Genomic DNA, 55,388 nt, shown 5'->3' with positions numbered 1-55,388 from the left:
TACAGCGGAGAACCGCCCACGCCGGCAATTGTAACGGTGAAGACAGGCCTGGGCCTTTTGCCTCGCGTCATCATCGATCAACATTTCCATCAGCGCAATCGCCTGGTGCGGCTGGTCACGGCGGTGGCCCACTATCCCCAATGTTTGGGTATCGGCATTGATGAGAATACGGCGGTGGTGATCCAGGCCAACGATGTGATGGAGGTGATCGGCTTGGGGACGGTGACGATTGTGGACGGGACGCAACTGTACTCGACCGTTCAGGAGGCGGCGGCGGATGAGTATTTTCGGCTGCACAATGCCCGCATTCACTTTTTGCCGCCGGGATCCCGATTCGATCTCAACACCTTGTCTCCACTCTGACTGCTGAAATGTGACTGCTGAAAACTTTGTCCTGCCAAGGCGGCTGGACTGGCGCAACCTCAACACCCTCTGGGGATCCCTGTTGGCCGAAACCTTGAGTCGGCTGGGTTGCCGTTTAGCGGTGGTGTCTCCGGGATCCCGCTCAGCCCCCCTGACCTACGCCCTGGCCCAGCACCCCGACATCGAGGTGATCCCGGTGCTGGATGAGCGGTCGGCAGCCTTTTTTGCGCTGGGATTGGCCCAGCAAATCCGGCGGCCCATTCCCCTGGTGTGTACTTCCGGCAGCGCTGGCGCTCACTTTTTCCCAGCTCTCATCGAGGCGGCAGAAAGTGGCTGGCCGCTTTTGGTTTTGACGGCGGATCGGCCCCCGGAGCTGCGCCACTGCCGCGCCGGCCAAGCGATTGACCAGGTGAAGCTCTACGGCCATTACCCCAACTGGCAGGCGGAGTTGGCCCTGCCCAGCGCGGATCCAGAAGCCCTGGCCTACTTGCGCCAGACCCTGGTTCACGCCTGGGAGCGCACCCTTTACCCCTTCCCCGGCCCTGTGCATTTGAATGTGCCCTTCCGGGATCCCTTGGCTCCCATTGCCGATGGCAGCACTGCGCCTTTGATTCATTTGCAGGAAGATCCGGAGTTCGAGAAGACCTTTTTTCGTGGGGTTGCTCCTCCATGCACCGGCTCTTCCTTGCAGGCGGTGCGGAGCCCTTTTCAGACGGAGACAGCTTCTTTTTGGCAGGAGTGGCGCAGCTGTGAGCGGGGGGTGATCTTGGCGGGGCCGGCTCAACCGCTGGATCCCCAGCGCTATGTGGAGGCAGTGGCCCGTTTGGCGACGGCTTTGGGCTGGCCGGTGCTGGCGGAGGGGCTTTCTCCCCTGCGGAACTACGCTTCCCTCAACCCCTATCTCATCACCACCTACGACCTCATCCTGCAGCGGGATGATCCCCAGCTTTGGCCGCAGCAAGTCATCCAACTGGGATCCCTGCCCACCAGCAAAGCGCTGCGGCAAACCCTGGCCAAGGTTGCTCCCCGCGTTTGGCGGTTGGATCCCCGTCCCGACAATGGGGATCCCCTGCACAACCCCACCACCCATTTGCCTTTTGCCGTGGAAGAGTGGGTCTCCGGGATCCCGGAAGCGCCGGCCAAGCGAACAACTTTTCTGCAGGGCTGGCTGACAGCGGAAGCACAAATCCGGACCGCCTTAGACCAGGCTATGGCTGACCTGCCGGAGTGGTTTGAGGGTAGGATAGCCTGGTGGCTGGCCCGCCACCTGCCGCCAGAGACGCCGCTATTCATTGCCAACAGCACGCCGGTGCGGGATGTGGAGTGGTTTTGGCCCCCCAACGACCGCCGCATCCGGCCCTACTTCAACCGCGGCACCAACGGCATCGATGGCCTTCTCTCTACCGCCTTCGGGGTGGCCCACCGGCAGCGCCCGACGGTGTTGCTAACCGGGGATCTGGCCTTTTTGCACGACTGCGGCGGCCTGCGGCTTGGCCCTCACCTGCAGGGATCCCTGACCATTCTCCTCATCAACAACCAGGGGGGTGGGATTTTCGAGCTGCTGCCCATTGCTGAAGTGGGCCGTCAAGGGCCAGATCCGCCCTTTGAGCCCTACTTTGCTACTCCCCAGTCGGTGGATCTTGCCCTCCTCTGCCAAGCCCACGGCATTCCCCACCGGCGGGTGGAAAGCTGGCAGGAGCTGGCCCAAGCTTTGGATCCCTTGCCTGCCCAAGGGGTGCGGGTGTTGGAGATCCTTACGGATCGCAAGGCCGATGCTCGGCGGCGGCGGCAGTGGTTTCAGCAGGGGTCTGAGCGGTCATCCAGGCGGTAACCCGATCCCAGATCTGCTCCGGCAGATCCTCGACCTCGCAGTCCAGCCACTGGATCCCTGGCAGGGCCCGGAACCAGGTCATCTGCCGCTTGGCAAATTGGCGGGTGCGCCGCACAATCAGGGGCTGCAGCTCGGCTTCCGGGATCCGCCCCTCCAGGTAAGCGCCGATCTCCGCATAGCCCAAGGTCTGCAAGAGGGGTAAGTCTGGCCCGTAGCGCTCCCGCAGGGTTTTCACCTCCTCGATCCACCCCCGCTCCATCATCTCCGCCGTGCGCCGGGCAATGCGTTGTTCCAAACGGGGCATTGGGCAGCGCAGCCCCAGGATCAAGATGGGGTAATGGGGGGGATGGGCCTGCCGTAGGCTGGAAGCCGGCTTCCCGGTGGTGTAAACGATCTCCAAAGCACGCAGCGTGCGCACTGCGTCATGGGGATGAATGTGCTGGGCGGCAACGGGATCCAACTGCTGCAGCCAGGCGTAGCGGATCTCAGGGGGCCAAGTTTCCAGTTGTCTTCTCAGTTGGGGCTGCGGAGGTACCGCAGGGATCCCCAGGCCGGAGGTTACCGACTGGATGTAGAGACCGGTGCCCCCCACCAGGATGGGCGTCTGTCCCTGCCGATGGGCCTCGGCGATGCGGGTTTGGGCCGCCTGTTGGAACTCGGCCACCGTGTAGGTGTGGCGGGGATCCACAAAGTCAATCAGCTCGTGGGGCCAGAGAGCCCGCTCAGCAGGGGTGGGCTTGGCTGTGCCGATGTCGAACTCGCGGTAGACCTGGCGAGAGTCCGCATTCAACAACGGGGATCCCAGCCGTTGGGCCAAAAGCAGCGCCTGTCGAGATTTCCCGGTGGCCGTGGGGCCGGCAATGACGATCACTCCCGGCCATCCTGGCCGGTCGGAAGCTGCTGCAGCGGGAATGCCATTCTCGAGGGTAATGCGCATTCGCTACCCAAACCATCGGCAGGGCAGACTGGCAAGCAACTTTCCTCAGAGACCAGATTAAGATTCTCGAAGAACCTTGTCTCTTTGGGTTAGGATCGGTTACTTACTACCCTGCTTTTTTGCTGTGCTGATCTCATCCTACATTCCTGCTTCGACGGTTTTGAGGGGCAATGGGCCACAGCCGCAGCCAGTGGCGCAGTTTTTACCTCTCCGGCTAGAGCTGTTCGCAAGGCGCGGCCTCAGCCAGATTGGACGGGCAATTGGAACAGGGTTGCTGATGGCTATGCTCATAGGTGTCCCTTGCTCGGCGCGGGGGGAGACCTTGGTGCTCAAGCAGGGAGAAGTGCGCACTCTGCCCCTGTTGCAAACCCGAGCCCGGCTGCCCTTGCAAATGGAAATGCTCTATCTGGGCATGGTCGAGGAGCGCTTCTTGAGCTACGCCCGCGCCAACAATTGGGAGACCATTTCCAGCGACCGGGAGGATCCCCGCTGGAGCCGCTGGCAACTGCGTCCTGGGGGTGAAGCCCTTTACCTGCCCGATTCCCCTTCATCTCAGAACTCCTTGGAGCCCCCCATCTATGCCCGTGGGTTTTATGTGCAAGCCTATTTTGTCGGCGGGCGCCTGGCGGGAATGCACCTGATTCGCAACCCTGAAGAGCCGGGCTTCAACTTGAAGGCCCTGCAAAGGCTTATCCGCGCCTGGTTTCCCGATAATCGCCTGATGTTGTATTACCAAGTGTTGCCAGAGGATCCCGAGCAGCAGGTGCTGGGCGCCTATTTGGGCACCATTCCTCCTCCCTACCTTGCCGATATTCAGCGCAATCGCGTGCCTTTTTGTCAGACTTTTCTCAGCCCCACTTCGCCGCAGCCGATCATCCCACCCTCCGTCGATGGGCCTCCCCATTGCTTGGGCACGACTGCTGCCAACAGCGGGACGGGGCCTCACGCTGCCCAGAAAGAGACTGCGGCTATGCGCTAGTTGCAACAGTGTTGCGTAGCAATAAGGTTGTGAGGCTAAAACCATTCCCCCTCTGTGGACGAAGAGCCGGGAGTGGGGGGCCAGATTAAGTCAGCGGCGCAAAGCGCCAGGGCCAAGCTGGATTTTAGAAGGGAGCAATTTCCTTCAAATCAAACTGTCACCAGCTCGGGACGGCGGCTGTTGCGAATGCTGCGAATGGCTTCGGCATAGTCTTTGGCTTTGAACACTGCCGAGCCGGCCACAATGGCGTTGGCTCCTGCCTCGATCACCTGCCAAGCGTTGCTTCCCTTCAAGCCACCATCCACCTCGATCCAGGGATCCAGGCCGCGCTCATCACACATGGCCCGCAACTGGCGAATTTTGGGCACCACTGCTGGAATAAAGCTCTGGCCGCCAAAGCCGGGGTTGACGCTCATGATCAGCACCAGATCCACCAGATCCAGCACGTATTGGATCAGCTCCAGGGGGCTGGCCGGATTGAGCACCACGCCCGCTTGCTTGCCCAGATCCTTGATTTGGCTGAGGGTGCGATGCAGGTGAATGGTGGAGCTGGACTCTGCGTGCACGGAAATGATATCGGCCCCTGCTTTGGCAAAATCCGCCACATAGTTCTCCGGCTCTACAATCATCAGGTGGACGTCCAGGGGCTTGGCCGTCACCGGGCGCAGGGCTTCCACCACCAACGGGCCGATGGTGATGTTGGGCACAAAGCGGCCATCCATCACATCCACATGGATCCAGTCGGCCCCCGCCTCATCCACTGCCCGTACTTCCTCCCCCAACCGGCTGAAATCGGCTGAAAGGATGGAAGGGGCGATGACAATCGGCTTCTGCCCAGAGGTCGCTGACGGCTGCACCATGGTGAGTCCTGGGGATTGAAAACAGAGAAACGGAGAAACCTGCTCCTCTATGGTACGGGGTTTGATCCCCTTTGCAAAGCGTTATATCCCCTCTCAGCTTGGCACTCAAGGCTCCAGGGGGGACGTGGACTCTGGCGACAGGATCCCGTTCGCGTTGGCGGAACGGAGTCCTTTCAAGCTCGCATCGCCGGGCCACAGACCCTGCAAGACTTGGGCAACACGGTGCCAGGGATCCAGCCGTTCCGCTCGCGGAAGCAGGACGGAGCCCTTGCTGCTTTGAGGCTCTGGAGAAGACTGCTCAGAGGGAGCGGGATCCCTTTCCTCCAGCCTCAGGGAAAGCTGCTGCAACTGCATGTAGATGCTGTTCACGGCCAACATGGCCAAGACCGTGCCGAAAAACTTGGTGCGGGATCCCATGGGCCAACCCCTGTGCGAAAACAAAGATACGGTTGTCGCGGGTGCGCTAGCTCCACCTTAGCTTACGGGTTTGGCTTGCCGTTCGGAGAAAATATTGATGTTCGCGTCGGCCTTGCAAAGCCCCACGGTCAAGATTTCCCAACAAGACAATGACTGCCCCCCAAAAGCCAACCTATCATCACCTGCACACCGCCCTTTGGGTGAGCGATCTGGCCAGAGCCGAACATTTTTACGGGACAGTGCTTGGGATCCCCAAGGTGGAACGGTTTGCGTTTAACTTTCCCGGCGCTTGGTATCAAGTAGGTTCCTCCCAAATTCATCTCATCGTGGCTGAGGAGCCGATGGATCCACGGCAGCGAAGCGGAACGGGATCCTCAAAGTGGGGGCGTAATCCCCATGTGGCGCTGGGGGTAGATGACTTGGAAGCGGTGAAGGCTCGCCTGCGGCAGGAAGGGTATGAGGTGCAACCGAGCGCTTCCGGGCGAGCGGCAGTGTTCGTCCGGGATCCGGATGGGAATGTGATAGAGCTCAGCTCGATTAGCGCAACTTAGCCATGAGCCATCTCCCCTCAGCAATGCCGCCGGTTGCAACAGCGTTGCGTAGCGATATGGGTTCTCGTTGCCGGTTCGATCCGGCCATCAGCTTGGTTAGTTCCGCGCAGATGCAGCGCCTTGAGGGGCAGATCTTCTCTGCCGGCATGCCCGTTGCCGCTCTGATGGAGAAGGTGGGGCTGGCCGTTTTTGCCCAGCTGCAGAGGGATTTTCCGCAAGCCCAGCGCATTGGCATCCTCTGCGGGACAGGGCACAACGGTGGGGATGGGTTGGTGGTTGGGCGGGAGCTATGGCTGGCCCAAAAGTCGGTGAAGGTGTGGCTGGGCAAGCCGGATCTCAAACCCCTGACGGCAGACCACGCCCGCTATCTCAAGGCGCTGGGGGCAGAGTTTGTGGAGAGTCTTGAAGAGCTGGCCGATTGCGATTTGCTCATCGATGCCCTGTTTGGGATCGGTTTGAACCGACCCTTGGGGGAGCCTTGGGCGGGGGCGGTGGGGTGGGCCAATGGCAGTGGGATCCCCATCCTTAGCCTGGATTTGCCGTCTGGCCTCAACGACCAAACCGGGGAAGTCTGGGGCTGCTGCATTCGCGCCAGCCATACCTATACCCTTGGCCTTTGGAAACGGGGGCTGTGGCAGGAAGCAGCTCTGCCTTGGGTAGGACGGTTACATCGCGTTGATTTTGGGATCCCCGCTTGGGCCTGCCCAGAGGATGAGGTTCCCCGGTTGTTGCTGCGGCCTTGGCAGCACTTTCCTGCGGATCCCCCTTTGGATACCCACAAATACCGCCAGGGATCCCTGTTGTTGGTGGCAGGCTCGGCAGCCTATGCTGGAGCAGCGGTGTTGGCGGGGCTGGGATCCCGCGCCAGCGGGGTGGGCATGGTGACGATGGCGGCGCCGGCGGAGTTGAAAGGACTGATCCACAGCGCCTTGCCAGAGGTTTTGGTTCATGCCTGGGAAGGGATCCCTTCTCTGCCGCCGGTTGCCGATCGCGACAGCGGGACGAAGTCCTTGAAACCCTTTCAGGCGGTGGCCGTGGGGCCGGGCTTGGGAGAAACCCGTTTGCCCCTGCTGGAGATCCTGCTGCGGGATTGGGCCGGGATCCCCTGGGTGATCGATGCAGATGGCCTCAATGCTCTCGCTGAGATGGGGGTAGAGCGCTTACGAGAAAAAGGGATCCAGGCCATCCTCACCCCCCACCTGGGGGAATTTCGGCGGCTCTTTCCGGGGATCCCGCTTGGGGATCGCATCGAGGCAGCCCAAAGGGCGGCAGCCCAGAGTGGAGCAGTGGTGGTTTTGAAGGGGGCGCGGACGGTGATCGCCTCTCCCACTGGGGAATGCTGGGTGAACCCAGAGAGCACACCGGCTTTGGCCCGCGGTGGCAGCGGCGATGTCTTGACCGGTTTGATCGGGGGCCTAGTGGCGCGAAGAAGAGCTCAAGCCGATCAACCTTTGGACGCTCCCGCCCTGCTCAGTTGCGCCTGTGCAGGGGTGTGGTGGCATGCTCAGGCGGCTGTCCATCTGGCACGGGAACGCGGCCTAACGGGAGTGGATCCGGCACGGCTGGCGGAGCATTTGCCCCAGGTGCTGCAAGCTCTTCAACAGGAGCAAGTTGTCCATACCGTGTCGCAGGCGGGTGAATAAATACTCTAAGTCATAGCCCAAGCCTTCCTGCTTGCTCCTACCCTCCACTAGGGGTCACCCGGTAAAGGGCACAGGAATAGAATTCTGGCTGGTTACTCGAAAGCCTTGGACAGGCCACCAAACTTCATTTCCTCCAATGGCAGCAATGATCCTATCACGATTTCTTTCTGCGTCATCTCTTGCAGTTGCTAACCCGTTAATATAATAGATTCTAGACTTAAGAATAGATTCAGTAGTATTGAAACCTAGGTTGGGAGAAACGACTGAGTAGATAGTTGATTTGTTCGGTAATGAGCAAGACTTGAGAATAAATATGGATACGCAACAGCATAATAAAATAATGAGACGAATGATATTTTGACGAAACATTCATTTATCCTCTCTACTCAATTACCGAATTGGGTCAGTACATGTCGATTCTTCTGCGCCAACGACTTGTCCAGAGAACTTGGCATCAACAGTTAAATCTGCAATAACTCTTTCCTGGGTGTTAAGCATTTGAAATTGCACTTCCCTTCTTGCTTCAGCAACTTCATCAATCAGGTCGAATTCATTTGCCCCGCCAAATGCTAACCGCGCACATCGAATTGCTCGGAAACCATCAAGCACTCTTGCACGCACCTGGTCTCGACTATCCCTGTCAACATTCACGATGCTTGCCTGTAAAGCTTTGGCGTATCGCAGCATGGCCTTCCGCTTCAGCTCATCATGGGGGTAACGTCGGTAAATCCAGCGCTGCACATCATCACGCACGCCATCTCCATCGGCATCAATCCCCTCCAAAGTTTGCTTCCCTTCTTCTCCAGGATCCGGTGGCAAATTGGGGAATAACCGATCCAGTTCATCGACCGGGATCATATCTGGAGAGGGATCCTCACCCGGATTTTCTGGCACAAATCCAGTAGTGGGATCAGGATTGGGCTCTTCTTCTGCACTGGGGGTAGAACCTCCCCCGCCACTGCACCCACACAGCAACACCAACACAGAAGAGAGCATCAACATAAGCAGTATCCTGAGGCCGTTCATAATCGCCTTGGTTCTAGCAGTTCAAGTGGCACAAGTGACCCCCACAGGGATCCGGCAATCCTTCTATTGGAGCTACAAGCAACACAAAATTAGGGCAGGGATCCCTAGAAGGAACTCTCTCAGGAGGATCTACCGTTCATCACCCGACAAGAGCAAGACTGGATTTGCAGCCTGATGCTCAAGTAGAAACTAACATCTGCTTCAACAAAGTGCAAGTGCGCTGCAACACACAGGCCCAATCTTTAGATTCGTCAGCGTATGATACGGAGCCCTTTTTTGAAGGGGAGAACCTTTAATGGCTGAATCCATCAAGCCAGGTGGTGAGGTCAATCAACGACTGGAACTCCAGCAAGGCTAGACCCAGCTCTTCCAAGCGCTCCACCGATAAAGACCGAATCTGAGCCTCCACCTCCTCAGGCAGGGATCCCATTTTGCTCTGTAGCTGCCGGAGGGTGAACTTCACTGCTTCCTGTTGGATCCCTTGCATGAGACCCTGTTGGATCCCTTGGGTGAGTCCCCGTCGCTCACTTTCTTCCACCAAAGCCTGATAGGTCACTGATTCACGCATCACGTCCTCCTGCAAAAGCTGCTGCAACAGGTCTTTCTCAAAGCGTAATCCACCCAGTAGATAGGTATAGGCACTGAGGTTGGCCCGCTCCTCTGAATCCTCCAAACCCTGAATTCGATGAGCCACTTCCCGTAGAACTCTATCAGCAGGGTCGGAGTTAGCCAGAACCGCCAATGGCCATAGATAACGTTCTCTCATCAAGTCTACTGCCGGTTCTTCCCAGAGCCGTATCACTCGATAGTGATGCCGCGTTGTCTGGCTGATAAATTCTTTCACCCTCACCTGTGGAGATTGGGTTGGACGCAAGAAAAGGATGATTTGTACTATTTCACACTGGTACTGTCGCCGCAAACGCACATAGTAGTCCAGCATGCGTAAGGGCATGTTGGGGTCAGGGTCAGTTTGAAACTCTAGGTGCAGAATTTGGGATCCCACCTGGAGAAAACTGACAAAGTCGGCCCGAATCGGTTCGACGGACAATTCTGTTTTGAGAATTTGGATCGGTTCAGAGGTCTGTCCGACCAGCCAGTGGACAAAAGGGAGAGGATTGAGTTCGACCAGCGCTTTGCAGAGATTGTCGTAGGGCATGGGCTGGGTCTTGGCAGTTCTGGGTGCGGGTTGGGATGAGACTCCATTCTCCCTTGGAGACGGCGCAAAGGCTGACTTGCTCTAGGGTTAAGCTTTGAGCTTCCCATCTAGCCCCCTCAGGCAAGGGCAATTAGGGATCCCATTTGGGTGGCAATGGCACGGGTCATGCTGGCGACACTGCTGTTGCCGAAGGGATCCTCAGGAAATGGCTGCCAACACACCCAGTTAACTTTCAAGGACAGAACAAGCGACTCAACGCTGAAACAACTCAACAAACTTCTCGGCAAGCCTGACAAGCAGGTCTGTCCTTCATTACCCGACAAGAGCAAGACCTGGTTCACAGTCTGCTGTTCAAGCAGAAGTTAATACCCGCTTCAACACAGTGCAAGTGCGCTGCAACACATAAGGACTACGTCCCGCTAACGCGATGGGCCCAATCTTTAGATTTGTCAGGGTATGATACGGAGCCCTTTTTTGAAGGGGACAATATTTGTTGAATCAATCAAGCCAGGTGGTCAGGTCAGCTAACGACTGGAACTCCAGCAAGGCTAGGCCCAGCTCTTCTAAGCGTTCCACTGGCAACGCGCGAATCTGAGCCTCCACCTCCTCAGGCAGGGATCCCATTTTGCCAATCTTCTCAGTGGGAAAAGCAGCCAGAAAGGAGTGACCACCTCAGGGATCCCCGTGGATTGTAGTTGACTGAGCTTGATTAGGGTCTTAGGAACCCCAGCGCTAAACCCAAGATAATAAACAAGCCAAAGCCAATCCGATAAACAATGAACAGCCAGGTGCTGCTGCGCTGCAAAAACTGAATTAGCCAATCGATAGACAAGTAGGAAAAGACGAAGGCCGAAAGCGTCCCCAACCCCTGCGGCAGCAGGGCCTCTGCCTCGAACTCGGAGATAAACTCCACAACCCCCGCCAAAAATAATGCCGGGATCCCCAGCAAGAAGGAGTAGCGAGCGGCAGCCGAGCGCTGCAAATGGAGAAACAGCCCTGCCGTCAGCGTCGAGCCGGAGCGCGACACCCCAGGGATCAGGGACAAAGCTTGGGCCAGCCCTACCCAGATCCCATCCCAAATGCCTAAGCTGTGAAGGTCTCGCTGGCGTTTGCCCGTTTGCTCTGCCCAGCCCAACAACAAAGCCAAGCCAATGGCTGCAGTGGCGATCACCCACAACTGGCGGGGCGGGGATCCCCAAATGGCCTTGATGGCCCAGCCGGCAACCACAATTGGCACTGTTCCCACCAGGATCCCTACCAGCAGCCGCCAAGGCTCCTGCTGGAAATCTCGTTCTCGCCAGGCTTTCCAGGAGCCCAGGAGCAACTGGCGCAGGTCAGAGGCAAAGTAGATCAGCACCGCCCCCAAACTGCCCAACTGGATCACCGCCGTAAACGAAGCGCCCGCATCCGGCCACCCCACCAAAGCCGGAAACACCCGCAGATGGGCCGTGCTGCTAATGGGCAGAAATTCGGTGATCCCTTGCACCATGCCCAAAATTAGAGCCTGCCACCAATCGGGATACCAAGTGTCAGCAAGCAACAAGGTAAACACTCCCCCACCCAAACTTGCCGGATTTGCACAATCCCCATTCTTAGAAAAACTCAGAACTCCGGCTTTTTCCAGCAGCCCATACCACGGCGAACAAACACTTGCAGAGGGATCCCACCCCAACTGGCCGGGAACTTGGGTGTCGCTGTCCCAGACCCGCAAAAGGGCTGTGCCTATAGGATCGCCGCAAAGATCAACAGTAGGTCAGATCATCGGGTCAATAGATCAGAAGCCAATCCGCTCTGGGTCTTCAATGGTAATCAGCCAGTTGCCCACATTCCGGAAGAGGGGGTTGGGTTCCGTACCCCGTACCCGCGCCTCCACACGATAGATACCGGCAGATGAAGGGTTGCGCACGTTGGAGAGCACCAGACGGATCTCCTGACCGGCAGCAATGGGTTGACGGGCCACCACCTCTAGAGAGCGAAACTCCTCGTTCCAGTACACTTGATCCAGCTCTACAGGCCGGCCTTCTACCTCCAGGCGGACACTTTCCGGATCGATGCGGCCATCGAAATTCCTGTCCCCGTTGATCTGCACTTCTGCCACCGCCACATTCTGGGGGGGAATGGTCAGGCGATAGCGATCCAAACGACTGCGAACCCCGCCAAAATCGAGCCGATAGCTGAGGACAGGTACCCCTTCACTGCCGGTGATCACCAAACCCGACTGCGCCTCTGCAGAATGGGGCATCACCAGGGATCCCAGGCTCCCCATCACCAGAACCGCCAAGGCCAGCCTCATGCCTCGCCGGGCAAGGCCAAGTTCCTGCGAACATTTCCCTGCTCTCATCACTGCTCTCAACACCCAAACCTCCGCTGGTTGAAACACTTCAGCACCCTCAAAGCTTGCCAACGCAACCTGCAGCCAACCTAACCAGTGGCAAGACCGCCATCTCGCCGTCCATTGTAGGGGATGGGATCCTCTCTACCGAGAGAGCCTAGGGCTCACTGGGGTGCGCAAGTACGCAGTTCTGGCAGAGATCTCAACAAGAACTTTGGGCCACCATACCCACAGTGCAGCCCCCCACAGCGCCGATTGTAACGGCAAGATGCCCCTGCCCTTCTACTGCTTCTTCACTTGAGGAAACTCAGCACCCCCACCCCGATCACCATCAGCACCCAGAGCAGGGATCCCACCAAAATCACATTCTTGGCCCGGCTCCAGTCGCTGGCTGAGCTGTAGAGCACTGGCACCGCCACCACCAAGAGCAAGCTGTAAAGCACCAACACCAACAAAGCAATTTGGAAAACGAGCATCATCTTTCGGATCCCTCACAAAAGTCTTGTCTTGGATAAAAGCTCCCGGTAACACCGGATGGCAGCAGGATAAATAGGATGACGCTCTGACTATACCAAAATAGGATCCCTCTCAAAGCCAAATCCGTTGGGGCAGTTGATGGACTCACCTGGATACAGGCTGGAGGCGGAAGGGGTTAAAGTCGGTTGCCACATCGAAGTAGTCTTCTTGTTCTTGCTGCTTTAGCCAGCCGGTAATGGCATAGGTCAGGGGCGTGAACGCCGCCTCAACGGCACACTTGAACACATAGTTGGAGAGTATTAAGCTGCCCAGGCCAGGGAACACCCCCCAGAAGGCCAAGGTGACAAACAGTCCAGTATCCACCGCTTGGCCCACCAGGGTAGAGCCGATGGTGCGTGTCCACAGCCACCGTCCCCGCGTCCACACCTTCATGCGGGCCAGTACATAGGCGTTGGCAAAGCTGCCTCCCCAATAGGCGATTAAGCTGGCCAGGACAAGGCGGGGCGTCAGGCCCAGAATCTGGTCGTAGGCTTCTTGATAGGGCCAGTCGGGGGCGGCCGGCAGGGATCCCACGATCATGAATGTCACCGACATGAGGGCCGCCGAGATAAATCCCAGCCAGATCACCCGTCGCGACCGGGCATAGCCATAGACTTCGGTGAGGATGTCGCCGAAGATGTAGCTGAGGGGGAAGAGAATGGTGCCCCCGTCAAAGGTAAACGGCCCCAGAAGCACGATCTTGGTCGAGGCGATGTTGGAAATCAGCAGCACGGCCACAAATAGAGCCGTCACCGCATCTAGGTACCGATAAGCTCGCTCAAAGACCCTCTCAGACATCAGGATCCCCCCAACAACTTACGAATGTGCCGCAGCTCCTTGACGATCAAGGCCAAACCCTGAGTGTGTCGCTCCACTTCGCCGGCGAGCTTGCTGATCTGGGCCTCCAGATTGCTGCTGCGGGATTCCTGACGCGCCAGGCGTTGGTTGATCCCAGAAAGCCGCGCCACCACCTCCCGCTGGATCAAGTTTTCCGTACCTTGAATCAGCAGCGTCTCGATGGCGGTGAGCCGGTTCAGAATCAGTTGGGTGTTGGCTTCGGATCCCGGCTCCGGTGCAGCGGCAGGGGCAACCTGGAGGACCTTTTGGATAAGAGCCAAAAGGGCATCTGCCTCAAACGGTTTCTCGATGAAATCAAAATCGACAAAGGGCTCAGGAATGCGGGCAGTCACCTGTTCCTTCAGCCCCGACATCATGATGATAGGAGTATTTTTCAGACTGTCTTCGCGGCGGATGGCCTGCAAGGTGTCGTAGCCATCCATCTTGGGCATGACAAAATCCAGCAGGATCAGGTCGGGGTGATGTTTTTTGGCCGCTTCCAGCCCTGTCAACCCGTCTTTGGCCTCCACCACTTGGAACTGATCGGCCAAGATGCTGGCCACCATCTTGCGAATCATGATGCTATCGTCAATGACCAACACCGTCTTGGTTGTCATGCTGAGGCGCTCCCTCTTCCCATTATCAAATCGACCTGATCAGCCCCTTCCTCCAGCTCATAGGGCAATCGGGGACATCCTTTTGAGGACACCACTAGAGTACTCCCCTGCTTGGCCAGATGGAGTGTGCTCAGGGATCCAATTCCGCCAGGTTTTCCCCGCGCCCAGCGGCTGCCGGCCCGGCGTGGCCGCCTTGCTATAATTAAGTGTAAACAAACGTTAAGCCTTCATTCTTCATTCGCACCTTGCAGGGTTATGAGCCTACAACTAAGTCCTGAGCTGTCGCTGCCGATCCCATCTCCAGTCGGAGAAGCTGCCTACCGCGCTTTTCAGTGGGGCAAAAACATCTTCGGCTTTGCCCACAAAGCGCTCTCCACCCAAGCTTCAGATCTGATGCTCTCCGTGCTCAGGGATCTGCAAAGCTTCTCCTCCGGGAGGACCCCGCCGCCGCGGGCCAAGGTGCGGGTGAGCGCTGACACGCTACAGGTGTTGCGGGCCCGTTATGAACAACTCCTGCAAGCGGACTGGCAAGATGCTGAGGCAGGGTACTACCCGCACGCGCTCTTGTTCGACAACCCCTGGCTGGACTTTGCCCGCTATTACCCGCAGGTGTGGTTGGATTTGCCGCAGATTACTCGGCGGGTTCACAGCAAGCGTTACCAAGAGTTTTCTCAAGACATCTCCACCGAGGGCTATCCGAAATACTACCTGCAAAATTTTCATTACCAAACCAACGGCTATCTGAGCGACAGCTCGGCTGAGCTTTATGACCTGCAGGTGGAGCTGCTGTTTGGGGGCACAGCGGACGCGATGCGCCGTCGGGTGATTCGCCTGCTCAAAGATGCCTTGGATCCCACCTTGGTCAGCCCCCACATCCTCGATGTAGCCTGTGGCACGGGGCGGATGCTGCGCCTACTGCGGGGATCCCTGCCCAAAGCAGCTTTGTATGGCCTGGATCTTTCCCCCGCCTATCTGCGCAAGGCCAACCGACTGTTGCAGGAGCTGCCGGGGGAGCTGCCCCAGCTTATCCGCGCCAACGCCGAGGCCATGCCCTATGCCGACGCCACCTTCGATGCCGTTATCAGCGTTTTTCTCTTTCATGAGCTGCCTGGCCCGGCCAGACAAAATGTCATCAACGAGATGAGTCGGGTGGTGAAGCCAGGGGGCGTGGTGGTCATCTGCGACTCGGTGCAACTGCTGGATTCGCCAGAGCTGAAGGAGACGATGGAAGCCTTTATGCAAACCTTCCACGAACCCTACTACCGCGACTACATCCACGACGATCTGGGGGTGCGCCTGCAACAGGCAGGCTGTGCGGTGCTGCGCCGGGAGACTCACTATGTCAGCGCCTACACCCTAGCCCGTAAGGGTTGAGCGCCCTTTCCACAAGCTTAAGAGGAAGAGTAAATCGGCGGTCACTTGTCCAGAGGGTGTATAGTAGTTTTAGACACGAAACCTTGGATGAGAAGACGGGCCACTGACTGGATAACCTTCAGGTGCAAGTCCGTCCTAACTCTTTTCTTGTACTTAGGCTCATGTCCCACCCCCATGGATCCCTCCGCGCCGGTATCACTGCTCTCAAGCAGGAGCGCTACCTGGAGGCGATCAACCTTCTCGAGTCCTTCTGCTACTGCTGTTCCATCCAAGAGAGACAGGAGCACCGCCTGAGCGAGCGCAATGGCTCGAGGGCAAATCCGGAAGAATGCGTTTTGGCTCGTGTGGCTCTGATTATGGCTTATCAGGGCAGCGGCGACTTGGAGCGGTCAACCGCCCTCTGCCAAGAGCTGTTGGAGCAGAAGGAAACTCCTGAGTCCGCTCCTTGGGCTCGGGAATGGGCAGCTCAGGCTCTACCGACCCTCAAGCAGGCTTCAGAACACTCCATGCCCCCTGAGGAAGTCATGGCGCGGCTACCCGTTCTCCGGCAGTTGGAAGACTGTCAGCCGCTGTGTAGCTCCCGCGATCCGGCCCCGCACCTGCTCAAATCTGCCTCTCTCTGAGGGAGAGGATCTGCAAGGAGCGGTGGACGCCCGGCTCTAGCCTTTATTCTCAACACAGTTCCACAGCAATCTTATGTCTGCTGCCGAACCGACTACCTATCATTTTGTCGTTGCCAGCCTGTCTTTCTTACGTTCTGAGCCTCTGGAAGAGGTGCTGGAGGAGCGTCGTCGATACTGCGAGGAGCGCCATTGCCCTGTCGATTTCTTCTGGGTGCCCCAGCCGGCCTTCATGGAAGCTCCAGAGTTAAAGCCCCTGCGGGACAAGTTGAAGGAGCCCCTGGGGGCAGTGGTATCCACCAACGCGGATTTTATTCGTTGGCTGAGCCTGCGCTTAACCTTTGTAGAGAAGGGCAGCTTTGTGGCTCCAAGCGAGTCGATCCCGGATCCCTTGCGCTCCTTGTCTGCCGCAGGAAGCTAGGCCTGCCGATTCCCAAGATTTGGGTTGGTGGATTGGAAGGCGGGCCAAGATAAGATCGGGGCACCCCATTTCCACTTTTGTTTGCTGACGGGATCCCATTCTGTTGTGGGGCCGACGTCGGGGAAATGGGCAGGTCACCTGGGGAGCATGATGACTTTGGAGCAACGATGGGGCTGGCCGGAGGGAGGGGCAGGGATCTGCCACCCCAGTTCCCCTCTCCAGAATCCCCCACCTGCGTCAACGCCAACTTGGGGGCTGAAGTCAGAAGCTCTCTTGCCTGAGCCGACAGCAAGCCCCGCCCTCAGCTCGCCGGAGTGTTCTCCTGGGGATCCCCTGCCAGAGCCACCCCCTGAGGATCCCGAAAAGGGGCAAAAAGCAGAGAAGGAAGATCAAGGTCTGTCTGAGCCGGGCCTGAGAAACTTTCTTGCCGTGCTGCGCCGACGCAATTTCCTGCTGCTGTGGATGGGGCAGGTGTGTTCGCAGTTGGCGGACAAGGTGTTATTGGTGCTGCTGATCGGCTTGGTTGCCCGCGAATTTCAACCTGAAGGGGCTTCCATCAGCGGTCAGGTTTCGGCCATCATGCTGGCTTTTACGCTGCCGGCGATGCTATTGGGCAGCCTGGCAGGGGTATTTGTGGATCGCTGGCTGAAAAAAGGGGTGTTGGTGCTCTCCAACCTGGGGCGTGGGATCCTAGTGCTGCTGTTGCCGCCGCTGCTCTGGCTCACTGCCGGGCGCGACCTTTGGCCGGGGATCCCCTTGGGGTTTGCGGGGCTGTTGCTGGTGAGCTTTGCCGTCTCGGTTCTAACCCAGTTTTTTGCTCCTGCCGAGCAGGCGACTTTGCCCCTGATCCTGCCGAAACGAGAGTTGCTGGCGGCCAACTCCCTGTACACCACCACGATGATGGCTTCGCTGATCGTCGGGTTTGCCGTGGGGGAGCCGCTGTTAACCCTGGCAGATCGTTGGGTACGCCATTGGTTGCCGGGCTGGGAAGTGGGGCCGGAGCTATTGGTGGGGGGAGCCTACCTCTTGGCGGGATCCCTGCTATTGCTGCTGCAACCCCACGAGAAGCTAGAGCCCCGGCGTTGGGAAGTCCCCCACCTCTGGGAAGATCTCCGCTTGGGCCTGCAATATGTCAGCCAGATGCCCCTGATCCGAGCTGCCTTGGTGCAGGTGGTGGTGCTCTACTCGCTGTTTGCGGCGCTGGCAGTGTTGGCGGTGCGCATGGCCGAAGTGATGGCAGAGCTGAAGCCAGATCAGTTCGGGGTGTTGTTGGCCGCTGCCGGCCTGGGCATGGGGATCGGCGCCTTTTGGGTGGGCCATACGGGCCGACGGGTGAGCCGCCGCGCCTGGGTTGGCCTGGGATCCCTGCTGCTCTGTGGGGCTCTGGCAGCCCTATCCTGGACGACCCACTGGTTGCTGCCCAGCTTGGGCTGGATTGCCCTGTTGGGCTGTGGGGGGGCTTTGGTGGCGGTGCCGATGCAAACCTTGATCCAAGAGGAAACGCCTGACCATCTGCGAGGCAAGATCTTTGGGCTCCAGAACAACGCCGCCAACATTGCCCTCAGTTTGCCGCTGGTGTTCACGGGATTGGCAGAAGCCCGCCTTGGCCTTCCCTGGATGTTTGTGGCCCTGGCTGTTCTGACGGGGCTGGCGGGGCTGTACACCTGGAGCCTATTGGGCAGAGAGGCCCCCTAAATCCTGCCGCAGCGCCAGGCTGGATATCCTCTTCCGAGGGGACGGGCCAAGGCAGGAGCCAACTCTGCTACTCTTGTAGAGGTTTAAGAATCGAGACTCCCTTTGCAGCTCAGCGTTTCAGCTCCGCGGGGATCCGCCCATGCACATCGCCTGGATAGGCAAAAAAACACCTTTCTGTGGCAACGTCACCTATAGCCGCGAGGTGACCAACGGCCTTTTGGACCGGGGACATCAGGTTAGCTTTTTTCACTTCACCAACGACGGCCAATCGCCCGCTCTGGATCCCGGTGGTGAAGGCTGGAGGGCGGAGCTGGATCGTCGAGACGTTTCCCTCCCCTGTCTGTACAAATCGCAGATTTACACGATCCCGGCCCCCAACGCCAAGCGGTTGCTCACCCAGGCCCTCAAGGAATTGCAGCCGGATCTGGTACATGCCTCCTTGACCATTTCTCCCATCGACTTTGTGCTGCCGGAGATCTGTGCTGAGCTCAACCAGCCGCTGGTGGCCACCTTCCACCCGGCCTTCGACCGGCGGCGGCGCAACATCGCCTCTCGCACCCAATACTTGGCCTACCAGCTCTACGCCCCGTGTTTGGCCAACTATCACCGCACCATTGTCTTCTCGGAAACGCAACGGGAGATCTTGGTCAAACTGGGGGTGAGCCCCCAGCAGGTGGTGGTCATTCCCAATGGTGTGGATGTGGACAAGTACGCGCCTGGGCCCTCCACCCTCAAACAGCGGTTGGGACTGGAGCGGATCTTCGTCTATCAAGGGCGGGTCTCGCCGGAAAAAAACCTGGAAGCCCTACTCAAGGCTTGGAAACACGCCCAAATGGGGGAGAAGTGTGGTCTGCTGATCGTGGGGGATGGGCCACTGCTCAACACCCTCAAGCCCTGCTACACCCTTCAACATGGGATCCACTGGCTGGGCTATATTGCCGACGAGCAGCAACGCATCGAGATCTTGCGAGGAGCCGATGTGTTTATTTTGCCCTCTTTAATCGAGGGGCTCTCTTTGTCCCTGTTGGAGGCGATGGCCTGTGGGCTGGCAGCAGTGGCCACCGATGTGGGTGCCGATGGCGAGGTTTTGGCCGATGGAGCCGGGATCCTGCTGGATCCGACACGGGTGACGGCGGAGCTGCAAACGCTGTTGCCTTTGCTGCGGGATCAACGGGAGTTTACCCAACTGCTGGGGATGAAGGCCCGCCAGCGGGTGCTGGAGCGCTATACCCTCAGCCACAACCTCAGCCAGGTGGAACAGCTCTACCGGGAACTGTGCCAGGGATCCCGTCAGCCTCGCCGGGTGTGAGGGAAAATGAGGATCTTGATCTTTGTGTGATAAAGCTTGTGAGATTTTTGCTAAGCTGTTTCGTTACGTTTCCAAGGGATTAACGCCAGTCTTCCCGATGGATGATCACAGCCCCCAAAAGGCCGTTTTAGGGCAGCCCCCTGCCGGGCTGTCGAGCTCTTTGGGGTCAGAGTCCTTGCTGGCCCAGGATTCGGGCAAAAATCCCCTCCCCCCCAATGCTCCGTCGCTGTCGCCCACGGACAATTCGGGGGACTTGCGCTCAGCTCAGACCGGCCAGGATGAGGATCCCACCTCTTCAGGTGCCGTTGCGTCCGATGATAGAGAGCTGCCGGAGGTCAAGCCGGCCATTGTGCCTGCCCCTGCAATGCCGGATCGGGTGGCAGAACTGGAGAGAGAACACCATCGGATGCAGTATCTGCTGGCGTGGCTGGCTTTTGCTCTGCGCTCTTTTAACAACTTGAACCAGATCCTGGAGCTGACGGCTTTTGTGGCCAGCCAACTGACCGATGCCGAAGGGGGAGCCCTGGTTTTGTTCAATCCCAACGGCACCATCCAGTTGGATCAACTGCATTGCTCTGATCTCAATCACCGCGAGCAGATTCGGGCTGAGATGGAGCAAATTACCCAGACCCTCTCGGCTCAAGAGCCCATCCTCAAAACGGAGGGATCCCTGTCTGTTAAGATCCCTGCCCTTGAACACCTCTTGGACGAACGGTTCCGCCAGAGCTTGGGGCCGGATGTACGCCTTTTCGGCACGCCGCTGCTGATTCGCAACTCTGTCCAGGGTCGCTTGTACGTCTTCAGCCGTCAGCCTGGCTACCACTGGGATGAACGTCGCCAACAACTGTTGCGCTTGGTCGCCGATCAGGCAGGGGTGGCCATCGAAAATGACCGCTTGACGGCAGCCTTGCGCCGCAAGATGGCCCTGGAAAAAGAGATGGAGATCGGCTCTTACATCCAGACCCAACTGCTACCTCGGGAGTGCCCTCAAGTCAAGGGGATTCGCTTGGCAGCCCGTTGCCGGGTGGCCAGCAAAGTGGGGGGCGACTACTATGACTTCATCAAGATTCCCGGCGAACGCCTGGAAACATCCGACTCATCTGAAGAAACGGCAGGCTTTCGCTTGGCCATCGTCATTGGGGATGTGATGGGCAAAGGGGTGCCCGCCGGCCTGTTGATGACCATGACCCGCGCCATGGTGCGGGCGGAGGCCCTCAACCGCCATTCGCCGGCCCGTGTTCTGCAACATCTGAACCGGGCCATGTACAGTGACCTGGAAAACTCCAATCGCTTCATCAGCCTGTTTTATTCGGAGTACGATCCCCGCTCCCATCGCCTCTGCTTCAGCAACGCGGCCCACAACCCCACCCTGTGGTGGCAGGCCCGCACCCGAGAAATTCAACCCCTGGACACAGAGGGGGCGCTGATCGGCTTGGAAGAAAACAGCCACTACTCGGAAAGCTGCGTGCAACTGCAACCCGGGGATGTGGTGGTGTACTACACCGATGGCTACACGGAGACAGCCAACACCCGCGGCGAGCGCTTGGAAACCTCTGGGCTGATGGACGCCATCCAGTATGCTGCCTGTCGCTACGACTCCCCCGAAGACATTTTGGAGAGCTTGTTTGAGCAGATGGATGCCTTCCGAGGCCGTCGGGGATCCCACCCTCTTCCCCTATGGCTGCCCGAGGATCCAGAGCTCCTGTTGCAGGACGAGATTTCCCTGCGGCCTGAGCCCGTGGACGACACAACGCTGGTGGTGTTGAAGGTGTTGCCCGACTCCGAGCCAGCCTAGCTAAAAAAGTTCAAACTCAGGGTTAATGACAGCAGGCCGCAACGCTCACAATAGCTCAAGCAAGCTACTCAACGCTACTGGGCTGGGCAGCAACGGTGGGTTGGTTGACGTGGTTTTGCCGGACTACTAGGCTAGTTGGTTAGTTCTGGCATGCGTTCTGCATGGGCTAAAGCCTGCTCCAGCTTTAGTCTGTGTGGCTCTCTCAGAGAGCAAGGAGCGGCTACCTGCAGCTTGCGGGGAAGTCACGCCTGTGGAGATCCCTCTGGCGGGGCAGTGGGGGTGATCTCTGCTGCCAGCCATAGTTCGTTAAGGCAGGAAGAAAGCAGAAGCGCGGCAGACGCTGAGCACTCCGCGCCGCCGGTGCGAGTGGAAGTGTTTGTTGGCGTTTCGTAGGTCTTTCAGAGCGGTACGCTCTAGCTGGTGAAGCTACCAGGTTGGCTGCACTGTGTTATCCACACCTGAGGTACAACCATGAACTTCTCTCCTTCTGGGTCTGAAACCGCTTCGGTTTACTTGCCGGCCCCCGCGGCTTTCCAGACGGAAATGATTGTCGGGCAGGTGTTCCGACAGGATGTGCTGGGCGATATCCGCAAGGGTTGGAATGGCTTTGTGGAATCGGGCCAAATTTGGGCGCTTTTGATAGGGATCGTGGCGGGCTACATGCTCAAGAGCATCACCAGCTCCCACTAGAGCCTTGTCGCCATTGCTCTAGCTGGATCCATTGGGCCTGGGCCGGCGGGGTTTTGGCCGTCGGCGGTCGGTTTCTGTGTTTTTTCTCCACAACTGCAGTGGGGTCTTCCTACGGTGGTCAATCCTTCTCCCCATTCTTCCGGTTCCCAGCCAATGTCTGAGCCGACGGTAACTTCCACCCCTCGCCCCTGGAGCCAACGCTTCGAGGGATCCCTGCACCCTGCCATTGCCCGCTTCAACGCCAGTATCGGCTTCGACATCCGCCTGCTGCCCTACGATGTGGCCGGATCCCTGGCTCATGTGCAGATGTTGGCCGCTTGTGGCATCCTGACCCAGCAAGAGGCCGACCAGATCCGGTGGGGATTGGAGCAGATCCAACAGGAAGCGGCTGCCGGCACCTTCCGGCCCGATCCAGAGGCAGAGGATGTCCACTACGCCGTCGAGCGTCGTTTGGTGGCTTTGGTGGGGGAAGTGGGAAAAAAACTGCATACCGGGCGCTCCCGCAATGACCAAGTGGCCACCGATCTGCGTCTCTATCTGCGAGATCAGATCGATCACCTTCGTCAAGCCCTCTGGGAGCTGCGCGGAGTTTTGTTGGACTTGGCCGAGCGGCATCTGGAGACAATCCTGCCCGGCTACACCCATCTGCAACGGGCTCAGCCGATTAGCTTGGCCCACCACCTCTTGGCCTATGAAGAAATGTTCTGGCGAGACTGGCAACGGCTGGGGCGGGTGCGGGAAGAGGTGAATGTCTGCCCCCTCGGATCCGGGGCTTTGGCCGGCACTTCCCTGCCCATCGATCGGCAGCTCACCGCCCATCTGCTGGGATTTGAGCGGATCAGCGCCAACAGCTTGGATGCCGTCAGCGACCGGGACTACCTGGTGGAGTTCCACGCTGCCGCCAGCTTGATTTTGGTGCATCTCAGCCGCCTCTCGGAAGAGGTGATCCTCTGGGCTTCCCAGGAGTTCGGCTTTGTCACCCTCACCGATGCCTGTGCCACCGGCTCCAGCCTCATGCCCCAGAAGAAAAATCCCGATGTGCCGGAGCTGGTGCGCGGCAAGGCGGGGCGGGTGTTTGGCCATCTCCAGGCTTTGTTGGTCACCTTGAAGGGGCTGCCGCTGGCCTACAACAAAGATCTCCAAGAAGACAAAGAGGGACTATTCGACACGGTCGATACCCTGAAAGCCTGCCTAGAGGCGATGACCCTTCTGCTGCGGGAAGGGATCCAATTTCAACCTGAGCGCATGGCGGCTGCTGTGCAGGAAGATTTCTCCAACGCCACCGATGTGGCCGACTACTTGGTGCGCAAAGGGATCCCCTTTCGCACAGCCCATGATTTGGTGGGGCAGATTGTGCGCATTTGTTTGGCAGAGGGGATCCTGCTGCGGGATCTGCCCTTGGAGCGCTGGAAAACCTTCCACCCGGCCTTTGAGGCGGACATTTTGACGGCCATTGAGCCCCGCCAGGTGGTGGCCACGCGGCTCAGCGCCGGGGGAACGGGCTTTGCTGTGGTGCGAGAAGCCCTGCAACGGGCCCAGGCCCGCCACCAGCAGCCAGAGCCATCGGAAGAAACTCCACAAACTTAAACTGAACTCAAGGAGAGTTTGCAATTCTTGGGTTCTTCTCGCCAGTGTGTGCCATCCTGAGGTTCTCAGCCATCCAACGCAACTCCCAGCCTGTTGGCCTCTTCCTTGGGTGATCGTTCCATGTTGGATAACCTTACCGTCCGTGTCCTAGAACATGCGGCCAAGCGTCGCTGGCGGGAACGCGCCTACAGCCGATTTTTGCAAGATTGGCGACGGCAAGTGGTGCTGCTGCGCCGTCAACGGGCCGGCGAATTTGGCCCACCCCTGGGGGATCCCTCTTGTGTTTTCAGTGCCCACTCGGCTTGGTTGCGCTGTGCCGTCCATCCCCAAGGGCCGTGCCAGGGTTGCCCCCACTATGCCCCCGTCACCCCTCCAAAGCCAGAGCCACCTCTGGGTTCACTCGATGGACGGGTCTGACCGCGCCACACTGGTGGCCGAACATTTTCAGCAGCGGCGGCCTCTGCGGAACGGCCTGCCCGTTGCGCCCCAATGGCATCCGCTGTAGCTAAGTTGAGGGATCCCCGGCCAACTTGTGCCAGAATAAAAGAACGGTAACTCCATCGGCAAAGGCGAGATTCATGGCCCTCTACCTCTCGGCAGACCACCTTCACAGCATCCGCCAGCACGGCGAACAAGCCTTTCCCCACGAGAGCTGCGGCATTTTAATTGGGGAAATCCGGGGATCCGACAAGATCATCCACGAGCTTTGGTCGGTGACCAACACCTGGGATCAAGCCGAAAACCCTCTGGCAGACGGGGAATCCAGCCGCCGCCGCTTTTTGATCGATCCGGCGGATTTCAAGCGGGCCAACGACCACGCAGTGCGCAAAGGGCTGGGGATCCTGGGCACCTATCATTCCCACCCCAACCATGCGGCCATTCCCTCCGAGTTTGATCGGCAGCATGCTTTTCCTTGGGGCTTTTCCTGTGTGATCGTCAGTGTGCGCGAGGGCAAGGCAGAAGAGGTGGTGAGCTGGGTTTTGGATGAGCAGGAGCAGCCCCAACGGGAGCCAATGCAGATGCTGGAAGACATTCGCATCCCCCCGCTCCCGGCTTTGGCAAGCTAGAGTCGTTTGGGCTTTGCCGCTGTTTCAGGCTGAAATTCACGGCTAAGTTCAGTTGGGATCCCGGAAAGCTGGGATGGGCGCCACCGGAAAAAGCGGTAGTCTAGTGCTGAACCTTGTCTGTAACATAGCTGAATCATCGAAATCCGTAGACTGCTCCAACCAGATCGGCCAGACGGATAGGTCAGCCCAGATCCTCTGGATCCGCAAAAGTCCCCAGTAGATACCCCAGATCTCTCCCCGAACTCCCATGGCAACCAAAGTTCTGATCCCCTCTCCCCTGCGCCCCTACACCGACAACCTGGAAGCTGTCGAGATCGAGGGCAGCAATGTTGGCGAAGTGATGGGCAACCTCATCGCCCGCTATGGCGAGCTGAAGCGCCACCTCTACACCGAGGATGGGAAGCTGCGCAATTTTGTCAATGTCTACCTCAACGACGAGGATGTGCGCACGTTGCCCCAAGGCAACAACACCCCCGTGGGAGAACAAGCCGTCATCAGCATCGTTCCCGCTATTGCCGGAGGGTTGTGAGCATGTTGAACCTGGACACCAGCCAAGTCAGCCTCTCCCGCGAAGAGATGGAGCGGTTTTCTCGGCATTTGATCCTGCCCGAGGTGGGCCTAGAAGGACAGAAGCGGCTGAAAGCGGGCAAAGTGCTGTGCATCGGCACAGGCGGCCTTGGCTCGCCCCTGTTGCTGTACTTGGCGGCAGCCGGCGTGGGGCGGATTGGCATCGTCGATTTTGATGTGGTGGATGTGTCCAACCTGCAGCGGCAGGTGATCCACGGCACCTCCTGGGTGGGCAAGCCGAAGGTGGAATCGGCCAAGAACCGCATCTTGGAAATCAACCCCTACTGTCAGGTGGATGTGTATGAGACTGCCCTGAAGTCTCACAACGCTCTGGAGCTGTTTGCCAACTACGACGTGATCGTGGATGGCACCGATAACTTCCCCACCCGCTACCTGGTGAACGATGCCTGTGTGTTGACGGGCAAGCCCAATGTCTACGGCTCGATCTTCCGCTTCGAGGGACAAGCGACGGTCTTCAACTACGAAGATGGGCCCAACTACCGGGATCTCTACCCCGAGCCGCCCCCACCAGGACTGGTGCCCTCCTGCGCCGAAGGGGGAGTGTTGGGGATCCTCCCCGGCATCATCGGTGTTATTCAAGCTACCGAAACCGTGAAGATCCTGCTGGGCGTGGGCACAACCCTGAGCGGGCGGCTGCTGCTTTACGATGCCCTGAACATGAGCTTCCGGGAGCTGAAGCTGCGCAAAAACCCGGCTACTCCGCCCATCACTGAGCTGATCGACTACGAACAGTTCTGCGGGATCCCACAAGCCCAAGCTGCCGAACAGGCTGGCCAAGCGGAGATCCCGGAGATCACTGTGGCCGAGCTGAAAGCGCGGATGGATGCTCACCAAGACTTTGTGTTGGTCGATGTGCGCAACCCAAATGAGTGGGAGATAGGCCGGATCCCTGGTGCTCACCTGATCCCCTTGCCCCAAATTGAAAACGGCGATGGGGTGGAGCAGGTGCGTCGCCTCCTTAACGGCTCAGAGCTGATCGTCCACTGCAAGAGTGGGGCACGCTCGGCCAAAGCCCTGAAGATCCTGCAAGCTGCTGGGATCCAAGGAAAAAACCTGCGCGGGGGGATCCTCGCCTGGGCAGAGGCTTACGATCCCTCGATTCCCAAGTACTGACTCTGCCTTGGGATCCCTAGCTGTTGCCCGGTTTGCTCTAGCATAGATCCGGCAGATCCGGTGCCCAGAGCCGGCTGTGCCAGGTTTTCCCTTTTTGCGTCCCCTTTTCCATGAGTGCCATCCCGCAGGCCGAGACAGAAACGATCTTCCACTCCATCCCCGAAGCCCTCGAAGACCTCAAGTGTGGTCGCATGGTCATCGTGGTCGATGACGAAAACCGAGAAAACGAAGGGGATCTGGTCTGTGCTGCCCAGTTTGCCACGCCCCAAGCTATCAACTTCATGGCCACCTACGGGCGGGGCCTTATCTGCCTGGCCATGCAGGGATCCCGCCTCGATGAGCTGAAGATCCCGCTGATGGTGGGGCAGAACACCGACAGCAACCAAACTGCCTTCACCGTCAGCATTGATGCTGGGCCAGAGGCTGGAGTTTCCACCGGCATTTCCGCTGCCGATCGCTCTCGCACCATTCAGGCGGCCATTCACCCGCACACGCGACCGGAAGATCTGCGCCGGCCTGGGCATGTCTTTCCGCTGCGGGCACGGGAGGGCGGAGTACTCAAACGGGCTGGCCATACGGAAGCAGCGGTGGATCTGGCGATGTTGGCCGGGCTGTATCCGGCAGGGGTGATTTGCGAGATCCAAAACCCGGATGGCTCCATGGCCCGCCTGCCCCAGTTGATCGAATATGCCCGTCAGCACGATTTGAAGATCATCACCATCGCCCACCTCATCGAGTACCGCTTGCGCACCGAACAACTGGTTCACCGAGAGGCTGCCGCCACCCTGCCAACGGAGTTCGGCCAGTTTCGGGTTTACGGCTACCGCGATAGCCTCAACCAAGTCGAGCACCTGGCCCTGGTGAAAGGGGATCCGACCCAATTTGCCGCTGAGCCCGTCCTGGTGCGCGTCCATGTGGAGTGTCCCCTGGGGGATGCGCTGGGATCCCTGCGCTGCGATTGTCGCCGCCAATTGACAGCGGCCCTGAAGATGATCGGCCACCAGGGCAAGGGGGTGCTGGTGTACCTGCGCCGGCAAGAGCAGGAGCTGAGTCTCATCGAGCAAATCAAGTCCTACGCCCGGCAAGATCTGGGACTTTCTGAAACCGCGCCACCGGTGGCGATGGACTTGCGCGATTACGGCATCGGCGCCCAGATCCTACGGGATGTAGGGGTGCGCAAAATGCGCCTGATCAGCAACACCTCTCGCCACATCAGCGGCTTGAAAGGATTTGGCCTGGAAGTGGCCGAGCGCGTGCCCCTGCTGGTGGAAGAGCCGGATCTCAATTTGCATGTGGAGCCGTCCTGTTCCCTGAAACTGTTGCTGCACGACGCTGGCGCAACCGATTCCGGCTCAAGCCTGTAGCGCGTTGTAGGGCCGAGGGCTATGGTGGAACAAAGACTGGGGTGCAGCCGGCTCGCCATCCACCACATAAGCCTTGGATCCCCAGCCCCAGAAAGACCAGAAAGGACGTTCGGGCCCCGATGGAGCCGTCATTGCTATGCGACGCTTCCGCGCTGGTGACAGGGGTGCGGAGCACTGGCGCGCCGGCGAGACGGAGTCCCTGGCTGTGGGGCTCAAGAGTTGCTTCGGCAAGACGGGAATGTCGGATCCCACCTGCGACCACACTTCATAGCCCTGAGGGCGCACCACCACCAGGCTGATCAGGGATCCGCGATCCATGTCGTAGCGGCAACTGTCAATGGCCTCTTGCAGCCGCGAAAAGCTCCGGTTGAAAACATAAAAATGGTTCTGGAAGCGGATGGCCTCCCAGAAACCTTCCCGTGTAACCGCCACATAGTCGTGATTGGCGGAGGCGTAGTCAAGGATCACCATGCGTGTAAAGACTGATCAGCGATGAATCAAAATGAGAGAGCTTTTACCGTATTTTCACTTAAGCACGATCTTGGGCAGCCTGTCATCCGCAAAATGGCTCACCTGCAACAAGGCTTAATGCGTTTCTTTACTCTGCAAACCGCTGCCGCCCGCCTCTCTATCCCCTCCGGCTCCAGGGATCCCACCCAGTTCCCGTCGCAGCTCGGCCATGGCTGCTTCTCCGATGTGGGGGGTGGCGCAGACTAGGTTGGGTGTGCGGATTAGATCGGCTCGGGCTTGGCGCACCAAGACCCGCAGGGTGGGGTAGCTGGCCTCATCGCAAATCAGCGTATGGGCGCGGCGGATTAGGGATCCCACCCGTTCAGCATCGAAAATCACTGCCGTCAGCACCAGCAGGTCTCCCCGCAAACTGTGGACGATCACCTCGGCAACCTCCAGCAGGGCAGTGCTGATGCTCACCAGCCCCAGACAGGCGTGGGAAGGCAACTGGCGGATCAGGGCAATTTCACGGGCGTAGTCAGACACCTCCACCGTCAGAACACGGGCCCCTCGCGGCTGGGCAATGGCTTCGACGGCGCTGAGAAAATAGTGCAGCGTCACCACAGTGCCGGAATGGATCTGATCCAGAACGGTGGCCAGCTCCTCCAGGGGCACCAACTGGACCCGGATGCCCAAAGTCTGCTGGATTTGCTGGGCCATCAGTTGTCCTGTACCCAAATCCCGGTTGGGCACACACACCAGCACTTGAGCACTGCAGCGCAACCGCCAATCGATCTCCGCCAGCAGCAGATCCCGTACCTGCTCCAGAGAAAAGCCTTGCTGCTGAAGCTGATCGATGCCCTGACGCACCTGTTGCAGGGCCTGTTTGGATCGATCCAGATTTGGGTTGAGAAAGTGCTCCGCACCGCTGACGCGAAGGGGGGAGGCGGTGACCGCATGCCGGGCAGTGCCGCTCACGTAGATGCCGGAGGCGGCCCGAGTTTCCACCAGGCCCATGGCCTCCAATTGGCGGTAAACCTTGTGGATGGTATTGCGGTGCAGGCCTGTTTGCATAGCCAATTGACGGGTGCTGGGCAGGCGGTAGCCGGGAGGAAATTGCCCGCAGGCGATGGCAAAGCAGAGCAAATTAAAGAGCTGCACGGAGCCAGGGATCCCGCTCCCCGGCTGGATGGAAATGCGCATCATGGCCCGTTTTTCTCCCTTTGACAACGCCGTTGCGAGCCCGTTTCTGGGCTACGTAAGAATCCCTCGACTTCAGTCGGCGGGAGTGTCAACTGCCTGCAAGATAGCGCCGACGCCGGATAGACAAGCTCCAGAGGAGATCGGGATTGAGAGCCCTATTCGGGGATGCGGTGCATCGGGCTGGGATCCCAACTTAAAGTCACCTCCGTCCCTTCCGGCAACTGCTGCAAATTCAGGCCGGGGTTGGGTTGCACAGCCAAAAGTTTCACCTCACAGCCCGACACCCATACCTGATAGCGAATGAAAGCCCCTAGATAAGCAGTGTCGCAAATCCGTCCCCGCAAGCGGCAGTGGCCATCGGGGATCCCTTCTTCAGATAAGTCAATCCGAATGTGCTCCGGGCGCAAAGCAAACAGGGCCGCTTCTCCCACGCATCGTTCCGCCAGGGATCCCTCGATCAAGTTGGTTTGGCCGATAAAACCGGCTACAAACCGGGTGGCAGGTCGCTCGTAGAGCTCTGCCGGGGATCCCACCTGTTCGATGCGCCCGCGATTGAACACGGCAATACGATCGCTCATGGTCAGGGCCTCTTCTTGGTCGTGGGTGACGTACAAAAAGGTGAGACCAAGGCGGTGTTGTAGGGCCTTGAGTTCAAACTGCATCTGTTGGCGCAACTTCAAATCCAGCGCCCCCAAAGGTTCATCCAGCAAGAGCACCTGCGGTCGGCCAACCAAAGCCCGCGCCAAGGCCACCCGTTGCCGTTGCCCCCCTGAAAGTTGGCTGGGTTTACGGGATCCCAGATCGGGCAGTTGTACCAGCTCCAGCGCCTCTTGCACTCGCTTTTGGCGCTCCTTCGGCGGTATGCCGCGGATCATCAAGCTGTAGCCAACGTTCTCCGCCACCGTCATGTGGGGGAAGAGAGCATAGTCCTGAAACACCGTGTTCACAGGCCGTCGGTAGGGCGGCAGACCCAAAACATTCTGGCCGTTCAATTCGATCTGCCCCTCATCCGGACGCTCAAAGCCCGCGATCATCCGCAAACAGGTGGTTTTGCCCGAACCCGACGGCCCCAACAACGTAAAAAACTCCCCCTGCTGCACCTCCAAATCCACCCCGTCCACCGCTTGGATCCCGGAAAAGTTGCGGCTGACCCTCCGCAAACGAATGGCAGGCGGGGATCCCTCCTCTCTCCCGGCTTGGGCTTTGGCGGAGCTGACATCAGAGGCGAGGACAGATTCGGCAATCATAGCGACAGGGTCAGCCAATGAACCCATTATGAGGGATCCATTTACAGAGGTTGACAGGTCTCAGCAAGGCCGGAAAAGTCCCAGGCCAAGAGCAGAGGTGGTGTGGCGCAATCGCCTGCGGTGAAAGCTCGCCGGAAACCCACCCGACCGGTCGCGAAAGCGGACCGGAGGCCTTGTTTCTGGATGGGATCCCTTGACCACTGGGGATCTGAGTCCCACCCTTGTTACAGAAATTTAGAATCGTTACAATAAGTTAGAATCCTTGCTCATCTTTGCATCGCAGGTTTTATCCTATGGCACTCACTCAGCAGTTTCCCGTGCTACTCGCCTCGGCTTTGCGTCACGACAGCGTAACTCCACGCTGGTCTCAAGTGGCGTGGACCGTTTTGCGGGTGGTGGCAGGGCTATTCATGATTCACAACGGCCTTGACAAACTGGCAGATATCGAAGGATTTGCGACGGCTTATGTAGAAGTGATCGGGTTGCCCTTCCCGATCTTTTTTGCTTATGTAGCCGCCTATACCGAGCTGATTGCAGCCCCCATGGTGGCGTTGGGTTTGTTGACCCGCGGGGCAGCACTGGGCTTGTTCGCCACGATGGCAGTGGCCATGTTCCACCACATCAAAGTGGCCGGCTTTAGCGTTCCCTATCTGGAGCTGTCGGCCATTTACGCAGCGATCTTCCTGGCCTTTGCGGTGAATGGGGGCGGCTGGTTCTCTGTGGATCAGCTCTTGGTGAATGCAATCGAGTCGTGGCTGAACCGCGCCAGCCGGGAAAAGTTGGAGAGCTTGCAGTCTTCGTTGCAGGCCACGGAACGGGTAATTGCGCTGGGCGAGGAAGAGGCCGAGGCCGCCAAGACCACCGGATCCTGAGCTTTGGTGGCCATTCCCGATAGCGGCGAGGCTGCTCCTCTCTCCCTCTGAGAGAGGTTAGCAGTGAGAGTCATCCTGCTAAATGCGGCTGGCGGCCCGCTCCATCAGGCGTTGGTGGGTGGAGCGCACAGGCTCTCCTGGCTTGGGTTGCCGCTGCACGTAGGTGCCATCAGGGCGCAACTCCCAGGCTTGCCGGTTGTCCGTCAGGCAGATGTCCAAGATTGCCTTGAGCTCCCGCTGCAACGCGGGATCCTCCACAGGGGTAACCACCTCAACGCGCCGATCCAGGTTGCGGGTCATGTAGTCGGCACTGCCGATGAAGTACTCTTCCTGGCCGCCATTGTAGAAGTAGAAGATGCGGGAGTGCTCCAGGAAGCGCCCGATGATGCTGATCACGCGGATGCGTTCGCTTAGGCCGGGGATCCCCGGCTTGAGGCAGCACATGCCCCGCACAATGAGGTCGATCTCCACCCCGGCTTGGCTGGCCTCGTAGAGCAGCCGGATCATTTCCGGGTCGGTGAGAGAGTTGATCTTGACGATGATACGCCCCTGGCCCCCCGCTTGTGCATGGCGCATCTCGCGGCGGATCAGGGCTTCCATGCCTTGGCGTAGGGTTCTGGGGGCCACCAAGAGCTTGCGGAATTGCCGTTGCCGTGAGTAGCCCGTCAGTAGGTTGAACAATTTCGTAACATCGTTGCAGAGGGTCTCATCGCAAGTGAACAGCCCTAGGTCGGTATAGATACGGGCGGTTTTGGGGTTGTAGTTGCCGGTACCGATGTGGACGTAGCGGCGCAGGGATCCCTCCTCTTCCCGCACCACCAAAGCCAGTTTGCAGTGGATTTTCAGCCCCGGCAGGCCGTAGGCCACGTGGACCCCGGCTTTCTCCAGCTTTTTGGCCCAGAGGATGTTGTTTTCTTCGTCGAAACGGGCTTTGAGCTCCACCAGAGCGGCCACCTGCTTGCCGTTTTCGGCGGCCTGAATGAGGGATTTCACCACCGTCGAGTCGCCGGAGGTGCGGTAGAGGGTTTGCTTAATGGTGAGCACCTGCGGATCGTTGGCGGCCTCCTCCAAAAACCGTTCCACGCTGGCGGCAAAAGAATCGTAGGGGTGATGCACCAACAGATCCCCTTCCCGGATGACGGCAAAGATATCCACCGGCTCATCGCTGACCGAGGCAGTGCGCAGGCGGGGCGGGGTGACCGGCCCCCAAGGGGGATCCTTCAAATCGGGCCGATCCAGGCTGAGAAACGCCATCACCCCCCCCATACTCAAGAGGCCATCCACTTCGTACACCGAGTCACTGTTGAGGCGCATCTCTTCGCTGAGCCGTTGTCGGATGGCTGCCGGAGTTTGGCTGGCAATCTCCATGCGCACCACCGAGCCGAAGCGGCGCTTGCGCAGCTCTTCTTGAATGGCAGCCAGCAGATCGTCCGCCTCGTCCTCTTGGATTTCCAGATCGGCATCCCGGGTGATGCGGAAGGGGTAGTACTCCAGCACCTGCATGCCGACAAACAGCGCTTCCAGATGGTGGGCAATCACCTGATCCAGCGGCACAAAGCTCACCCCATCCCGCAGCGGCACAAAGCGGGGCAAGGTGTTGGGCACCTTCACGCGAGCAAAATGCTCCTTGCCAGTCTCTGGATCCCGCACCACTACCGCCAAGCTGAGGCTGAGGTTGGAGATGTAGGGAAAGGGATGGCCTGGATCCACCGCCAAGGGGGTGAGCACTGGAAACAAACGCCTCTCAAAGTAGTCCCGCAGCTCCTGCCGTTCCGACTCGGCCAGCTCGGAAAAATCGCGGATGTGAATGCCCTGTTCCGCCAGCTTGGGCACCAGTTCCTGCCGGAAGCAAGTGTGCAATTTTCGAATCAGGGGGCGCAGGTGGCTCGAGATCTGCTGCAACTGCTGCTGCGGTGTAAGGCCATCCGGGGTTAGCACCAACACGCCCGTTTCCAACTGACGACGGATCACCGCCACCCGCACCATGAAAAATTCGTCCAGGTTGCTCTCAAAGATGGCCAGAAACTTCAGCCGCTCCAGCAGAGGTGTGCGCTCATCCAGGGCCTCGTGCAAAACCCGGGCATTGAATTCAATCCAGCTCAGCTCCCGGTTGAAATACTGCTCCGGCAGAGCATAGCCCTCTTGGATGGGTGTAGTCCGGATCCCTGGTTGTCCGGCATCCGGGGGGCAGCCCGTCGTGTCGGGGTTGCAGGGTGGCCAGGAAGGGTCAGTTTCCTTGGGACGCGGAGTCATGACGACAGAGGGCTGGGTTATCTCAAACACGTCAACAACAGCTGGAGCCGACCCAATCCTATCCTGCGGGGTTCTGCTTAGGCGAAGGAGAAGTGCCCAAGACGGGCTTGGGCGGACGTTCAGGCAACAATCCTTGAGAGCGCGTCAGAAGAATCACCTGGAGCAGGATCCCGATCAACAAAATGCGCAAAGGGCCAGCCCGGGTGGCCCACTGGGGCGGCAAACGGTTGGTGAGCCACTCGCTGCCCGACCACACCCCCCAAATTACCAGCGCTCCCAGCAAGGCGCCGCGATTGTTGCCACTGCCCCCCGCGATCAGCATTACCCAAACGATAAAGGTGGCAAACTCCGGTTGAAAGGCTTCTGGGCTGATGAAATTGACAAAATGGGCGTAGAGGGCCCCCGCCAACCCCATGAGCATGGATCCCAGCACAAACGCCTGCAGGCGAAACTGGAGCACATCTTTGCCGGCAGCCAGGGTTGCCGGTTCATCCTCGCGAATGGCCCGCAACACCCGCCCCCAAGGGGAGCGATAGGCCCGCTCCGCAGCCCAATAGACCACCGCCAAGATCAACAGCACCAAGCCCAAGTAGAGAAGAGTATCCTGACCTGGGATCCAGCCGCGAAAGGGTCGTGGAATGCGGGTAATTCCCCGTACGCCATTGGTCAGCCAGCCCTCATTTCTCAGGATTTGGCTGATGATCTCAGCAATGCCGATGGTGGCGATGGCCAAGTAGTCGGAACGCAGCTTCAGGGTAATCAACCCGATCAAAAAGGCAATCGCCCCGGCGACAGCCACAGCTATGGCAAAACCCACCCAAAAGGGCAGATTGAAGCCGCCCAAATGCTCGGCGCTTGGGGGTGTGGTGACAATGGCGCTGGCATAGGCTCCCACGGCAAAAAAAGCCCCCACCCCGATGTTGAACATGCCGGCGTAGCCCCACTGGATATTGAGGCCCAGCACCAGCACGCCGTAGATCCCCACCAAAATCAAAAAGAAAATGCCGTAGCTCAACATCAGACATCCCCCCCACCCGGGGATCCCAGCAATCCCGTGGGTCGGAAGATCAGCAGCAATACCAATATGGCGAAGGCCACCCCGGTTTTATAGGCCGGGTTGATCACCAAGGTCGAGAATTCTTCCGCCAGGCCGATCACCACTCCTCCGGCAATGGCCCCGTAAGGGCGACCAATGCCGCCGAGAATGGCCGCTGCAAAAATGGGCAGCAATAGCCGCCAGCCCATGGTGGGGTGCAGACGGGTATCCATGCCCAGGAACACACCTGCTGCACAGGCCAAGGCTGCGCCAATGGCCCAAGTCCAGAGGACGATCCGCTCTGTATCAATGCCGGTAATCTTGGCCAGCTCAAAATTGTCGGCCATGGCCCGCATCGCTTTGCCCACCCGCGTGCGTTGTAAGAAAAGATGCAGGGCCACCACCAACAGGGCTGTTCCCACCAGGATCACTGCCCAATCGGGCTTGATGCGCAGCTCTCCAAGCCGCCACGGCAACTGGATCCCGCTGCGGTACACCTGATTGTTGGGCCCCCAGATGATCTGCACCAGGCTGCGCAGAATCAGGGCGGTGCCAAAAGAAGAAATGAGCAAGATCACTGGTGCCTCCCGGCGCAGGCGGCGATAAATGAGTTGGTCGATCCCAACTGCACAAAGTACCGTGGCCAAAGCTGCCGGGAGCAGGCTGACCCCAATTGGCCAACCCAACCCAACAAATGTCAGGCCGAAGTAGGCCCCCAGGGTCATCAGATCCCCGTGGGCAAAGTTGGCAAAGCGCAAAATGCCAAAGGTCAGCGACACCCCAATTGCTCCCAGGGCGTAGATGCTGCCCAAGACAAGGCCGTAAATGAAAAGTTGCAACAGTTGGGTCACGCTTGCCCCCGAAAACCCCTTGCCCTGATGATGCCACGGGTTTGCCGAGAGCGGGATCCCGTCCGGCACAGCGGAAGGATACGGCTGATCGCGCCAGCGGGACGGAGTCCTAAGAAAGCTAGGGTAGGGGAGAAAGCCCCCAAGGAAGATCCATGCAGTCCAGGTCTTTGTCCATCCTCAGCTCCCTGGCAGCTTTGGCCCTGTTGAGCCTTGCCTGCGGAGCGCTGGAGCCATCCCCAGACAGGGATCCCACACCTGCGGATCCCATTCCCACCCCCCAGTTGATCTACGAAGACATCACCCTCACCCAAGCCAGGCCCGACGGCGGCATTCTTTGGCGCTTACAGGCTCGCCTGGCCGAATACGAGCCCCCCTCCGAAGGCAGCGCCACTCCTGTGCAGTTGGGATCCGCCCATTTGCAGGCCGTTGAGGGGGAATTCTTCGACGAAGACAACCGCGCCATCCGCACCCGCGCCGAGCAAGGCTCTGCCTACCCCGGCGAACGACGTCTGGAATTGAGGGGTCAAGTCGAGGTGGAATCGGAGCGAGACAACCTGCGTCTGCAGGCCCAGCGGGTGGAATGGCTGCCGGAACAGCGCCTCCTCCAAGCTGAGGGCCAGGTGAAAGTGGAGCTGTTGGAGGGCCAGGGATCCCTGCAGGGGGAGCGGCTGCTCGTTGATTTTGGCCAAGCCCAGATGCAGTTGGAGAACCTGGATCCCACTCAGCCGGTGCGGGCAGAGTACCGGGATCCGGATCTGGAGCTGGCTGCCAGCCGTTTTCTGTGGCAATTTGGCGTCGGGGAAGTGCAGGCAGTAGGGTCTGTAGAGGTTTACGCTCCCTTACAAGCTTTGCGCCTCAGGGGCGAGCAGTTGCGGGCTCCCCTGCCCTTTGCCGAGCTGCGCTTGCTGGACAATGTGAAGGCCAAAGCCGAGCAGACAGGGCAAGAGCTGGAAGCCCAAGAGATTCGATGGCGCATCGGCTCCACCCAGTTGCAAGCCCGAGGCAACGTGCGCTACCGCCAGCCCGGCCAGGCTTTGACTGTCAGAGGCAACCAAGGGATCCTGGATTGGCAGGCCAACACTGCTCGGATCCAAGGCAACAGCCAAACCCAGCTCACTTTGCCCTGAGGAGGCGGTGGGGGAAGCAGAAAGCTGGCCGAGAGCATGGCAGGATAGGGATACTTTAAGAAACGTATCAGGTGGGTTGTGGTGAGTTTTAAGGACTCCGTCTCGCTGACGCAAACAGGATGTTTCCCCGCCAGGGCTGGCGCTGCTGCAGAACGCCCCAACATCCTGCTGATCGTGCTGGATACCCAGCGGGCAGATCGTCTCTCCTGCTACTGGTCGGAAGCGGAGCGTGCCCGCCAACTGCCCACCAGCCCCAACCTGGATCGGCTGGCTGCCGAATCCACCCTCTTCGAGCGGGCCATTGCCCCCGCCCAATGGACCATCCCCTCCCACGCTTCCCTGTTTACGGGGGAATACCCCAGCACCCACCAGACCGTCCAAGCAGATCTGGAGCTGAGCCCCGCCTTGCCCACCCTGGCAGAGCTGTTGCAGCTGAGCGGCTATACCACTGTGGGCTTTTGCAACAACCCTCTGGTGGGGATCCTGAAAAACGGCTTGCGGCGCGGCTTTGAAACCTTTTACAACTACGGTGGCGCTCTGCCCACCCGCCCCCCCGAAGGCACCCCCTTGCCCGCCCCCTTGAACCGCTGGCTGGCCGCCTACACCCAATTTTGGCGGCGGCTCTCCTATCCGGTGCAAAACGCCTTTGCCCGCTCCGACACCCTCTTCCAGCTGGCGCTGCACCCCTGGTTTGCCTCCCTCTGGACCCGCCTGCTCAACTTCAAAGGCAACACCGCCGCCTCGATTGCCGACCTCAACCGCTACCTGCAGCAGATGGCCCGCCGCCGGTCGGATCCCGGAGCACGGCCCTTCTTTTGCTTTGTCAACCTGATGGAGCCCCATCTGCCCTACTGGCCGCCGGAGCCCTTTGTGCAGAAATACGCCCCCTATTTCAAAAGCAACCGCGAGGCCCGCGACTTTTTGCGCCAATACAACGCCCAGCCCTACCGCTGGATGGCGCCCCTGCCGCAGCCCCTTTCTCCACTGCAAGCGCAGGTGCTGCGGGATATCTACGATGCTGAGGTGGCCTACCAAGATCACCTACTGGGATCCGTCTTCGACACCCTGCGCCACACCGGCCTGGAGCAGAACACGCTGGTGGCCATCGTCGCCGATCACGGCGAAGGCCTGGGAGAACACGACTTCGTCGGCCACGCCTTTGTGGTCTACGAAGAGCTGATCCGCGTGCCCCTCATCCTGCGCTATCCCGGCCACTTCCCGGCAGGAAAACGCATTGCCACCCCCGTTTCCACCCGCCGCCTCTTCCATACCCTCCTGGAAGCTGCCGGCTTTAGCCCCAACCTTTCCCCCAACGGTGCCCCCTGTGTCAGCCTCAAGCTCCGCCGCGAGGTCGCCCGCCTCAGCTTGGCCCGCACCTTGGCAGGGGAAGATCCCGAGCAGGGAACAGTGCTCAGCGAAGCCTTCCCGCCCCACCTCCTCATTCGGGCTATGGAAAGCCGTAACGACAGCCTGCTGCGGGCGCGTGCCTGTTACGACATCCGCCGTGCCCTCTATGAGGGGATGACCAAGCTCATCCAAACGGGGGATCGCCCCAGCCTCTACAACCTGGAGCAGGATCCGGCGGAGCTGCGGGATCTGCTTTGGGTCGGCAACGGGGATCCCGTGTCCTCTCTCCCTGATGCTGATCCGCAACGCTGTCACGACGGGTCGGCGGGGGAAGCCGGCTGGGGATCACTTTCCCCCCAGGCTTGGCTGGCTCGCCTACAGCATGGGCTGAGAGCCTGGGTGAGCTGGGCAGAGTCCCGGCGGCCTAGCACGGCTCCTCGCAAGGTGAATGTGGAAAGCGATGCCGACTTGGTGCGGCAGATGCAAGAGCTGGGCTACTTGGAGTAGGCAGGGATCCCGCTATTCCAGCCCTCCTTCCTCCTCCCTGTGATCCCGCACATAGCCGTTTAGATCGTAGTCATCCATGTCATCCATCTCCTCCGGATCCGCCGTTGGCCAATCCTCATTTTGCCCGCCGATAATCACGCGGCTGAGGCCGATGTATTCCAGGCTGAGGGTGCGCAGGGCGTTGATCAACACATCCAGCGCCATCGCATCGGCGGTGCCCAGATCAAACCAGCAGCGGGCCCAGTTGTCCTTCTCTTCCAGGGATCCCATGTTGTGCATTAGGGAAGGCAAGGGTTCCGATTCGTTGGGATACTCCAGATAGCTCAGATCCACCTCGGCCTCTTGGGCCACCAGACGCTCGGCGTTAAATCCCCCCAGTTTGCCCAACACGTACCACGACTCCAGCACCTCGTTGAGGTACTCCAGCTCAGCTTCGACCGGCGGCTCGGCAAACTCAAACCAGATCCACAGATTTCCCGGATCGCACTCGCGAAACTCCACTTGCATGGACAGTTCCTGATACATTCACGCTGAACTCTCCTGAACATGGTTCAGGAAAGAAGCGATCGCATCCTGCCTATCTCTGAGCAGGAAGGCGGTATCCCGCAAAGCCCTGAGGAATACCCCCCGAGCGCTTTCCCCCTTCACTTCCCGGCAACCGTTGCGGTGGACTCAAGGATCAGGGGGAAACTTGGTCTACTATATCCCTCTCAATGACTTTTGCCAAACCGCCTAAAGCTCAGTAAATTCAGCAAAGTTCAGGGTTTTGGGGGTTAGAGGCATGCTCTGCTGCGGCCTAGCCTTTGATCATAGTCCGGCTCTGCTCGCCCGTTGGTCTGGGAATCCGTCCGTCAACACATCTTGCGGGCAGGGTGACTGCACAGAGCCGTGGGATCCCTCCTGCCTATGCCGAAGGACTCCATCCAAGTAGCGCGAACGGCGGTTAGGACGGACATGGCGCAGGCGGTTGCCGGGAAGTCCGTGGCAGCCAGACGGCCCCAAAGCATCCTATACTGTTGCGGCTGTCCTAATCACGCTGTCCGAATCACGAGGAACCTGCCGCTTATGTCTGAGCTTCTCCCTTTGCCTTCCCTCCAAGACCGGGTGGCTGTGGTCACCGGAGCCAGCCGGGGCATTGGCCGGGCGATTGCCCTGCACCTGGGGGCCATTGGAGCAAAAGTGGCGATCAACTACGCCCGCTCCGCTGCCGAAGCCGAGTCCCTGGTGGAGGAGATCGCGGCCCTGGGGGGAGAAGGGATCCCTGTGGCCGCCGATGTGTCTTGCCCAGAGGCGGTGGAGAGCCTGTTTGCCCAGGTGATGGAGCGGTGGGGTCGGGTGGATGTGCTGGTGAACAATGCCGGCATGGCCCGCGACACCCTGCTGCTGCGCATGAAGCCAGAAGATTGGCAGGCGGTGCTGGATCTCAACCTGACGGGGGTCTTTCTCTGCCTGAAGGCAGCCGCCAAGATCATGGTGAAGCAGCGCCAGGGGCGCATCATCAACATCACCTCGGTGGTGGGCTTGGTGGGCAATACCGGCCAGGCCAGCTACAGCGCCGCCAAAGCAGGGGTGGTGGGCCTCACCAAGACGGCAGCCCGGGAGCTGGCCAGCCGCAACATCACCGTCAACGCCGTAGCACCGGGGTTCATCACCACCCAAATGACCGAAAAACTGGATCCTGGCCCGATTTTGGCGCAGATCCCCCTGGGGCGACTGGGATCCCCGGCAGAAGTGGCGGGGCTGGTGCGTTTTTTGGCGGCAGATCCGGCGGCGGCCTACATCACGGGACAGGTTTTTGCCATCGATGGTGGCATGGTGATGAGTTGAGCCTTCTACCACGCCAGGGCTAGGCCATCGGCACGGGGTTCGGAAGCCGCAATGAAGTGATCCCCATCCCGCAAGAGGATCTGTCCCCGGCCAAAAAGACCACAATCCTCTTCTGCGTCCACCACCTGCACTGCATGGCCGCGGGCGGAGAGTTCGCGCACCACCTGGGGCGGCACTGTGCTCTCCAGGGCCACTTGCGGGATCCCCTGATCCCACAGCACTCGCCAGCGGGGCGCATCCAGAGCCGCCTGGGGGTTTAGGCCGTAATCCACCAAATTCACCACCACCTGCACATGGCCTTGGGGCTGCATTGCCCCCCCCATGACACCAAAAGGGCCGAGGGGGATCCCTTCTCTGGATAGAAAAGCGGGGATGATCGTGTGGTAGGGGCGCTTGCGGGGGCCCACCTGGTTGGGATGGCCGGGCTCCAGGGTGAAACCCGTGCCGCGGTTGTGGAGAGCAATGCCCGTGCCCGGAACCAGCAGACCACTGCCGAAGCCATCGAAATTCGACTGAATCAAAGACACCATCAACTCACCATCAGCTGCAGCCAGGTAAACCGTTCCCCCCTCCGGCAGCCCTGGCTGGGCCAGGGGGATCGCCTCCCTCCCGATCAACTGCCGCCGCCGCTGCGCATAAGCCTTATCCAGCATCTGGGCAGGACTGACCCGCACATACTCCGGATCTGCCACCTGTCGGCTCACATCGGCAAAGGCCAGCTTCATTGCCTCAATCTGCAGGTGATAGCGCTCGCCGGCATCGTAGGAGATCCGACCCAGCTCAAAACCCTCCAAAAGGTTGAGCGCCATCAAAGCGGCAATGCCCTGCCCGTTGGGGGGGATCTCCCAGACGGTGTAGCCGCGGTAATCTGTATGGATGGGTTCCACCCAATCGGCCCGGTGCTGGGCCAAGTCGGCGGGGGACAGGAAGCCGCCCGTAGCCTCCGAGAAAGCCAGCAACTTCTCCGCCAGCTCCCCCCGGTAAAAACTCTCCCCACCGCTACGGGCAATCTCTTCTAGGGTTTGGGCATGCAGGGGGCTGCTCCAGCGCTCCCCAGCCCGTGGGGCACGCCCTTGGGGAAAGAAAACGGCCTTGAAGGCCTCGTGGCGGGGATCTGGCAGGGGCAAATAGATGGACTCCGCCGCCTGCCACAGTTGGGCCACCCGGGGAGAGACCGGAAATCCCTCTTGCGCCAGACGAAGGGCAGGCACAAACAGACGCTCGAACGGCAGCTTTCCCCAGCGCCGGTGCAAGGTCTGCCAAGCGGAAACTGCCCCCGGCACCGTCACCGCTAACCAATCGTAGGGGGGGATCCGCCCATGGTCCCGGTACCGCTCCGGCGTCAGGGCGGCTGGGCTGCGACCGGAAGCATTCAACCCGTACAGCTGACCCTCCTCCCCCCCCTCCCACACCAGAGCAAAGGCATCGCCGCCAATGCCATTGGAGGTTGGCTCCACCACCGTCAAAGCCACCGCCATTGCCACGGCTGCATCCACAGCATTGCCGCCCGCCCAGAACATCTCCATGCCCGCCATTGCCGCCAAAGGTTGGCTGGTGGCCACGGATCCCTGTCTGCCCATCACCACCCGTCGCCGCGAAGCAAACGGATAGCGATCCAGGGCCTGCCGCAAAAAAGTGGGTGCTGGCATATCGCTACGCGACGCTCTCGCGAATGGGCTGGGCTCCCTACACAGGCAGGTTATCGCTACGCGACGCTCTCGCGAACAGGAGTGTGGCCAACTCCGCAAAGCTGTCCACCACCACATCTGCCCCGGCGTGGCGCAGTTCCTCGGCGGTGAAAGCCGTGGTGAGGCCCACCGCAAAACAGCCAGCCCCCTTAGCGGCGCGGATCCCATGGGTAGAATCTTCAATCACCCAACACAACGCCGGATCCAACCCCACAGCGGCAGCCGTTTTCAGGTAAGGCTCTGGGTCGGGCTTGGCCCGCTGAATGTCTTCGGCAGTAATCACCGCGTCAAACCAGCGGTGCAGGTCGAAGCGCTGGAAAATCTGCGCTTGATCCCGGCGGATGGCCGAAGTGGTGACGGCCAGGGCAGAAAAGCGCTGGCGGCTGGCAGCCAAAAACTCCAGCACCCCCGGCACCAGGGGTACCTCTGCCAGCAGCTCGCCAAAAGCCTTGGCCTTTTCCTCGATCAAGCGCTGCACCAGCAGGGGCCGTTCTGCAGGTGGGGTGTCCGTCTGGTGTTGGACAAGGTACTCGAACATGTCGCGGTCGGTGCGCCCCTTGAACTGCAGGGAGATGGGGGCCAAATCCAGGGATAGGTGGCAGCGTTGCAGGGCAATGGCCCCGGCGCGGGCATGGATCGGTTCCGAATCCACAATCACCCCGTCCATATCGAAGAGCAAGCCGGCAGTCACGTCAGCCTTCCCCTGTTGTAGGCACAGCACTTTGGATTGCATAGACATTATCGCTACGCGACGCTTTCGCGAATGGGCAAGCACGGGACAGGGATCCTCTTAACAACCCTACTGCCCCGTCTCCATCCCCCACCCGCAGAAGCGGCTGGTGATCTGCCAGATGGGATCCAACACATCCGTCAGGGCGTGGTCACTCTCCACCGCCACCAGTTGGGCCCAGGGGCGACGGGCCACATAGTCTCGACTGGCTTGAATGGGGATGGTGTCGTCTTGGATCCCGTGCACAATCAAGGTGGGCACAGGCCGTCGCAACGCCCCATCCGGGTAGCGTTGGGCATCGGCAACAAAGCCGTACTCCAAAGGGAGAGGGCGGCCTTCTCCGTAGTGAAACACCATGAGCTGTCCGGTTCGCTGCCAAGTCTCCACCGCCTCTGCCCCCAGCCGCGGCAGCCAATGGCCTAAAAAGCCAAAAGCCGGCGCCAAAAGCACCAAGCGCTGCACGCAAGGTTGTCGTTCGGCAACCCAAGCAGCCACCAGGCCCCCCAAGCTAGAGCCGATGAGAGTGACAGGCGGGTAGTTCATCTCGGCAAGCTGGCTGGAAACCTGCTGGATCTGGCGGGTCAGGGTGAGCTGGGCAAAATTGTCCTGGTTCAGATCAGGCACCTGAACAGGGATCCCCACCTGCTGCAGCCGCTGCCGAAAGAAAGTTGCCTTGGCCGACTGCGGCCCAGAGCCGAATCCATGCAGGTAAATCGCCAACACGGAAAGGGATCCCTATGGCCCTGTGGCTGCCGAGAGCCAGCCCGCTCCCAACACCACGCTGATGGAGAGGAAAAGGGTCGCTACCGTCCAGGTGATGCGGTTGAGGTTTTGCTCAGCACTCTTGGAGCTGGAGAACAACTGGGCCTGCCCGCCAATGCCCGCCAACCCATCTCCCTTGGGGCTGTGCAGCAGCACCAAGATCACCAGCAAGATGGCTGAGGCCGACCAGAGAAACTCGAAAAACGCTTCCATCGCAGCGGATCCCCGTAGGGCAAGTTGCCAAAGCCATTATCGCTTGGAACCTCATCTTAGCGCACCCTGTCTCGGCATCGCTCCCATTTCAAACTCAGCTCGTTCAAACTCAACTCGGCAGGCCCAGACCCATCTACTTGCTTCTCAGGTGGAACGGGTGCTGCTCCTTCTGGGGGTGTTGCTTTGCCTCAAAAAACGACCCCAAACGGGGCCGCTCGGTCTTTTCCGAATCTCTATGGAGATCTCCAGAGGATCCCCACCTCACCTACAAGGGCAAACAGTATTCACCTCAGTAGCTTACGCCCCGGTAGGTCAGGGGCTGATGAGGGTGAGGCATCGCTTTCTTGCTGGTGTGGTGCACACAGAAGGTTTGACCGCGATACTGAGCTTGCAACTCCTCATCACTGAGCTGAGTATGCGCGGGAACGTAGTCAAAGGTGTTGCCACGGAAAGAGAGTTTCATAAGTCGCCTCCATCAACGAAGGGTTGAGTTTGTTGTTGTTGAACCGTAAGCCACGGAGAGAGTGGCGCGATTCAGTTGAGGCGCGTTCCTTCGGGAAGACCCCTACTTCCGTCTCTGCACAGCTCCAGGCCACTGGTGAGCCAACTGCAGAGATGAACGATTTATCCTATGTCTGTATCATAACTTACGGTTTTGCAGGTTTTTTGGGGGATTTATAGAAATTTAATCCGGCCATACCCGCAAAAGGGATCCCTTGCCGTCGGCTCTTCCGCGGCTTCTCGGGCCTGACTGGGCAATCACCTATGCACTTTTCGGAATAGATTGCCGCAACCGGTTCCGGGCCTAGGGCACCAATCCCGTATTCGGCCAGTCTCCGCAAAATTCTGATTTCTTCTATTTCACCGCCTGCGCAAGTGCCTGCAGCCCTGCTCGCAGACGTTCCTCGATGTCGGCCTCTAGCTGTAGTGTTCCGGCAGCGTCCAACTGAATTTGAGAACTCAGGATATAAACCCCTCTCAGGATGTGGGTTGCCCCCATCACCGCCAGCACAGGTTTCATCGCAAAGTCGATGGACAGCAGATGGGCCAGGGTTCCCCCGGTGGCAATGGGGAGAATCACTTTACCGGTAAAGGCGTCTTGATCCAGCAAATCCAGCAGTGCCTTCAACACACCTGGATAGGAGGCTTTGTAAACGGGAGCAGAGATGACGATCCCGGTAGCTTGGGCCACCTTTTGCTGAATTGCCTTGAGTTGAGGGCTATCGAACTTGGCCAGTGCCAGATCCTCTGGGGGCAAATCCCGCACCGAAACAAACTGAGTGGTCAATCCCAGATCGGACAGGATCCCGGCAGCGTGATGTAAAACGGCTTCTGAGCGAGAAGGAGTGCTGGGACTACCGGAGAGCAGGAGGATGCTGGACATAGGCCGCAGACAGAATACTGCATACTGCCTCAGTTGTACCAGGGATCCCATGTGAAAGATGATTAACCCACTCTCGCCCTGCCCCAGCATGCACGATAGCTTTGTCTCTCGACGTCATTCCCTGCTGGTCAAATTGCGGGCAAAATATGCCCCCCGACTCCCCACCTACTCAAGGGGTCGGGAACGTGATAGGTTAGATTCAGCAAGGGTTTCAGCTTGCTAAACTTGAGATTGATTTACGCGGGCGTAGTTCAGTGGTAGAACGCTAGCTTCCCAAGCTGGATGTCGTGAGTTCGAGTCTCATCGCCCGCTTCTCCCAGTCAACCGGCAAAACCCGCTTTCCGCAAGCATTCCCGGACTTGGCCTAGTCCGGGAAATCAATGAGCTCAAGGTAAAAAGGGGTAGTTCGGGGTCAGTAAGATCTCCTTGGCCAGTGCCCAGTTAGGCAATGAAGCATGCAACTTTACGAGTACGACTTCTATGCCTGGACGCAAAAGCAAGCCGCACTGCTGAAATCGGGGCAGTGGGATCAACTGGATATCGCCAACTTGGTGGAGGAAATCGAGGCTTTGGGCAGGCAAGAACGCCGGGAATTGCTGCACCGGCTGGGGATCCTGGTAGGGCATTTGCTGAAGTGGCAATTGCAACCCCACCTGCGAGGCAAAAGTTGGCGGGCAACGATTACTGAACAACGCCGCCAGATCCAGCGATTGCTCAAAGACAGTCCCAGCCTCAAGCCCGATCTTTCGGCAGCCCTGCAAGAGGCTCACCAGGACGGGATCCTGTTGGTGGTGAGAGAAACGCCATTGTCTGAAGCAGATCTGCCTGCCCAGTGTCCCTACACATTTGAGCAGGTGATGGATCCCGACTTTTATCCTGGCAAGGAAGATCCCCAGTGATCTGCTCAGCCCCCGGAACCAGAACCAGGGAGGGAGGGATCCCGACCCCGGTGGGTCTCCATCTGGCTGTCCACTACCCGTCGCAGCACTCCGTTGACGAAAGCGGCGGCCTCAGGATCCCCGTATTTTTTGGCCAATTCTACAGCTTCGTTGATGGCAACCTTCACGGGGCTGCTGGCCAGTATTTCCATCTCCACCACCGCTAGGCGCAGGATATCTCGTTCGATCCGACCAACCCGCTGCAATTGCCAACCCACCAAAGCCTTTTGCAAACGAGCATCAATCGCCTCCTTGTGGGTTCGCAGGGCAGTTAACAGTTGCAAAGCGTAGGCGCGCACTTCTTGGGATTGGGCAATGTACAACAGTTCCGGCATGGACAGGGCAACGCCCACCCGGTTGACTGCTCTTTGGGACAACTGGACAACCTCATCCAAGATGTGGCGGACGCTGTGCAGCCGCTGTTCCAGGTGTTCTAAGGCTTGGCCGGCGTTGCCGAGGGCCACTTGCACCTGCTGGATTAGCTCCAGCAATTCCCCCCGTAAGGCATTGGGGTCAGGAACGTCCGCCTCCTTCAGAGTGATTTCCAGGCGCTGCAGGTGTCGTTGGGCCTGCTGAAGGCGGAGGGTGACGGAGCGGGATCCACCCTCTTCCTTGGGATCCGAATCGGCCAACAATAGAGGATCGCTCTCGTGCAACAAACGGTCGCTGCGCTGGATTTCCGCCGCCGCTGTGGAGAGGGTTTCATGGGTCTCTTCACTCAGGGCGCGGATGGCTGCCAGCAGCAAGTCCTCCAGTTGTTTTTCGCTCAGTTTGGCCGCCGTGGCTGGCAGTTGATTGACCCCCAGCAGGGCCAGTTCGCGGGCAATACGCCGAGGTTGCATTGCAGAATATCCATAGCTTCTGAAAGACTGCCCCATTGCCGCAAGGCGGCGCGCAAGCGCTATCGGGCTTAGCCATGCTAGCAGGTTGCCAATCCATGAAGAACGAGAGACTCACCCGGTCAACCGGCCCTAAAACTGCGACTTAACACCCGAAACACCAAAGATGAACTCTGCTCTGTGCCAAAGCGAGATTGGGTGGATACCGAGAGGGTGAGCCGTCGTTTGCTGCGGGTGATGCCCACATACAGCAGCCGCAGCCGCTCCGCTGCCAAGTCCAAAAAGGCTTGCTTGGTGGCCGAGTCGGCCTGCAGATCCCAGCCGCCTTTGGGGCTGAGCTGTCGCAACTGGGCCAGGGCCTCTGCCTGCATATCCACTTCATCCAAAAACTTCAGCCCCAGGGTTCGCTCCCCGTACTGGGTGGGAAACTCGTAGGCCGACACTTGGGGGATGAAGACCTGATCCCATTCCAGCCCCTTGGCGCGATGCAGAGTCGTGACAGTGATGCTGCCCGGCTCGGGGTCGAAGGCGAAGATCTCCGAAGGCAAGTTGTTGAGGCGGTGATCCAGAATCACTTGAAATTCTTGGGCGATCTCCTGCCAATCGGTTTCGGGCAGGGATCCCAGCACCTGCTCCAGCTGATCGATTACATAGCGACCCACAAACAGCTCTTCCGGCTTGCGGTAGAGGCTTTGAACGATCACATTCAGCACCTCCGGCCAAGGGGAGCGCCCGGCCCGGAGCCAACCGGCAAGGGTGCGCAGCAGCCTGCCCAAGTTCTGCCAAGGCGGGCCATCGGGCAGAGCGGGAGCCTCGCCGAAGTTGGGGAACAGCAGCCGCTCCGGCAGAGAGGCGCGGATCCAGCTCAACATCGGCCCCAGTTCAGCACGTGGGATCCCCGCCCAATCCGCCAAGCAATCCACAGCAGCAGCCAAGCGAGTGGGGGCAGTGGGCTGGGCAAACCAGTCGATGATTCCCTTGAGCTGCAACAACACCCGCCGCTGACTGGGACTGCCCCGCAACAGATCGATCACCCGCTCCGCTCCCATTTCCTGGAGATAGCTGAGGGCTTTGCCCCCCAGCTCGTTGGTGGTGACCAGAATGGCCACCGTTTGGCCGGGAAAAGCTTGGGCGGCTGCAATGGCCTGCCGCGCCACCTGTTGCAGCTCCTCTTCCGGGGATCCGACAACCCGCAGAAAGTCCACACCACCCTCGCTGGCCGGGGGGTTTTGGCCACCGGAGGTGGCCAGTTGAATGGGCTGGGGGGCCAGAGCGGTGCGCAAAGCCGGGATGGGGTGCTGCTGATTCACCCACTCCACCAGGCGGTTGGCCAAAGCGATGATCTGGGGGGCGCTGCGGCTGGATTCATCCAAGAGCACCACCTGAGGACTGGCCTGGCAAAAGGCGCGAAACAGCCGCGGCTCGGCGCTGGTAAAGGTGCCCATGATGCTCTGGTTGGGATCCCCCACCCGCACCAGGTTGCCGGTGCGTTGGCTGAGCAGCCGCAGCAGCTCTTCCTGCAGGGGGGAACTGTCTTGGGCCTCATCCTCGAACAGGTAGTCGTACCAGTTCTGCACCTGCTCCCGCAGCTCTGGACTGCCCTCGATCAAATCCACTGCTTGCCAGCCCAGGTCGTCGTAGTCTAACTTGCCCAGGCGACGCAATTCCGCTTGATAACCGGCGTAGATGGGAGCAGCCCAGCCCAGATAGCCCTCGCTGGGGATCACTTCTGGCCCCAGGCGCAGATTCTTGGCCCTGCTGATGACCACCTGCACCATCTGCTGGAAACTGCGCCGGAACTGGGCTCGGTTTTGGGCGATCTTTTGCGGGTTGTTGTCGCCGGGGATCAGCGGCTCCCAGAGCTGAGTATGGCGGACGAGCCAAGCGCGGCACAGGCGGCTGAGCAACCGCTCCTGTTCGTATCCCTCCAAAATAGACAGCTCCTCCCAACGGCTGGGGGCCTCCCGCAACACCCGCAACGACAAAGAATGCAGGGTAAAGGCCTGGGTAAAGCGATCCGGATACCCCGCCCGTTGCAAACGTTGATTGATGCGGCTGATCAAGTTGCCCCGCGCCGAACGCATGTAGGTGAACACCCCGATGCGCTCCGGTGGGATCCCCCGATTGAGAATTAAATCGGCGATCAACAGCTCCAGAATAAAGGTCTTGCCGCTCCCCGGAACGGCGGCGATCCCCAGCGGCCCCGATTGGTAGGCCAACGCCTGTTGCTGCGCCGGACGCAGGGTGACCTCAGGAAAGGGAGAAGAAGCCAGACCCAGCATGGGATCCCTGCCTAGCTGAGGATGAAGGTCTCGATGGCTGCCGCCACCCCGTCTTCTGCCACAGGAGGGGCAATCCAATCGGCATGGGGCAAGAGAGCTGGCGAGGCATTTCCCATCGCCACCCCGATCCCCGCATACCGCAGCATCTCAATGTCGTTGTCGCCATCGCCAATGGCCATCACCTGCTCCGCCGACAACCCCAGCATTTCCTCGGCCAAAAAACGAACGGCATTGCCCTTGTTCACCGCCGGATGGGTAGCCTCGAGAAAAATCGGCTCTGAACGGGTGAGGTAGAGCTGGTCAGGGGAATACCGCCGCCGCAGGGATCCCTGCAATTCCTGCAGGAACTCGGTATCCTCAGAAACAGCCAGGATCTTGGTGGGGCTTCGTCCGTATTGGGCGGAAGAGAACATCTGGAACGGCACCTGAGAGCGCTCAGCATAGGCCTGACTGAGAGGGCTCAGCTCCCGTAAGTAGAGCTGGTCATCGATGTAGAGGTGAACCCCCACCGGCTGATCCTGCAACGCTTGCAACAACTCCTCGGCCAGCGGCCAGTCCAGGCTCCAGTGCTTTAGGGTCTTTTGGCTATCGGGATCCCGAATTAAAGCCCCCTGGTAGCTGCATAGGGGCATATCGGCCCCAATCGCGTAGTGGAACCGCTCGGCAGAACGATGCATGCGACCCGTAGCGATGGCTACTCGCACCCCTGCTGCTTTGGCCTTCTGAATGGCCTCCCGAACCGGCTCTGAAACCTGGTTGGAAGGCCCGGCAATCGTGCCATCGATATCCACCACCAACAGCCGAATCTGGGCACGGGGTGGAGAAGATGCCCGCTCTCTTTCCTCGGCTTGGACGTTAGCCTGAGTTTGCATTGCTGTTGTTTGCCCTCCTCCTGGCAACCTTCCAGACCGTAGCATGGCTCTGCCTCGATTGGTTGACGGTCATTGGCCGGCTCAGTACACAAAGAATCAACACAGAAGAATTGAACAAGTGAGATGGCCGGGTGGGGGATCGGTTTCCGCCCCTATTCCCGCCAACGAGAAAGCGTAGAATTAAGAAAGACTAGCCCCGTGATGGACGAAAACATTGTGATCATGCTGAAACGAATCGGTCGCGTCTGCCGGCCTCTGCTGGCCATTGCCCTGGCCTTGACCTTGGCCCTGGCTCCCATAGGCGCTGTTTGGGCACGCAGTGGCGGTCGCATTGGCGGCGGATCTTTCCGGTCTCCGACGTTCTCTGCCCCCCGCTCGATTGGCCCGCACTACTCAGCTCCTGTCTACCCCAGCTATGGAGGCGGCTTTGGTTTTCCGCTGCTGGTGCCCTTTTTCTGGGGAGGGGGGGGTGGCGGCCTGCTGACGCTGCTGCTCTTGGTTGGGGCAGGTAGCTTTTTGGTGCAGACGCTGCGCTCGGGGATCAGATCCGAAGAAGGGGACGATAGCATTGGGGTTCGCGATCCCCAGGTAACTGTTGCGCAGGTAAAAGTGGGACTGCTGGCCAGCGCCCGGCAACTGCAAAAAGACATGAACGCCCTGGCTCTGGAGGCGGATACTCAGTCGCCAGAAGGGCTGAGCCAACTGTTGCAAGAGGTCACCCTTGGCTTGATGCGCTACAGCGACTACTGGGCCTATGGCCATGCCCAAGCGGAGAAGCTGCCCCTCTCCCGCGCCGAATCCCTGTTCTATCAAGCCTCTTTACAAGAACGGAGCAAGTTCAGCGTCGAAAGCCTCAGCAACCGCAACAACCAGATCCAACAAGTCTCCCAAGCGGCGCTGCAGCGATCTGCTGCTGGGATCCCAGATGTTGGCGAGTACCTGCTGGTAACTCTACTGGTTGCGTATCGTGGTAACTTGGGTACACTACCTGTAGTTAACTCCATGGCGGATCTGCGGCAGTGCCTGTTGCAGCTGGCTTCGATTCCGGCAGATCGGATTGTGGCCATCGAAGTGCTGTGGACGCCGCAGTTGGAGGGAGACACCCTGTCGGCAGAGGCGCTGTTGACCGAGTACCCGGAAATGCGGCTCCTTTGAGAGCCTTTGGGCGATAGACGGCAACTGTTGGCTGAGTGTCTCAACTCCTCGGGATCCCCGCCGCTCAGGCTAGGGAGGTTGTATGTCCGGGTTAGATGCTTCAGCGGGCAGAGGCCGTCGTTCCCCTTGGGCATGGTCTGGCCAAGTCAAGCAGGCAGATTCTCTGTTGGATGAGCTGTTCGAGGATTTGGAGAACAGCTTGGAAGAGGGGCTGTCAGAAGCCGGCGAATATCCTTACCTCGGCACACGGCCCCCACTGCCTTCCCGGCGCTTCTCTGCTGCCGGAGGATTACTGCTGGGTATGGCTTTGGCCGCTACCTTGGTGGCAGGGTTGGCTTTTTGGATGACCCTGCGCCCGCGGGCGGTGGTTTTTTCGCAGGCCACTCGGGATCCCTTGGCTGAGGCACCCAATTCTTCCCATTCCGATGCTCACCAGGAGCCCTTGCTTCCCACTGCTGCTGATGTGGATGAAAACCCCAAAGCTCCACCTGAGGATTCTGCAAAGGCTGTCTTGGTCGAACCGGCAAAACCGCCGACTGTTGCCGCTCCTCTTGCTTCAAGAGGGGCTGGTCTTCCCTCTCCCCCCAGGGTACCTGCGCCTCCGGTGCCAGCGCGGATCCCACCCCAGCCTCTGCCGCAAATGAAGCTGGTGGGATTGATCCACGATCCAGGTGCCCCCAAGGCTCTGATCTTGATCGACAACGTAGTACGTCAGGTGGCTGTTGGCCATGCGGTAAAAGCAGAGTGGCGGGTTACCTCCATCAGCCCCTACGGTGTGAGGGTGAGCAATGGCGCTCAAAGCGTCACCTTGCAGTTGGGACTGTCGCAGCGGATCTGAATCACCTGGATAGGGATCCCTGCTGGGTTGAGCAGCGCCTGGAGGGTGGGAGATTGGATTGAAGGAGAAGGGGCAGATGAAATTCGCCAAGCTGGGGCGAATGAGCCGCTGCAGAGTGGGAGTGGGCTTAGTTCTGGGATACCTCTGTCTCGGGCTGTTGGCTTGTCGCAGTACACCCCCCCTCTCAGAATCCCCCTCTGGGATCCCGGCGGCCTATGCTAGCCGCCCGCAACTGCAAGGGAAGGCAGTGGTGGAGATGGAGGTGCAAACTGCTGAGGGGGTAGGCAAGGTGATCTTGGCGATCCACGGGGAAGCGGCACCCCTGACCGGCGGCCAGTTCGTGGATTTGGTTCAGCGGGGCTTTTACAATGGCCTCACCTTCCATCGGGTGGAAAAGGATCCGCAGCCTTTTGTGGTGCAGGGTGGGGATCCCCGTGGTGACGGCACAGGGGGTGCAACAGAGCCGGGGAGCAACCGCCTGCGCACCATCCCCCTGGAAATTCAGCTGCGTGGGGAACCCTACCCCCGCTACAACACCTTGATCCAGGATCCCGCTGCTCTGAGTAAGTTGCTCTTGCCCCATCGTTTGGGGGCGGTGGCCATGGCCCGTTCCAGCCCACTTGACTCAGCCTCTTCCCAGTTTTACATCACCCTCTCTGCTCTGCCGATTTTGGACGGGCGCTATGCCGTGTTCGGCTACGTCACCGAGGGGATGGAGTGGGTGGAGCGCATCCAGGTGGGAGATGTGATCCGCTCGGCGCGGGTGTTGGAAGGAGCGGACTTGCTTAGGGTGCCGGGATCCCAACCGGAAAGAGCAGATCAGATGGAGGATCCCGGCAGTTTATGATGGGCAGCAACTCTGCTGCTGGTTTGGTTGTTGTGGCTCTGGCTTTTGCCTTGGGGAAGGGCAAGTTTTGCCCTCGTCCCCTCCGCCAACACCTGGGCACCCTTTCATGCAAGAAGACGCTTTTTCTCCCCTTGAGCCCCTAGACGAGCTGCCACCTCACTCACCGCCGGAGGTGGATGTGGAGCTGATGCTGCAGCAGTTGCAGGATCCGGATCCCTATTTGCGGATGCAGGCGGCCCGCGCCTTCTGTGAGATCGAAGAACCCCGCGCCGTTAAACCCCTGCTGGCCCTAGTCCGGGATCCCTGCCCGTTGGTGCGGGTGGGAGCAGCCTATGCCCTAGGTCGGAATCCGGATCCCGCTGAGGTGGAGGTGCTGATCGAGGGCTTGCGCTGGGATTGGAACGGCTATGTGCGCAAAGGCTTGGTGTGGGCGTTGGGCAATGCCAAGGATCCGCGGGCGTACCCGGTGTTGCTGGAAGTGTTGGCCGGGGATATCGCGGCAGTGCGATTGTGGGCTGCCAGTGCCCTCGGACAACTGGCCCAGGCGCAGGCGTTGCCTGGCCCGGCGTTGGATGAGGTGGTCGCAGCTCTCTGCCGGGGCTTGGCTCAAGATCCAATCGCAGCGGTACGCGGCAACTGTGCCTGGAGCTTAGGGATCCTGGGGCAACAGGTGAAACTGGCTCTCGAGGATCCCATTGTTTACACGATGCTAACAAGGCAATTGCTGACCAGCGCCAGTCGCGATCCCGATTGGGGGGTGCGGGATGACGCGCGGCTTGCCCTACAAAAGTTGGCGGATCCCGATTTGCTGGAGCAACTGGATAACCTCAGCTGATCGTTATAGTCATTTTTAAACTAGATTGAGACACTCCCCAAGCATTCCACGCTGCTGCCCCTACTCCCAGCCTCGCTGCCAGAGGGAGAGGGGAGCTAGACGAAAATGTTTCATTCCCGTTTAACGAACCAGATCGAGTGTCACCGAACCAGATCGAGCAGCCAAGCAAAGTAGAAGCGGCTGCGAATGGTTTGTCGCTGCTGCACTTTCCAGCCCCATTCGGTTAATTGGCTCACCAAGATCGCCTCTCGGTGTTGATAGGCGCGGGTGGTTTTGCTGGGGCCGGGGAAGAACTCTCCCACTTTCTTCAGCAGCGTCAGCCAGGGGGTTTTGGGGGCAAAACTGAAGATCAGGCGGGACCGAGCCAGGCGGGTCAGGTGCTTTAGCATGCGCAGGGCCTCGGCTTCAGGGTAGTGGATCATCACATCGAGGCAGATGACGACATCGTATTCCCCCGTCAATTCCTCCAGATCCGAGACCCAAAAGTGTGGGTTGTCTGTGGATCCCAACTCCATTTGCTGGCGGCGGCGTGCTTCGTTCACCATTTGTTCCGAGATGTCGCTGGCGAACACCTGCGCCCCTCTGGTGGCCAAGGGCAAGCTGAGGCTGCCCACCCCGCATCCGGCATCACAAATGCGTAAACCCGAGGGATCCCCCAACCACTGCAACACCGTCTCTACTGTGCGAGCATGGCCAAGGCGGATGTCTTTTTGGACGAAATTGACTTCTTCTTCGCCATAGATGCGCCGCCAGCGCTCGAAGCCAACGGAGTTGAAGTAATCGCGGACAATGGTTTTCTCTTGCATAGAACTTCCAGCTAGGGATCCGGCGAGAGAAAAAGATGAACGCTCTGCTTTTCTTCGCCAACGCGCATCCCATTCTACCCCGAGGCCCCGTAGCCCTCTGCACGGTTGCTCTAGGATTGTATTAGAATTAACTCGCATGCCTTGGATGTTGCCCCATGACCGAAGCTGAGATTGCCCAAGCGTTGCAGGCTCGGTTGGCTGCCCCGGTCAGAATTGCGGTCAAACGCCGCCAAGGTCATCTACACGTTCTTCTGAATCGATCCTCCTCGGCCCGAGTGGACTACCCCCATCTCATGGAACGGGTGCAGGCGGAGCTCAGAGTGTTGGGCTTGCCCGGCTTGGAGCAGGTCACGGTGTACGGGCGTGAGTCGGGACATTCTGAATACGAGTGGGAGCAAACGGCCCCCTTGTTGAACCCGCTGCTGGCCTCAGAAGAAACCACGGTTCTGTTGGAAAAAAAAGGCGACTTCTTGTTGCAGGATCTGACAGTTGTTGCCCCGGATTCGGTCAACTCAAAGCCTGAACCTGCGCCGGAGAATCCTGTCGGGAAAACCGACATAGGCAGCAGGTCCCGCATCTCCTGGGTGTGGCTGGGGGGAGCTGTACTGATTGTTGGAATTGGGGTGATTCTTTTGCTGGTTGCCCTTCTCTGAAAGAGCAAAAACCTGGGGTAGAGGCTCTTGTCTTAGGAAAAGCCTCAGCTAGAAATCGCAGGAGCCCCGCACTGTACCCGTAGGGTCAGTGTCGGGAGGAATGCGGAAGTTATGATAGAACCATGACCCAAGTCCTGA

56 protein-coding genes, 1 tRNA gene and 1 riboswitch (1 of these 58 running past the window's edge) are annotated in these 55,388 nt (G+C 59.4%); of the genes, 29 read left to right on the top strand and 28 right to left on the bottom strand.

Features of this window, described 5'->3' with window-relative positions; all coding sequences use genetic code 11:
- Both ACVWY9_RS04545 and menD read left to right on the top strand, forming a co-directional pair.
- Nucleotides 1–363 carry the 3' portion of a cyanophycinase gene (locus ACVWY9_RS04545; RefSeq protein ID WP_457387624.1) on the top strand. The gene continues 546 nt to the left of window position 1, outside the view, so the window shows 363 of its 909 coding nt (coding positions 547–909); its start codon lies beyond the left edge, outside the window; it ends in the stop codon at nt 361–363.
- Nucleotides 364–373: 10 nt separating this feature from the next.
- A complete protein-coding gene (gene menD, locus ACVWY9_RS04540) occupies nt 374–2,194 on the top strand; it encodes a 2-succinyl-5-enolpyruvyl-6-hydroxy-3-cyclohexene-1-carboxylic-acid synthase (protein ID WP_457387623.1) in 1,821 nt (606 codons plus the stop codon).
- Here menD and miaA read toward each other — a convergent pair.
- Entirely contained in the window at nt 2,118–3,131 is a 1,014-nt protein-coding gene (miaA, locus tag ACVWY9_RS04535) for a tRNA (adenosine(37)-N6)-dimethylallyltransferase MiaA (protein ID WP_457387622.1), read from the bottom strand. The two genes, menD and miaA, sit on opposite strands and share 77 nt — an antisense overlap.
- A 124-nt stretch (nt 3,132–3,255) precedes the next feature.
- On the opposite strand from miaA, the gene ACVWY9_RS04530 reads away from it, so the two are divergent.
- Nucleotides 3,256–4,110 (top strand): hypothetical protein, encoded by an 855-nt coding sequence (locus ACVWY9_RS04530; protein WP_457387621.1) that lies wholly within the window; start codon nt 3,256–3,258, stop codon nt 4,108–4,110.
- 149 nt (nt 4,111–4,259) lie between these two features.
- On the opposite strand, the gene rpe is transcribed toward ACVWY9_RS04530, so the two are convergent.
- The gene (gene rpe, locus ACVWY9_RS04525) at nt 4,260–4,970 is read right to left on the bottom strand and encodes a ribulose-phosphate 3-epimerase (protein WP_414408814.1); all 711 of its coding nucleotides are present in this window, start codon (nt 4,968–4,970) and stop codon (nt 4,260–4,262) included.
- A 105-nt stretch (nt 4,971–5,075) separates the two neighbouring features.
- On the bottom strand, nt 5,076–5,387 hold the full coding sequence (locus ACVWY9_RS04520) for a hypothetical protein (RefSeq protein WP_457387620.1): 312 nt from the start codon (nt 5,385–5,387) through the stop codon (nt 5,076–5,078).
- Between the two features lie 149 nt (nt 5,388–5,536).
- Between ACVWY9_RS04520 and ACVWY9_RS04515 the strand changes: the two genes are divergently transcribed.
- Nucleotides 5,537–5,938 carry a VOC family protein gene (locus tag ACVWY9_RS04515; RefSeq protein ID WP_457387619.1) on the top strand — a complete coding sequence of 134 codons (402 nt, stop codon included), beginning with the start codon at nt 5,537–5,539 and terminating at the stop codon, nt 5,936–5,938.
- Nucleotides 5,939–5,940: 2 nt separating this feature from the next.
- Complete coding sequence (locus tag ACVWY9_RS04510) at nt 5,941–7,581, top strand: NAD(P)H-hydrate dehydratase (RefSeq protein ID WP_457387618.1); 1,641 nt, start codon at nt 5,941–5,943, stop codon at nt 7,579–7,581.
- Between the two features lie 390 nt (nt 7,582–7,971).
- Here ACVWY9_RS04510 and ACVWY9_RS04505 read toward each other — a convergent pair whose 3' ends face one another.
- The 8 genes from ACVWY9_RS04505 to ACVWY9_RS04470 form a co-directional block, all read right to left on the bottom strand.
- Entirely contained in the window at nt 7,972–8,583 is a 612-nt protein-coding gene (locus tag ACVWY9_RS04505; protein ID WP_457387617.1) for a hypothetical protein, read from the bottom strand.
- Between the two features lie 316 nt (nt 8,584–8,899).
- Nucleotides 8,900–9,763, bottom strand: coding sequence for an Rpn family recombination-promoting nuclease/putative transposase (locus ACVWY9_RS04500; RefSeq protein ID WP_457387616.1), 864 nt, complete (start codon nt 9,761–9,763; stop codon nt 8,900–8,902).
- 498 nt (nt 9,764–10,261) lie between these two features.
- Nucleotides 10,262–10,387, bottom strand: coding sequence for a DUF4351 domain-containing protein (locus ACVWY9_RS04495; RefSeq protein ID WP_457387615.1), 126 nt, complete (start codon nt 10,385–10,387; stop codon nt 10,262–10,264).
- Nucleotides 10,388–10,472: 85 nt separating this feature from the next.
- Complete coding sequence (locus tag ACVWY9_RS04490; RefSeq protein ID WP_457387614.1) at nt 10,473–11,315, bottom strand: undecaprenyl-diphosphate phosphatase; 843 nt, start codon at nt 11,313–11,315, stop codon at nt 10,473–10,475.
- A gap of 222 nt (nt 11,316–11,537) precedes the next feature.
- Entirely contained in the window at nt 11,538–12,056 is a 519-nt protein-coding gene (locus ACVWY9_RS04485) for a DUF2808 domain-containing protein (protein ID WP_238376751.1), read from the bottom strand.
- A gap of 332 nt (nt 12,057–12,388) precedes the next feature.
- On the bottom strand, nt 12,389–12,574 hold the full coding sequence (gene psbZ, locus ACVWY9_RS04480) for a photosystem II reaction center protein PsbZ (RefSeq protein WP_011433643.1): 186 nt from the start codon (nt 12,572–12,574) through the stop codon (nt 12,389–12,391).
- A gap of 142 nt (nt 12,575–12,716) precedes the next feature.
- Nucleotides 12,717–13,409, bottom strand: coding sequence for a queuosine precursor transporter (locus ACVWY9_RS04475; RefSeq protein ID WP_457387613.1), 693 nt, complete (start codon nt 13,407–13,409; stop codon nt 12,717–12,719).
- On the bottom strand, nt 13,409–14,065 hold the full coding sequence (locus tag ACVWY9_RS04470; protein ID WP_457387612.1) for a response regulator: 657 nt from the start codon (nt 14,063–14,065) through the stop codon (nt 13,409–13,411). The genes ACVWY9_RS04475 and ACVWY9_RS04470 overlap by 1 nt, the downstream gene beginning before the upstream one ends.
- A 255-nt stretch (nt 14,066–14,320) precedes the next feature.
- Here ACVWY9_RS04470 and ACVWY9_RS04465 point away from each other — a divergent pair, with 255 nt between their 5' ends.
- The 13 genes from ACVWY9_RS04465 to ribB all read left to right on the top strand — a co-directional run bounded on the left by ACVWY9_RS04465 (nt 14,321) and on the right by ribB (nt 27,688).
- Complete coding sequence (locus ACVWY9_RS04465) at nt 14,321–15,439, top strand: class I SAM-dependent methyltransferase (protein ID WP_011433647.1); 1,119 nt, start codon at nt 14,321–14,323, stop codon at nt 15,437–15,439.
- A 161-nt stretch (nt 15,440–15,600) separates the two neighbouring features.
- Complete coding sequence (locus ACVWY9_RS04460; protein ID WP_457387611.1) at nt 15,601–16,062, top strand: hypothetical protein; 462 nt, start codon at nt 15,601–15,603, stop codon at nt 16,060–16,062.
- 73 nt (nt 16,063–16,135) lie between these two features.
- Nucleotides 16,136–16,480: an MgPME-cyclase complex family protein gene (locus tag ACVWY9_RS04455; RefSeq protein WP_414329330.1), complete on the top strand. Its 345-nt coding sequence runs from the start codon at nt 16,136–16,138 to the stop codon at nt 16,478–16,480.
- Between the two features lie 147 nt (nt 16,481–16,627).
- Nucleotides 16,628–18,175 (top strand): MFS transporter, encoded by a 1,548-nt coding sequence (locus tag ACVWY9_RS04450; protein ID WP_457387610.1) that lies wholly within the window; start codon nt 16,628–16,630, stop codon nt 18,173–18,175.
- 139 nt (nt 18,176–18,314) lie between these two features.
- The gene (locus ACVWY9_RS04445) at nt 18,315–19,484 is read left to right on the top strand and encodes a glycosyltransferase family 4 protein (protein ID WP_457387609.1); all 1,170 of its coding nucleotides are present in this window, start codon (nt 18,315–18,317) and stop codon (nt 19,482–19,484) included.
- 97 nt (nt 19,485–19,581) lie between these two features.
- Nucleotides 19,582–21,279, top strand: coding sequence for a PP2C family protein-serine/threonine phosphatase (locus ACVWY9_RS04440; protein WP_457387608.1), 1,698 nt, complete (start codon nt 19,582–19,584; stop codon nt 21,277–21,279).
- 471 nt (nt 21,280–21,750) lie between these two features.
- Nucleotides 21,751–21,969: a hypothetical protein gene (locus ACVWY9_RS04435; protein ID WP_414329334.1), complete on the top strand. Its 219-nt coding sequence runs from the start codon at nt 21,751–21,753 to the stop codon at nt 21,967–21,969.
- 153 nt (nt 21,970–22,122) lie between these two features.
- Nucleotides 22,123–23,556, top strand: a complete 1,434-nt coding sequence (argH, locus tag ACVWY9_RS04430) for an argininosuccinate lyase (protein ID WP_011433654.1) — start codon at nt 22,123–22,125, stop codon at nt 23,554–23,556.
- Between the two features lie 120 nt (nt 23,557–23,676).
- Nucleotides 23,677–23,973 (top strand): DUF6464 family protein, encoded by a 297-nt coding sequence (locus ACVWY9_RS04425; protein WP_011433656.1) that lies wholly within the window; start codon nt 23,677–23,679, stop codon nt 23,971–23,973.
- A gap of 161 nt (nt 23,974–24,134) precedes the next feature.
- The gene (locus ACVWY9_RS04420) at nt 24,135–24,623 is read left to right on the top strand and encodes a M67 family metallopeptidase (RefSeq protein ID WP_011433657.1); all 489 of its coding nucleotides are present in this window, start codon (nt 24,135–24,137) and stop codon (nt 24,621–24,623) included.
- A gap of 247 nt (nt 24,624–24,870) precedes the next feature.
- Nucleotides 24,871–25,152, top strand: coding sequence for a MoaD/ThiS family protein (locus tag ACVWY9_RS04415; RefSeq protein WP_011433658.1), 282 nt, complete (start codon nt 24,871–24,873; stop codon nt 25,150–25,152).
- Nucleotides 25,153–25,154: 2 nt separating this feature from the next.
- Nucleotides 25,155–26,324: a molybdopterin-synthase adenylyltransferase MoeB gene (gene moeB, locus ACVWY9_RS04410; RefSeq protein WP_457387607.1), complete on the top strand. Its 1,170-nt coding sequence runs from the start codon at nt 25,155–25,157 to the stop codon at nt 26,322–26,324.
- Between the two features lie 110 nt (nt 26,325–26,434).
- The gene (gene ribB, locus ACVWY9_RS04405) at nt 26,435–27,688 is read left to right on the top strand and encodes a 3,4-dihydroxy-2-butanone-4-phosphate synthase (protein WP_457387606.1); all 1,254 of its coding nucleotides are present in this window, start codon (nt 26,435–26,437) and stop codon (nt 27,686–27,688) included.
- On the opposite strand, the gene ACVWY9_RS04400 is transcribed toward ribB, so the two are convergent.
- From ACVWY9_RS04400 to ACVWY9_RS04390, 3 genes are all read right to left on the bottom strand, one after another.
- Nucleotides 27,677–28,159 (bottom strand): hypothetical protein, encoded by a 483-nt coding sequence (locus ACVWY9_RS04400; RefSeq protein ID WP_457387605.1) that lies wholly within the window; start codon nt 28,157–28,159, stop codon nt 27,677–27,679. The two genes, ribB and ACVWY9_RS04400, sit on opposite strands and share 12 nt — an antisense overlap.
- 114 nt (nt 28,160–28,273) lie before the next feature.
- Nucleotides 28,274–29,341, bottom strand: a complete 1,068-nt coding sequence (locus tag ACVWY9_RS04395; protein ID WP_457387670.1) for a GntR family transcriptional regulator — start codon at nt 29,339–29,341, stop codon at nt 28,274–28,276.
- A 155-nt stretch (nt 29,342–29,496) separates the two neighbouring features.
- Nucleotides 29,497–30,588: an ABC transporter ATP-binding protein gene (locus ACVWY9_RS04390; protein WP_457387604.1), complete on the bottom strand. Its 1,092-nt coding sequence runs from the start codon at nt 30,586–30,588 to the stop codon at nt 29,497–29,499.
- Between the two features lie 293 nt (nt 30,589–30,881).
- On the opposite strand from ACVWY9_RS04390, the gene ACVWY9_RS04385 reads away from it, so the two are divergent.
- The gene (locus ACVWY9_RS04385; protein WP_414329342.1) at nt 30,882–31,460 is read left to right on the top strand and encodes a DoxX family protein; all 579 of its coding nucleotides are present in this window, start codon (nt 30,882–30,884) and stop codon (nt 31,458–31,460) included.
- Between the two features lie 78 nt (nt 31,461–31,538).
- Here the strand turns inward: ACVWY9_RS04385 and ACVWY9_RS04380 are convergent, their stop codons facing one another.
- From ACVWY9_RS04380 to ACVWY9_RS04370, 3 genes are read right to left on the bottom strand one after another with little or no spacing between them, the layout of a single operon-like run.
- Nucleotides 31,539–33,713, bottom strand: coding sequence for an RNA degradosome polyphosphate kinase (locus ACVWY9_RS04380; RefSeq protein ID WP_457387669.1), 2,175 nt, complete (start codon nt 33,711–33,713; stop codon nt 31,539–31,541).
- A 58-nt stretch (nt 33,714–33,771) separates the two neighbouring features.
- Nucleotides 33,772–34,731, bottom strand: coding sequence for a branched-chain amino acid ABC transporter permease (locus ACVWY9_RS04375; RefSeq protein WP_457387603.1), 960 nt, complete (start codon nt 34,729–34,731; stop codon nt 33,772–33,774).
- Nucleotides 34,731–35,600: a branched-chain amino acid ABC transporter permease gene (locus ACVWY9_RS04370; protein WP_457387602.1), complete on the bottom strand. Its 870-nt coding sequence runs from the start codon at nt 35,598–35,600 to the stop codon at nt 34,731–34,733. Before ACVWY9_RS04370 ends, ACVWY9_RS04375 begins: the two co-directional genes overlap by 1 nt.
- Nucleotides 35,601–35,752: 152 nt before the next feature.
- On the opposite strand from ACVWY9_RS04370, the gene lptC reads away from it, so the two are divergent.
- Nucleotides 35,753–36,727, top strand: coding sequence for an LPS export ABC transporter periplasmic protein LptC (gene lptC, locus ACVWY9_RS04365; protein ID WP_457387601.1), 975 nt, complete (start codon nt 35,753–35,755; stop codon nt 36,725–36,727).
- Between the two features lie 81 nt (nt 36,728–36,808).
- Nucleotides 36,809–38,581: a sulfatase gene (locus ACVWY9_RS04360; RefSeq protein WP_457387600.1), complete on the top strand. Its 1,773-nt coding sequence runs from the start codon at nt 36,809–36,811 to the stop codon at nt 38,579–38,581.
- Between the two features lie 12 nt (nt 38,582–38,593).
- On the opposite strand, the gene ACVWY9_RS04355 is transcribed toward ACVWY9_RS04360, so the two are convergent.
- Entirely contained in the window at nt 38,594–39,088 is a 495-nt protein-coding gene (locus ACVWY9_RS04355; RefSeq protein WP_414331319.1) for a DUF3531 family protein, read from the bottom strand.
- A 558-nt stretch (nt 39,089–39,646) separates the two neighbouring features.
- Between ACVWY9_RS04355 and fabG the strand changes: the two genes are divergently transcribed.
- On the top strand, nt 39,647–40,408 hold the full coding sequence (gene fabG, locus ACVWY9_RS04350; protein WP_457387599.1) for a 3-oxoacyl-[acyl-carrier-protein] reductase: 762 nt from the start codon (nt 39,647–39,649) through the stop codon (nt 40,406–40,408).
- A gap of 5 nt (nt 40,409–40,413) precedes the next feature.
- On the opposite strand, the gene ACVWY9_RS04345 is transcribed toward fabG, so the two are convergent.
- The 6 genes from ACVWY9_RS04345 to ssuE all read right to left on the bottom strand — a co-directional run bounded on the left by ACVWY9_RS04345 (nt 40,414) and on the right by ssuE (nt 45,185).
- Nucleotides 40,414–42,057 (bottom strand): gamma-glutamyltransferase family protein, encoded by a 1,644-nt coding sequence (locus ACVWY9_RS04345; RefSeq protein WP_457387598.1) that lies wholly within the window; start codon nt 42,055–42,057, stop codon nt 40,414–40,416.
- 37 nt (nt 42,058–42,094) lie between these two features.
- On the bottom strand, nt 42,095–42,787 hold the full coding sequence (locus ACVWY9_RS04340; RefSeq protein ID WP_041437463.1) for an HAD family hydrolase: 693 nt from the start codon (nt 42,785–42,787) through the stop codon (nt 42,095–42,097).
- A 108-nt stretch (nt 42,788–42,895) separates the two neighbouring features.
- The gene (locus tag ACVWY9_RS04335; RefSeq protein WP_414331391.1) at nt 42,896–43,549 is read right to left on the bottom strand and encodes a YqiA/YcfP family alpha/beta fold hydrolase; all 654 of its coding nucleotides are present in this window, start codon (nt 43,547–43,549) and stop codon (nt 42,896–42,898) included.
- A 12-nt stretch (nt 43,550–43,561) separates the two neighbouring features.
- Nucleotides 43,562–43,801, bottom strand: coding sequence for a preprotein translocase subunit SecG (secG, locus tag ACVWY9_RS04330; protein WP_011433676.1), 240 nt, complete (start codon nt 43,799–43,801; stop codon nt 43,562–43,564).
- Nucleotides 43,802–44,090: 289 nt separating this feature from the next.
- The gene (locus ACVWY9_RS04325; RefSeq protein ID WP_083757650.1) at nt 44,091–44,264 is read right to left on the bottom strand and encodes a DUF4278 domain-containing protein; all 174 of its coding nucleotides are present in this window, start codon (nt 44,262–44,264) and stop codon (nt 44,091–44,093) included.
- Nucleotides 44,265–44,343: 79 nt separating this feature from the next.
- Nucleotides 44,344–44,425: riboswitch (Glutamine riboswitch) on the bottom strand.
- A 232-nt stretch (nt 44,426–44,657) separates the two neighbouring features.
- A complete protein-coding gene (gene ssuE, locus ACVWY9_RS04320; RefSeq protein ID WP_414331394.1) occupies nt 44,658–45,185 on the bottom strand; it encodes an NADPH-dependent FMN reductase in 528 nt (175 codons plus the stop codon).
- A gap of 240 nt (nt 45,186–45,425) precedes the next feature.
- Here ssuE and ACVWY9_RS04315 point away from each other — a divergent pair.
- Both ACVWY9_RS04315 and ACVWY9_RS04310 read left to right on the top strand, forming a co-directional pair.
- Nucleotides 45,426–45,497: transfer RNA gene (locus ACVWY9_RS04315), tRNA-Gly, on the top strand.
- Nucleotides 45,498–45,640: 143 nt separating this feature from the next.
- The gene (locus tag ACVWY9_RS04310; protein ID WP_414331397.1) at nt 45,641–46,084 is read left to right on the top strand and encodes a DUF29 domain-containing protein; all 444 of its coding nucleotides are present in this window, start codon (nt 45,641–45,643) and stop codon (nt 46,082–46,084) included.
- A 5-nt stretch (nt 46,085–46,089) separates the two neighbouring features.
- On the opposite strand, the gene nusB is transcribed toward ACVWY9_RS04310, so the two are convergent.
- From nusB to ACVWY9_RS04295, 3 genes are all read right to left on the bottom strand, one after another.
- Nucleotides 46,090–46,965 (bottom strand): transcription antitermination factor NusB, encoded by an 876-nt coding sequence (nusB, locus tag ACVWY9_RS04305; protein ID WP_414331399.1) that lies wholly within the window; start codon nt 46,963–46,965, stop codon nt 46,090–46,092.
- 119 nt (nt 46,966–47,084) lie between these two features.
- Complete coding sequence (locus ACVWY9_RS04300) at nt 47,085–49,244, bottom strand: ATP-dependent helicase (protein WP_457387597.1); 2,160 nt, start codon at nt 49,242–49,244, stop codon at nt 47,085–47,087.
- Nucleotides 49,245–49,255: 11 nt separating this feature from the next.
- Nucleotides 49,256–50,116: a Cof-type HAD-IIB family hydrolase gene (locus tag ACVWY9_RS04295; RefSeq protein ID WP_414330353.1), complete on the bottom strand. Its 861-nt coding sequence runs from the start codon at nt 50,114–50,116 to the stop codon at nt 49,256–49,258.
- 201 nt (nt 50,117–50,317) lie between these two features.
- Here ACVWY9_RS04295 and ACVWY9_RS04290 point away from each other — a divergent pair, with 201 nt between their 5' ends.
- From ACVWY9_RS04290 to ACVWY9_RS04275, 4 genes are all read left to right on the top strand, one after another.
- Nucleotides 50,318–51,271, top strand: a complete 954-nt coding sequence (locus ACVWY9_RS04290) for a DUF1517 domain-containing protein (RefSeq protein WP_238376757.1) — start codon at nt 50,318–50,320, stop codon at nt 51,269–51,271.
- 82 nt (nt 51,272–51,353) lie between these two features.
- Nucleotides 51,354–52,109, top strand: coding sequence for a hypothetical protein (locus ACVWY9_RS04285; protein WP_414330350.1), 756 nt, complete (start codon nt 51,354–51,356; stop codon nt 52,107–52,109).
- 76 nt (nt 52,110–52,185) lie between these two features.
- Entirely contained in the window at nt 52,186–52,956 is a 771-nt protein-coding gene (locus ACVWY9_RS04280; protein WP_011433685.1) for a peptidylprolyl isomerase, read from the top strand.
- Nucleotides 52,957–53,062: 106 nt separating this feature from the next.
- Nucleotides 53,063–53,791 carry a HEAT repeat domain-containing protein gene (locus tag ACVWY9_RS04275; RefSeq protein ID WP_414343657.1) on the top strand — a complete coding sequence of 243 codons (729 nt, stop codon included), beginning with the start codon at nt 53,063–53,065 and terminating at the stop codon, nt 53,789–53,791.
- A 140-nt stretch (nt 53,792–53,931) separates the two neighbouring features.
- On the opposite strand, the gene bchM is transcribed toward ACVWY9_RS04275, so the two are convergent.
- Nucleotides 53,932–54,597: a magnesium protoporphyrin IX methyltransferase gene (bchM, locus tag ACVWY9_RS04270; protein ID WP_414419521.1), complete on the bottom strand. Its 666-nt coding sequence runs from the start codon at nt 54,595–54,597 to the stop codon at nt 53,932–53,934.
- Between the two features lie 155 nt (nt 54,598–54,752).
- Here bchM and ACVWY9_RS04265 point away from each other — a divergent pair, with 155 nt between their 5' ends.
- Nucleotides 54,753–55,250 (top strand): hypothetical protein, encoded by a 498-nt coding sequence (locus ACVWY9_RS04265; RefSeq protein ID WP_011433689.1) that lies wholly within the window; start codon nt 54,753–54,755, stop codon nt 55,248–55,250.
- Nucleotides 55,251–55,388 lie beyond the last annotated feature (138 nt).

This window comes from Thermostichus sp. OS-CIW-31 (genome assembly GCF_054060305.1).
The sequence above is the reverse complement of the archived record's forward strand: the minus strand, read 5'-3'. Positions and strand labels throughout refer to the sequence as shown.

Excerpts from the sequence above, each read along its gene's own strand:
- miaA (WP_457387622.1), bottom strand. The coding sequence starts at position 3,131 with ATGCGCATTACCCTCGAGAATGGCATTCCCGCTGCAGCAGCTTCCGAC.
- rpe (WP_414408814.1), bottom strand. The coding sequence starts at position 4,970 with ATGGTGCAGCCGTCAGCGACCTCTGGGCAGAAGCCGATTGTCATCGCC.
- ACVWY9_RS04520 (WP_457387620.1), bottom strand. The coding sequence starts at position 5,387 with ATGGGATCCCGCACCAAGTTTTTCGGCACGGTCTTGGCCATGTTGGCC.
- ACVWY9_RS04515 (WP_457387619.1), top strand. The coding sequence starts at position 5,537 with ATGACTGCCCCCCAAAAGCCAACCTATCATCACCTGCACACCGCCCTT.
- ACVWY9_RS04510 (WP_457387618.1), top strand. The coding sequence starts at position 5,941 with ATGAGCCATCTCCCCTCAGCAATGCCGCCGGTTGCAACAGCGTTGCGT.
- ACVWY9_RS04505 (WP_457387617.1), bottom strand. The coding sequence starts at position 8,583 with ATGTTGATGCTCTCTTCTGTGTTGGTGTTGCTGTGTGGGTGCAGTGGC.
- ACVWY9_RS04500 (WP_457387616.1), bottom strand. The coding sequence starts at position 9,763 with ATGCCCTACGACAATCTCTGCAAAGCGCTGGTCGAACTCAATCCTCTC.
- ACVWY9_RS04495 (WP_457387615.1), bottom strand. The coding sequence starts at position 10,387 with ATGGGATCCCTGCCTGAGGAGGTGGAGGCTCAGATTCGCGCGTTGCCA.
- ACVWY9_RS04485 (WP_238376751.1), bottom strand. The coding sequence starts at position 12,056 with ATGAGGCTGGCCTTGGCGGTTCTGGTGATGGGGAGCCTGGGATCCCTG.
- psbZ (WP_011433643.1), bottom strand. The coding sequence starts at position 12,574 with ATGATGCTCGTTTTCCAAATTGCTTTGTTGGTGTTGGTGCTTTACAGC.
- ACVWY9_RS04475 (WP_457387613.1), bottom strand. The coding sequence starts at position 13,409 with ATGTCTGAGAGGGTCTTTGAGCGAGCTTATCGGTACCTAGATGCGGTG.
- ACVWY9_RS04470 (WP_457387612.1), bottom strand. The coding sequence starts at position 14,065 with ATGACAACCAAGACGGTGTTGGTCATTGACGATAGCATCATGATTCGC.
- ACVWY9_RS04465 (WP_011433647.1), top strand. The coding sequence starts at position 14,321 with ATGAGCCTACAACTAAGTCCTGAGCTGTCGCTGCCGATCCCATCTCCA.
- ACVWY9_RS04460 (WP_457387611.1), top strand. The coding sequence starts at position 15,601 with ATGTCCCACCCCCATGGATCCCTCCGCGCCGGTATCACTGCTCTCAAG.
- ACVWY9_RS04455 (WP_414329330.1), top strand. The coding sequence starts at position 16,136 with ATGTCTGCTGCCGAACCGACTACCTATCATTTTGTCGTTGCCAGCCTG.
- ACVWY9_RS04450 (WP_457387610.1), top strand. The coding sequence starts at position 16,628 with ATGATGACTTTGGAGCAACGATGGGGCTGGCCGGAGGGAGGGGCAGGG.
- ACVWY9_RS04445 (WP_457387609.1), top strand. The coding sequence starts at position 18,315 with ATGCACATCGCCTGGATAGGCAAAAAAACACCTTTCTGTGGCAACGTC.
- ACVWY9_RS04440 (WP_457387608.1), top strand. The coding sequence starts at position 19,582 with ATGGATGATCACAGCCCCCAAAAGGCCGTTTTAGGGCAGCCCCCTGCC.
- ACVWY9_RS04435 (WP_414329334.1), top strand. The coding sequence starts at position 21,751 with ATGAACTTCTCTCCTTCTGGGTCTGAAACCGCTTCGGTTTACTTGCCG.
- argH (WP_011433654.1), top strand. The coding sequence starts at position 22,123 with ATGTCTGAGCCGACGGTAACTTCCACCCCTCGCCCCTGGAGCCAACGC.
- ACVWY9_RS04425 (WP_011433656.1), top strand. The coding sequence starts at position 23,677 with ATGTTGGATAACCTTACCGTCCGTGTCCTAGAACATGCGGCCAAGCGT.
- ACVWY9_RS04420 (WP_011433657.1), top strand. The coding sequence starts at position 24,135 with ATGGCCCTCTACCTCTCGGCAGACCACCTTCACAGCATCCGCCAGCAC.
- ACVWY9_RS04415 (WP_011433658.1), top strand. The coding sequence starts at position 24,871 with ATGGCAACCAAAGTTCTGATCCCCTCTCCCCTGCGCCCCTACACCGAC.
- moeB (WP_457387607.1), top strand. The coding sequence starts at position 25,155 with ATGTTGAACCTGGACACCAGCCAAGTCAGCCTCTCCCGCGAAGAGATG.
- ribB (WP_457387606.1), top strand. The coding sequence starts at position 26,435 with ATGAGTGCCATCCCGCAGGCCGAGACAGAAACGATCTTCCACTCCATC.
- ACVWY9_RS04400 (WP_457387605.1), bottom strand. The coding sequence starts at position 28,159 with ATGGTGATCCTTGACTACGCCTCCGCCAATCACGACTATGTGGCGGTT.
- ACVWY9_RS04395 (WP_457387670.1), bottom strand. The coding sequence starts at position 29,341 with ATGCGCATTTCCATCCAGCCGGGGAGCGGGATCCCTGGCTCCGTGCAG.
- ACVWY9_RS04390 (WP_457387604.1), bottom strand. The coding sequence starts at position 30,588 with ATGATTGCCGAATCTGTCCTCGCCTCTGATGTCAGCTCCGCCAAAGCC.
- ACVWY9_RS04385 (WP_414329342.1), top strand. The coding sequence starts at position 30,882 with ATGGCACTCACTCAGCAGTTTCCCGTGCTACTCGCCTCGGCTTTGCGT.
- ACVWY9_RS04380 (WP_457387669.1), bottom strand. The coding sequence starts at position 33,713 with ATGACTCCGCGTCCCAAGGAAACTGACCCTTCCTGGCCACCCTGCAAC.
- ACVWY9_RS04375 (WP_457387603.1), bottom strand. The coding sequence starts at position 34,731 with ATGTTGAGCTACGGCATTTTCTTTTTGATTTTGGTGGGGATCTACGGC.
- lptC (WP_457387601.1), top strand. The coding sequence starts at position 35,753 with ATGCAGTCCAGGTCTTTGTCCATCCTCAGCTCCCTGGCAGCTTTGGCC.
- ACVWY9_RS04355 (WP_414331319.1), bottom strand. The coding sequence starts at position 39,088 with ATGCAAGTGGAGTTTCGCGAGTGCGATCCGGGAAATCTGTGGATCTGG.
- fabG (WP_457387599.1), top strand. The coding sequence starts at position 39,647 with ATGTCTGAGCTTCTCCCTTTGCCTTCCCTCCAAGACCGGGTGGCTGTG.
- ACVWY9_RS04345 (WP_457387598.1), bottom strand. The coding sequence starts at position 42,057 with ATGCCAGCACCCACTTTTTTGCGGCAGGCCCTGGATCGCTATCCGTTT.
- secG (WP_011433676.1), bottom strand. The coding sequence starts at position 43,801 with ATGGAAGCGTTTTTCGAGTTTCTCTGGTCGGCCTCAGCCATCTTGCTG.
- ACVWY9_RS04325 (WP_083757650.1), bottom strand. The coding sequence starts at position 44,264 with ATGAAACTCTCTTTCCGTGGCAACACCTTTGACTACGTTCCCGCGCAT.
- ssuE (WP_414331394.1), bottom strand. The coding sequence starts at position 45,185 with ATGTCCAGCATCCTCCTGCTCTCCGGTAGTCCCAGCACTCCTTCTCGC.
- ACVWY9_RS04310 (WP_414331397.1), top strand. The coding sequence starts at position 45,641 with ATGCAACTTTACGAGTACGACTTCTATGCCTGGACGCAAAAGCAAGCC.
- nusB (WP_414331399.1), bottom strand. The coding sequence starts at position 46,965 with ATGCAACCTCGGCGTATTGCCCGCGAACTGGCCCTGCTGGGGGTCAAT.
- ACVWY9_RS04300 (WP_457387597.1), bottom strand. The coding sequence starts at position 49,244 with ATGCTGGGTCTGGCTTCTTCTCCCTTTCCTGAGGTCACCCTGCGTCCG.
- ACVWY9_RS04295 (WP_414330353.1), bottom strand. The coding sequence starts at position 50,116 with ATGCAAACTCAGGCTAACGTCCAAGCCGAGGAAAGAGAGCGGGCATCT.
- ACVWY9_RS04290 (WP_238376757.1), top strand. The coding sequence starts at position 50,318 with ATGGACGAAAACATTGTGATCATGCTGAAACGAATCGGTCGCGTCTGC.
- ACVWY9_RS04285 (WP_414330350.1), top strand. The coding sequence starts at position 51,354 with ATGTCCGGGTTAGATGCTTCAGCGGGCAGAGGCCGTCGTTCCCCTTGG.
- ACVWY9_RS04280 (WP_011433685.1), top strand. The coding sequence starts at position 52,186 with ATGAAATTCGCCAAGCTGGGGCGAATGAGCCGCTGCAGAGTGGGAGTG.
- ACVWY9_RS04275 (WP_414343657.1), top strand. The coding sequence starts at position 53,063 with ATGCAAGAAGACGCTTTTTCTCCCCTTGAGCCCCTAGACGAGCTGCCA.
- bchM (WP_414419521.1), bottom strand. The coding sequence starts at position 54,597 with ATGCAAGAGAAAACCATTGTCCGCGATTACTTCAACTCCGTTGGCTTC.
- ACVWY9_RS04265 (WP_011433689.1), top strand. The coding sequence starts at position 54,753 with ATGACCGAAGCTGAGATTGCCCAAGCGTTGCAGGCTCGGTTGGCTGCC.